The sequence below is a fragment of the Polynucleobacter cosmopolitanus genome (assembly GCF_002224225.1).
In the GTDB taxonomy this organism is placed as follows: domain Bacteria; phylum Pseudomonadota; class Gammaproteobacteria; order Burkholderiales; family Burkholderiaceae; genus Polynucleobacter; species Polynucleobacter cosmopolitanus.
The window spans coordinates 399,980-457,650 of sequence record NZ_NJGG01000001.1 but is presented as its reverse complement, the minus strand read 5'-3'; the positions used below and the strand labels follow the sequence as shown (position 1 = coordinate 457,650).

Sequence of the window (57,671 nt, the reverse complement as noted above, 5' to 3'; positions counted from 1 at the left end):
GCTTCGCCTGAACGTGAAATAACAATTTGCTCACCTTTGGCATTTGTTACAAAACGCATTGTTGGCGTGAAGCGCAAAATACCGTTTGATTTTGCTTCAACGTTATTCGCAACAGCAGCACGTGATGCAGCACCACCGATGTGGAATGTACGCATTGTTAACTGCGTACCTGGCTCACCAATTGATTGAGCAGCAATCACACCAACTGCCTCACCAGAGTTCACCATCGTGCCACGACCTAAGTCACGGCCATAGCACTTCGCGCACAAACCAAAACGTGTTGCACATGACAATGGCGTACGAACCTTCACTTCATCGATGCCCAATGAGTCAATTAACTCAACGTCATCTTCAGTCAACATGGTGCCGTCAACGATGATGGTTTCTTGTGTGTCTGGATTAACAACATCACCGATACACACTCGACCCAAGATACGATCGCTCAATGGCTCAATAACCTCGCCACCCTCAACCAAGGCCTTCATTGAAACGCCATTGGTTGTGCCGCAATCATCATCAAGAACTACCAAGTCTTGAGTTACGTCCACCAAACGACGAGTCAAGTAACCAGAGTTAGCTGTCTTCAAAGCCGTGTCAGCCAAACCTTTACGAGCACCGTGTGTTGAGATGAAGTACTGAAGAACGTTCAAACCTTCACGGAAGTTAGCAGTAATTGGTGTTTCAATGATTGAGCCGTCAGGCTTAGCCATCAAACCACGCATACCAGCCAACTGACGAATCTGAGCAGCAGAACCACGCGCACCAGAGTCAGCCATCATGTAAATAGCGTTGAAAGATTCTTGCTTAACTGTTTTACCGTGACGATCCACAACGTTTTCTTGAGACAACTGCTCCATCATGGCCTTACCGACCTGATCACCAGCAGCACCCCAAATATCAACCACGTTGTTGTAACGCTCTTGGTTAGTTACCAAGCCTGACATAAACTGCTTGTCATACTCCTTAACTTTGCCAGCAGCTTCAGCAATAATTGTTTCCTTCTGAGCAGGAATCAACATGTCGTCAATCGCAATTGAGATACCAGCGCGTGTTGCCAAACGGAAACCAGACTGCAATAGTTTGTCAGCAAAAATAACCGTTTCTCTCAAGCCGCAACGACGGAATGACAAGTTAATCAAGCGAGAAATTTCTTTCTTCTTCAGCGCTTTATTGATGCTGTCAAATGACATGCCCTTAGGCAAGATCTCTGACAACATGGCACGACCCACTGTTGTGTGACGCAATGTCACTTTCTTAGCAAAGCGTGCATCGCCTTCTGCCTCTTTATCAACTAAATCATATTCAGTGATACGAACTGCAATGCGTGTGGCCAACTCAACTTGCTTATTTTCATAAGCACGAATCACTTCGCTGATATCGGCAAATGTCATACCTTCACCCTTGGCATTAATTGCCTCGCGTGTTGTGTAGTACAAGCCCAAAACGATATCTTGAGATGGAACAATTGAAGGTTCACCGTTGGCTGGGAACAAGATATTGTTTGAAGCCAACATCAATGTGCGAGCCTCCATCTGCGCTTCCAAAGACAATGGAACGTGAACAGCCATTTGGTCACCGTCGAAGTCGGCGTTGAATGCCGCGCAAACGAGTGGGTGTAACTGAATAGCTTTGCCTTCGATCAACATTGGCTCAAACGCCTGAATACCTAAGCGGTGCAATGTTGGCGCACGGTTCAACATCACCGGATGCTCGCGAATCACTTCTTCTAAGATGTCCCAAACGATTGGCGTTTGGTTTTCTACTTCTTTCTTAGCAGCTTTGATTGTTGTAGCAATGCCCAATGTTTCTAGTTTGTTAAAAATGAATGGCTTGAATAATTCAAGGGCCATCAATTTTGGCAAACCGCACTGATGTAACTTAAGTGTTGGACCAACCACGATCACTGAACGACCAGAGTAGTCAACACGCTTACCTAACAAGTTTTGACGGAAACGACCGCCCTTACCTTTGATCATCTCTGCCAAAGATTTCAATGGGCGCTTATTGGCACCGGTCATTGCTTTACCGCGACGACCGTTATCCAGTAGTGAATCCACTGCTTCTTGTAGCATGCGCTTTTCGTTACGCACGATGATTTCTGGCGCGCGCAACTCCAACAAACGCTTCAAGCGGTTGTTACGGTTGATCACGCGACGATACAAATCGTTCAAGTCAGATGTTGCAAAGCGACCGCCATCCAATGGCACCAATGGGCGCAATTCAGGCGGCAATACTGGCAACACTTCCAAGATCATCCAGTCAGGCTTGATACCAGAGCGCTGGAATGCCTCAAGTACTTTTAGACGCTTAGCAAACTTCTTAATTTTTGCTTCGCTGCCAGTTGCTTTCAAATCGGCACGCAACACTTCAACTTCACGATCGATGTCGATAGAGCGTAGTAACTCACGAACACCCTCAGCACCCATGATGGCTGTGAAAGCACCGTCACCAAACTCTTCTAACTTGGCGTAATACTCGTCTTCAGACATGATTTGACCACGGCGCATGGCGCCTTCAGGTGTTAAACCTGCGTCAACAATCACATATGCTTCGAAGTACAAAACGCGCTCGATATCACGCAATGTCATATCCAAAACCATGCCCAAACGAGAAGGCAATGATTTCAAGAACCAAATGTGCGCGACAGGAGCCGCTAATTCAATATGACCCATGCGCTCACGACGCACTTTGGCCAATGTCACTTCAACGCCGCACTTCTCGCAAATCACACCGCGATACTTGAGGCGCTTGTACTTACCGCATAAGCATTCGTAATCTTTGATTGGGCCAAAAATCTTGGCACAGAAAAGACCATCGCGCTCAGGCTTGAAAGTACGGTAGTTAATTGTTTCTGGTTTACGAACTTCACCAAAAGACCAAGAACGGATCTTTTCTGGTGAAGCTAAACCAATCTTAATGGCGTCAAACTGCTCTTCGCCATGCGTCTGCTTAAATAGATCTAGCAATGCTTTCATATTAGCTGCGCTCCATGTCGATATCGATACCTAACGAGCGGATTTCTTTTACCAGCACGTTAAAGGACTCAGGCATGCCAGCATCAATGCTGTGCTCACCCTTGACGATGTTTTCGTAAACTTTGGTTCTACCGTTAACGTCATCTGACTTAACTGTGAGCATTTCCTGCAACACATAAGATGCGCCGTAGGCTTCCAAAGCCCAAACTTCCATCTCACCGAAACGCTGGCCACCGAATTGAGCTTTACCGCCCAATGGCTGCTGCGTTACTAATGAGTAAGGGCCTGTAGAACGAGCGTGCATCTTGTCATCCACCAAGTGGTGAAGTTTCAAGACGTGCATCACACCAACTGTTACAGATCTTTCAAACGCTTCACCTGTTCTTCCGTCAAACAAAGTGATTTGTTGACGTGAAGGTGTCATTGATAGATTTTTTGCAACTTCTTCTGGGTATGCCATTTCTAACATCTTGGCAATTTCACCTTCTGTTGCACCATCAAAGACTGGTGTTGCAAATGGAGCGCCATCTCTCAAGTTATTTGCTAACTCAAAGATTTGCTCATCCGTAAAGCTATCTAAATCTTCTACACGACCAGTTTCGTTGTATAGCTGCTTCAAGAACTTGCGCAATTGCTCTGCTTTAGCTTGAGCTTTTAGCATTTCTTGAATGCGCTTACCAATACCCAGCGCAGCCCATCCTAAGTGAACCTCAAGGATCTGTCCAACGTTCATACGTGATGGAACGCCCAATGGGTTCAACACGATATCAACAGGTGAGCCATCAGCCATGTAAGGCATGTCTTCTACTGGAGTGATCTTTGATACCACACCCTTGTTACCGTGACGACCAGCCATCTTGTCACCAGGTTGCAAGCGGCGTTTAACCGCCAAGTAAACCTTGACCATCTTGATAACACCAGGAGCCAACTCATCACCCTGAGTCAACTTCTTGCGCTTCTCTTCAAAGTCTTGATCGAACTGTGTGCGTTTAGCTTCAATAGCTTCTTTAATAGCTTCTAATTGAGCAGCAACATCTTCATCAGCAGGGCGAATATCAAACCAATGATATTTCTCAAGATCCGCTAAGTAATCTTTAGCAATCTTTGTGCCTTTAGCTAACTTCTTAGGTCCGCCATTAGCTACTTTGTTCAACAATAGTTTTTCTAAACGGCTGAATGCGTCACCTTCAACAATGCGCAACTGATCGTTCAAGTCCAAGCGATAACGCTTAAGCTCTTCGTCAATAATTGCTTGCGCACGTGCATCACGCTCAATACCTTCGCGTGTAAACACCTGAACGTCAATCACTGTGCCTGTCATACCTGAAGGTACGCGCAATGAAGTGTCTTTAACATCCGAAGCTTTTTCACCGAAAATGGCGCGCAAAAGTTTTTCTTCTGGGGTCAGCTGTGTTTCGCCTTTTGGCGTTACCTTACCAACCAATACGTCACCAGCTTCAACTTCAGCACCAATGTAAGTGATACCGCTGTCATCCAAACGGCTTAACTGTGTTTCAGCCAAGTTTGAGATATCGCGTGTGATTTCTTCAGGGCCTAGTTTTGTATCTCGAGCAACTACAGATAATTCTTCGATGTGAATTGATGTGTAGCGATCATCTGCAACAACTTTTTCAGAGATCAAAATTGAGTCTTCGAAGTTGTAGCCGTTCCATGGCATAAATGCAACCACCATGTTTTGACCCAAAGCCAACTCACCCAAATCAGTTGATGCGCCATCCGCAATCACGTCGCCGCGATCAACGATGTCACCCACCTTAACGATTGGGCGCTGATTGATGTTTGTGTTTTGGTTTGAACGTGTGTACTTGATGAGGTTGTAAATATCAACACCCACTTCGCCGGCCGCAGTTTCTTCGTCATTCACACGAATCACGATACGGTTAGCATCAGCGTAATCAACCTTACCACCACGAGTTGCCATTACCACAGTACCTGAGTCAACAGCCACTGTGCGCTCTAAGCCTGTTCCTACCAAAGGCTTTGTTGCGCGCAAGCATGGTACCGCCTGACGTTGCATGTTCGCACCCATCAAGGCGCGGTTAGCATCGTCGTGCTCTAAGAATGGAACGAGTGATGCAGCAGCAGAAACGATCTGGCTTGGTGCCACGTCAATGTACTGAATGCGCTCTGGGCTCACCATCATTGTTTCGCCAGCTTCACGTGATGAAACTAATTCATCCGTTAATTTGCCTGACTTATCAATTGATGCGTTTGCCTGAGCAATCACATATTTAGCTTCTTCAATAGCTGACAAATAATCAACTTGATCAGTTACCTTGCTATTAACAACTTTACGGTATGGTGTTTCCAAGAAACCATGCTCATTCAAACGAGCAAACAAAGCCAAAGAGTTGATCAAACCAATGTTTGGACCCTCTGGAGTTTCAATCGGACATACACGACCATAGTGTGTTGGATGAACGTCGCGAACTTCGAAACCTGCGCGCTCACGTGTCAAACCACCAGGGCCCAATGCTGAAATACGACGCTTGTGCGTGATTTCTGACAATGGGTTCGTTTGATCCATAAACTGTGACAATTGTGAAGAACCGAAGAACTCACGAATTGCTGAAGAAATTGGCTTGCTGTTAATCAAGTCATGAGGCATCAAGTTTTCTGTTTCAGCTTGACCCAAACGCTCTTTAACTGCACGCTCTACACGTGACAAACCGGCACGGAATTGATTTTCTGCCAATTCGCCAACGCAACGCACACGACGATTACCCAAGTGATCGATGTCGTCTACTTCGCCTTTACCGTTTCTTAAGTCAACCAATAACTTGATTGTGTCCAAGATATCTTCGTTTGAAAGAACCATCAAACCTTCCATCACTGGACGATTTAAACGACTGTTTACTTTCATGCGACCTACGCGTGAAAGATCATAGGTATCTTCGTTGTAGAACAATCTTTGGAACAAAGCTTCAACAGCATCTTCTGTTGGAGGCTCACCAGGACGCATCATGCGATAAATCGCAATACGTGCAGCCATCTGATCAGCTGTTTCATCAATGCGCAATGTTTGCGAAATGAATGAACCTTGATCTAGGTCGTTGGTGTAAATTGTTTGTAACTCTTTAACGCCAGCTTCTCTTAAGTTAGCCAAAAGAGTTTCAGTGATTTCTTCGTTAGCTGTTGCAAGAACTTCACCCGTGTCACCATCAACGATGTTTTTAGCAACAACGCGGCCAATCAAATAATCATCAGGAACATTGATGGTTGTTGTTTTAGCTGCTTCAAGATCGCGAATGTTTTTAGCATTGATGCGCTTATCTTTTGCAATAACAACATTGCCAGCTTTATCTGTGATGTCAAATCGTGCAACTTCACCTTTTAAGCGCTCAGCAACAAAGTTCATTTGTGCGCCAGCAGCTTGTAGCTTGAAGTTATCAAAGCCGAAGAAGTTTTCCAAAATTTGCTCATCGTTCATGCCGATGGCTTTAAGCAAAATAGTCACTGGCATCTTGCGACGACGGTCAATACGGAAATACAAAATATCTTTTGGATCAAACTCGAAATCTAACCATGAACCACGGTAAGGAATCACGCGAGCGGAGAACAATAATTTTCCTGAGCTGTGAGTTTTGCCCTTGTCGTGTTCAAAGAACACGCCTGGTGAACGGTGTAACTGAGAAACAATCACACGCTCTGTACCATTGATCACGAATGAGCCTGTATCTGTCATCAAAGGAATTTCACCCATGTAGACTTCTTGCTCTTTCACTTCTTTGACCTTGGTTGGCGCTTCGCGATCATTGATGATCAAGCGAACTTTAGCGCGCAAGGCAGAATGGAATGTCAAACCACGTTGTTGACATTCTTTAACGTCAAACGGTGGGGTTGAAAGGTTGTACTGAACGAATTCCATACGAGCGAAACCATTGTTCGATACGATAGGGAATATTGAAGTGAATGCAGATTGCAAGCCTTCATTTAAACGATCAGCAGGGCCTCTTGATTCTTGCAAAAATTTTGCATAAGACTCAAGTTGCGTTGTCAACAAGTAAGGTACTTGATGATTATTAGGGCGCTTAGCGAAGCTTTTACGGATACGCTTGCGTTCGGTGAAACTATAAGCCATGTCATCTCCGAATTTAAGCGACTGAGCAGAGATTTGGTGATTGGCCTCTACCAATCATGGCTGACGGTGTGCGTGTGCACAACCCGACCAAACTTGCCTTCTGCAGTCGTATCAGAAGGCAAACCAGATACCAAACTTTTTTAATATCTGGTTTGCCTTCTAAGCAAACCGGGCAGCATCGCTGCCCTATCAAACCAATTACTTAAGTTCGACCTTAGCGCCAGCTTCTTCAAGCTTCTTCTTAGCGTCTTCAGCAGATGCTTTATCAACACCTTCTTTAACTGGTTTTGGTGCGCCATCAACTAAGTCTTTAGCTTCTTTCAAGCCAAGACCAGTGATTTCGCGAACAGCTTTAATCACGCTCACTTTGTTTGCGCCAGCTTCAGCCAACACAACTGTGAACTCTGTTTGCTCAGCAGCAGCGGCACCAGCACCACCACCTGCACCAGGAGCAGCAACAGCCATTGCAGCTGCTGATACACCAAATTTTTCTTCAAATGCTTTAACTAGATCGTTCAAGTCCATTACAGACATATTGCCAACGGCTTCTAGAATGTCGTCTTTAGTAACTGCCATTTTTAAAACTCCTAATTCAAATTTCTTTAGTTAATTAAAGTGAGACTGCTATTACGCAGCTTCTTTAGCTTTCTTTTCTGCAACCGCTGCCAATACGCGAGCCGCACCAGAAACTGGGGCCTGCATAACGCCAAGTAACATTGCGATAAGTTCATTGCGGCCTGGAATAGATGCCAACGCTTTTACAGCTGCTGCATCCATTACCTTGCCGTTATATGAACCCGCTTTGATCACTAAAGCTGCTTGCGTCTTTGAAAAGTCGTTTAAAACTTTTGCTGACGCAACTGGGTCTGCGGAGATACCGTAAATAAGCGGACCAGCCATTTCACCGGCCAATGATTCGAACGACGTTCCTTGAACAGCGCGACGTGCCAAGGTGTTCTTCATAACGCGAAGGTAAACACCATTTGCACGAGCTTGAGCTCGTAGAGAAGTCAGTTCGCCCACTGGAATACCGCGGTATTCAGCTAGCACCATGGTTTGAGCTTGTGCAACTTCTGCACTTACCTCGGCCACGACCGCCTTTTTGTCTTCCATATTTAAAGGCACTGTTTAACTCCTATTAACCTAACCGTTACCAGTTAGGGGTTGCACACAGGCGAAATCTTTTCAGGATCGCCATCTGCGCTGGCACTATTTCTAGTATTAAGAGTTATCTCTAACTCACCAACGGTCTTTGATGTTCAAGCAAAGGTTGCCCTCTGCTTGACCCAAAGTTCTTTTGTTAGCTGCTAATTAAGCAGCCAATGAGTTTTGGTCAACGCGCACACCAGCACCCATGGTGCTGCTGACGGCAACTTTTCTCAAATAAATACCCTTACTAGCGGCTGGCTTTGCTTTTGTTAAAGCGTCCAACAAAGCTACTAAGTTGTTTTTCAATGCGCCTGGTTCAAATGAACGACGACCGATTGTTGCGTGAACGATACCGGCTTTGTCTACACGGAATTGAACTTGACCTGCTTTGGCATTTTTAACTGCACCAGCAACGTCTGGGCTCACTGTGCCAACCTTCGGGTTAGGCATCAAGCCTCTTGGTCCCAAGATCTGACCCAATGTACCAACGATACGCATTGCGTCTGGTGATGCGATCAAAATATCAAAATCAATTTTGCCGCCTTTGATTTGGTCAGCCAAATCTTCCATGCCAACAATTTCTGCACCAGCGGCTTTAGCTTGTTCAGCTTTTTCACCTTGAGCAAAAACCGCTACACGTACTGACTTACCAGTACCTTCAGGCAATACAACTGAACCACGAACCACTTGGTCAGATTTTTTAGCATCAATACCAAGTTGAACAGCAACGTCGATAGACTCATCGAACTTAGCTGTTGCAAATTCTTTAACAAGGCTCAATGCCTCATCAATAGGGTAAAACTTATTACGATCTACTTTTGCTTGAAAAGCAGCTACGCGTTTAGAAACTTTAGCCATGATTAGAGTCCTTCCACAGTGATACCCATAGAGCGGGCGCTACCAGCGATTGTGCGAACAGCTGCATCCATATCGGCTGCTGTTAGGTCAGGCATTTTTGCCTTAGCAATTTCCTCAGCTTGAGCGCGAGTAATTTTGCCAACCTTGTCTGTATGTGGACGTGGAGAACCTTTTTCCAACTTAGCAGCTTTTTTAATCAAAACTGTTGCTGGAGGAGTCTTCATCACGAATGTGAAGCTCTTGTCTGCAAATGCTGTGATCACTACTGGGATTGGTAAACCTGGTTCCATGCTTTGTGTTTGAGCATTGAACGCTTTACAGAATTCCATGATGTTCAAACCGCGTTGACCTAACGCAGGACCAACTGGTGGCGATGGATTCGCTTTACCGGCTGGGATTTGTAGCTTAATAAAGCCAATAATCTTCTTTGCCATTTTTACACTCCAATAATGGTGCATCTTTTAATTTAAAAAGACCACCGTTGAGTAAAACGCCTTGTTAGAGCGGCAACCCTAACTCAGCTCCTCATACAAACCTGTTTGCACAGGTCTGTAAATCTTTACATCTTTTCTACCTGACCGAACTCTAGCTCTACAGGTGTGCCACGACCGAAGATCGTTACTGAAACTCTCAAGCGAGACTTCTCATAGTTAACTTCTTCAACGTTGCCATTGAAGTCTGTGAATGGGCCTTCTTTAACGCGAACCATTTCACCCACCTCAAACAATGTTTTTGGTTTTGGCTTATCAACACCAGCCTGCATTTGGTCCATGATTTTTTGAACTTCTGCAGGAGAAATCGGTGATGGTTTATTTCTAACGCCGCCAACGAAACCAGTGACCTTTGGTGTGTTTTTCACCAAGTGCCAAGTCTCATCAGTCATTTCCATTTCGATGAGTACATAGCCAGGGAAAAAGCGACGCTCAGAAACAGCCTTTTGGCCACTCTTGATTTCAACAACTTCCTCTGACGGCACCAAAATTTTTCCAAACTTATCCGCCATGCCAGATCGCGCAATGCGCTCTGTCAAACCTTTTTGCACACTCTTCTCCATGCCGGAGTAAGCGTGAATCACATACCAACGCATATTGCCTGTGGATTGTGGATTGATGATTGCTTGTTCAGACATCTTTTACTCACTTCCAACCGAGGAATACAGAGAAAACTAACCACTCAATGAGTTTGTCAGCTGCCCACAAGAACAAAGCCATAACAACAACAAATGCAAAAACAATCAATGTCATTTGCGTTGTTTCTTTACGACTTGGCCACACAACTTTTTTAGCCTCAGCCACTGATTCTTTTGCATAAGCGATAAATCGCTTACCATCTGAAGAGATTGCCGCAATCACAATTGCCACCGCAAAACCACCAAGTAACGCTGCTAAGCGAACCCAAATGGTTTGACCGGCAAGCATGTAATATGCGACCAAAGAAAGAATAACAATAAGACCAGCCAGGATTGTCATCCAGCTGGTTTTATTTTCTTGTTCTACAGATGTTTGCGCCATAATTTTCAGTTTGCTGTGGCAGGGGCGGAGGGCATCGAACCCCCAACCTTCGGTTTTGGAGACCGACACTCTGCCAATTGAGCTACGCCCCTTACGTTCNNNAATTATTCTAAAACTTTAGCAACAACACCGGCGCCTACAGTACGGCCACCTTCACGGATCGCAAAACGGAGACCTTCTTCCATCGCGATCGGAGCGATCAACTTCACTGTAATTGTCACGTTATCACCAGGCATCACCATCTCTTTGTCTTTCGGCAATTCGATAGAACCTGTTACGTCCGTTGTACGGAAGTAAAACTGTGGACGATAGTTGTTGAAGAATGGTGTGTGACGACCACCTTCGTCTTTGCTCAATACATACACTTCAGCTGTGAAGTGTGTGTGTGGCGTAATAGAACCTGGCTTAGCCAATACTTGACCACGCTCAACTTCTTCACGCTTTGTACCGCGCAACAAGATACCCACGTTGTCACCAGCTTGACCTTGGTCTAACAACTTACGGAACATCTCAACGCCTGTACATGTTGTCTTCAATGTTGGCTTGATACCGATGATCTCGATCTCTTCACCAACCTTAACAATACCGCGCTCAATACGACCAGTCACAACTGTACCGCGACCAGAAATAGAGAACACGTCTTCAACTGGCATCAAGAACGCGCCATCAATCGCACGCTCTGGTGTTGGAATGTATGTGTCCAATGCTTCAGCCAACTTCATGATGGCCTCTTCACCCAACTCACCCTTGTCGCCCTCAAGCGCCAACTTTGCTGAACCTTTAACGATTGGTGTGTCATCGCCTGGGAAGTCGTACTTAGACAACAGTTCACGAACTTCCATTTCTACTAGCTCTAACAATTCTGCATCATCAACCATGTCGCACTTGTTCATGAACACGATGATGTATGGAACACCAACCTGGCGTGCCAACAAAATGTGCTCACGTGTTTGTGGCATAGGACCGTCTGCAGCAGACACCACCAAAATAGCGCCGTCCATCTGAGCAGCACCAGTGATCATGTTCTTAACGTAGTCAGCGTGACCTGGACAGTCAACGTGTGCGTAGTGACGGTTTGCTGTCTCGTACTCAACGTGTGCTGTGTTAATCGTAATACCGCGTGCCTTCTCTTCTGGTGCAGCATCAATCTGGTCATAAGCTTTTGCTTCGCCACCAAACTTTGATGACAACACTGTAGCGATCGCTGCAGTCAATGTTGTTTTACCGTGGTCAACGTGACCAATCGTGCCTACGTTTACGTGCGGTTTTGTCCGCTCAAATTTCTCTTTTGCCATTTTTCAGCCTCNNNAATAAAATGAATACAAAACTCTGGTGCTCATGGGCAGGATCGAACTGCCGACCTCTCCCTTACCAAGGGAGTGCTCTACCACTGAGCCACATGAGCAAACTAATGCCACACCTACTGGAGCGGGTAGAGGGAGTCGAACCCTCGTCTCTAGCTTGGAAGGCTAGGGTAATAGCCGTTATACGACACCCGCCAGGCACTTCACTTACCCACAACTACAAACTCTTACTGCACTGCTACACCATATAACTACTGGTGGGGAGGGATGGATTCGAACCAACGTAGGCGTAAGCCAACAGATTTACAGTCTGCCCCCTTTAGCCACTCGGGCACCTCCCCGTGAACCGCATATTATTACTTAAATCAACTACTTTTGTCAAATATCTGCACTTAAAACTGAGCAGCAAAACAGAAAGCAAAACGCCCAGATCTTGTCGATCTGGGCGTTTCTTAAAGGTGCCTGGCAATTACCTACTTTCACACGGGTAATCCGCACTATCATCGGCGTAGAGTCGTTTCACGGTCCTGTTCGGGATGGGAAGGGGTGGTTCCAACTCGCTATTGTCGCCAGGCATAGAGGGTAGGTTGCTTGTTTTTCAACAAACAACCAAATTCGAGTAAGCAATTGGGAGTGACCGATCAAAAACGGCACTACATATTCGCACAAATGTGCTTGTTATAGGATCAAGCCTAACGGGCAATTAGTATCAGTTAGCTTAACGCATTACTGCGCTTCCACACCTGACCTATCAACGTCGTGGTCTTCAACGACCCTTTATGGAGGTTAAACCTCCGGGAAATCTCATCTTCAGGCAAGTTTCCCGCTTAGATGCTTTCAGCGGTTATCTCTTCCGTACATAGCTACCCTGCGATGCTTCTGGCGAAACAACAGGTACACCAGCGGTACGTCCACTCCGGTCCTCTCGTACTAGGAGCAGCCCCCGTCAAATTTCCAACGCCCACGGCAGATAGGGACCAAACTGTCTCACGACGTTTTAAACCCAGCTCACGTACCTCTTTAAATGGCGAACAGCCATACCCTTGGGACCGGCTACAGCCCCAGGATGAGATGAGCCGACATCGAGGTGCCAAACACCGCCGTCGATATGAACTCTTGGGCGGTATCAGCCTGTTATCCCCAGAGTACCTTTTATCCGTTGAGCGATGGCCCTTCCATACAGAACCACCGGATCACTATGACCTGCTTTCGCACCTGCTCGACTTGTCGGTCTCGCAGTTAAGCACGCTTTTGCCATTGCACTTTAGGCACGATGTCCGACCGTACCAAGCGTACCTTCGTACTCCTCCGTTACACTTTGGGAGGAGACCGCCCCAGTCAAACTGCCTACCATGCACTGTCCCCGACCCAGATAATGGGACAAGGTTAGAACCTCAAACAAACCAGGGTGGTATTTCAAGGACGGCTCCATCAGAACTAGCATCCTGATATCAACGCCTCCCACCTATCCTACACAGATCGGTTCAAAGTCCAATGCAAAGCTACAGTAAAGGTTCATGGGGTCTTTCCGTCTAGCCGCGGGTAGATTGCATCATCACAAACATTTCAACTTCGCTGAGTCTCAGGAGGAGACAGTGTGGCCATCGTTACGCCATTCGTGCAGGTCGGAACTTACCCGACAAGGAATTTCGCTACCTTAGGACCGTTATAGTTACGGCCGCCGTTTACTGGGACTTCAATCAAGAGCTTGCACCCCATCATTTAATCTTCCAGCACCGGGCAGGCGTCACACCCTATACGTCCACTTTCGTGTTTGCAGAGTGCTGTGTTTTTATTAAACAGTCGCAGCCACCATTTTATTGCAACCCTTTTGCCCTCCTATTGTTCATAGTCAAGCTACTTGGGCGTACCTTATCCCGAAGTTACGGTACCAATTTGCCGAGTTCCTTCTCCTGAGTTCTCTCAAGCGCCTTAGAATACTCATCTCGCCCACCTGTGTCGGTTTGCGGTACGGTCTTGTTAAACTGAAGCTTAGAGGCTTTTCTTGGAACCACTTCCGATTGCTTCGCGAATAAATTCGCTCGCCTCACACCCTTGAATTACGCTAGCGGATTTGCCTACTAGCCTTCTCCAATGCAAGGACCGGGACATCCAACACCCGGACAACCTTCCGCAATCCGTCCCCCCATCGCATTTAACAATGGTACAGGAATATTAACCTGTTTCCCATCAGCTACGCATCTCTGCCTCGCCTTAGGGGCCGACTCACCCTGTTCCGATGAACGTTGAACAGGAAACCTTGGGCTTACGGCGAGGGGGCTTTTCACCCCCTTTATCGCTACTCATGTCAGCATTCGCACTTCTGATACCTCCAGCATGGTTCACACCACACCTTCACAGGCTTACAGAACGCTCTCCTACCATCACTTACGTGATCCACAGCTTCGGTAACTGGCTTAGCCCCGTTACATCTTCCGCGCAGGACGACTCGATCAGTGAGCTATTACGCTTTCTTTAAAGGATGGCTGCTTCTAAGCCAACCTCCTGACTGTTTTAGCCTTCCCACTTCGTTTCCCACTTAGCCCGTTTTAGGGACCTTAGCTGGTGGTCTGGGTTGTTTCCCTCTTGACGGCGGACGTTAGCACCCGTCGTCTGTCTCCCGTGCTCGCACTCTTCGGTATTCGGAGTTTGCTATGGCGCAGTAATCCGCAATGGACCCCACTACCATGACAGTGCTCTACCCCCGAAGGTGATACACGAGGCACTACCTAAATAGTTTTCGGAGAGAACCAGCTATTTCCAGTTTTGTTTAGCCTTTCACCCCTATCCACAGCTCATCCCCTAACTTTTCAACGTTAGTGGGTTCGGTCCTCCAGTACGTGTTACCGCACCTTCAACCTGGCCATGGATAGATCAACTGGTTTCGGGTCTACACCCAGCAACTAGCGCCCTATTCGGACTCGCTTTCGCTACGCCTCCCCTATACGGTTAAGCTTGCTACTGAATGTAAGTCGCTGACCCATTATACAAAAGGTACGCAGTCACCCCTTACGAGGCTCCTACTGTTTGTATGCATGCAGTTTCAGGATCTATTTCACTCCCCTCCCGGGGTTCTTTTCGCCTTTCCCTCACGGTACTTGTTCACTATCGGTCGATTACGAGTATTTAGCCTTGGAGGATGGTCCCCCCATATTCAGACAGGATTTCACGTGTCCCGCCCTACTTGTCTCTAGCTTAGTTCGATTAATCGGTTTTCCCATACGGGGCTATCACCCTTTATTGCCGGACTTTCCATTCCGTTCTGATAACAGACTAATTAATACTAGAAGGCTCTTCCCATTTCGCTCGCCACTACTTTGGGAATCTCGGTTGATGTCTTTTCCTCTGGCTACTTAGATGTTTCAGTTCACCAGGTTCGCTTCTCGTAACCTATGTATTCAGTTACGGATACCTCAAAAGAGGTGGGTTTCCCCATTCAGAAATCTACGGATCAAAGCTTATTTGACAACTCCCCGTAGCTTATCGCAGTCTATAACGTCTTTCGTCGCCTGTAATCGCCAAGGCATCCACCACATGCACTTATTCGCTTGATCCTATAACGAGCACCATTGGTACAAGTTATAAGTTCTTCTCTATATTACTAACTACTTGTTGCGATATGTTTGTGCCGTAATCCAAGTAAATCTAATTACTTGAAGAACTATTTGTTGTTGATTCAATCAACTACCCATGTATATTGAACTCTCAATAAATTCAATATACGCATTGCTTACTCAAATTTTTAAAGAACAGCCGATTAAAGGCAAAGATAAAAGCACTTGAATGCGCTTATCTTTGCCGTCAGAAGTAAATGGTGGAGGATGACGGGATCGAACCGACGACCCCCTGCTTGCAAAGCAGGTGCTCTCCCAGCTGAGCTAATCCCCCAGCTAATACTTATTGCCAGGCTTGCTGCTGATCTGTGGTGGGTCTGGAAGGACTTGAACCTTCGACCCCCGCCTTATCAAGACGGTGCTCTAACCACCTGAGCTACAGACCCGCGGCATTTCTCTCTTTATCAACCGATAAGTGTGGGCACTAAAGAATTAACATCTTTTCTCTAGAAAGGAGGTGATCCAGCCGCACCTTCCGATACGGCTACCTTGTTACGACTTCACCCCAGTCATGAACCCTGCCGTGGTCGTCGCCCTCCTTGCGGTTAGGCTAACGGCTTCTGGCAAAACCCACTCCCATGGTGTGACGGGCGGTGTGTACAAGACCCGGGAACGTATTCACCGCGACATTCTGATCCGCGATTACTAGCGATTCCAGCTTCACGTAGTCGAGTTGCAGACTACGATCCGGACTACGATGCATTTTCTGAGATTAGCTCCCCCTCGCGGGTTGGCAACCCTCTGTATGCACCATTGTATGACGTGTGAAGCCCTACCCATAAGGGCCATGAGGACTTGACGTCATCCCCACCTTCCTCCGGTTTGTCACCGGCAGTCTCTTTAGAGTGCTCTTGCGTAGCAACTAAAGACAAGGGTTGCGCTCGTTGCGGGACTTAACCCAACATCTCACGACACGAGCTGACGACAGCCATGCAGCACCTGTGTCCACTTTCCCTTACGGGCACCTAATGTATCTCTACTTCGTTAGTGGCATGTCAAGGGTAGGTAAGGTTTTTCGCGTTGCATCGAATTAATCCACATCATCCACCGCTTGTGCGGGTCCCCGTCAATTCCTTTGAGTTTTAATCTTGCGACCGTACTCCCCAGGCGGCTGACTTCACGCGTTAGCTACGTTACTCAGGAATAAATTCCCGAACAACTAGTCAGCATCGTTTAGGGCGTGGACTACCAGGGTATCTAATCCTGTTTGCTCCCCACGCTTTCGTGCATGAGCGTCAGTATTATCCCAGGGGGCTGCCTTCGCCATTGGTATTCCTCCACATCTCTACGCATTTCACTGCTACACGTGGAATTCTACCCCCCTCTGACATACTCTAGCTATGCAGTCACAAGCGCAATTCCCAGGTTAAGCCCGGGGATTTCACGCCTGTCTTACATAACCGCCTGCGCACGCTTTACGCCCAGTAATTCCGATTAACGCTTGCACCCTACGTATTACCGCGGCTGCTGGCACGTAGTTAGCCGGTGCTTATTCTTCAGGTACCGTCATTCGCAGACTGTGTTAGAGCTGCTGTTTCTTCCCTGACAAAAGAGCTTTACAACCCGAAGGCCTTCTTCACTCACGCGGCATTGCTGGATCAGGGTTGCCCCCATTGTCCAAAATTCCCCACTGCTGCCTCCCGTAGGAGTCTGGGCCGTGTCTCAGTCCCAGTGTGGCTGATCGTCCTCTCAGACCAGCTACTGATCGTTGCCTTGGTGAGCCTTTACCTCACCAACTAGCTAATCAGGTATCGGCCGCTCTAATTGCGCGAGGCCTTACGGTCCCCCGCTTTCCCCCTAAGGGATTATGCGGTATTAGCACAGCTTTCGCTGCGTTATCCCCCACAATAAGGTACGTTCCGATATATTACTCACCCGTTCGCCACTCGCCACCAGGTGCAAGCACCCGTGCTGCCGTTCGACTTGCATGTGTAAGGCATGCCGCCAGCGTTCAATCTGAGCCAGGATCAAACTCTTCAGTTTAATTCCTGTGATGCATTACTGCATCGTCGCTCACTCATTCAGAATCGACTCCAATCTTTCGACCGGAACCAAATTTACTGTTTTGTGAGTACTGCTTTATATCTGTCCCGAAGGACTGGATGTCTTTTCCCAGTACCCACATTTATCGGTTGACTACTTTTTAAAGAAGGCTGACTGTTTTTCGTTGATTTCGAATCGCATTCAGCAGAGAAACGAGACTATGCCATACCCTTTTTGGCATGTCAACACCTTTGGCAGAAATATTTAATAAATACTGTAAAAAAAATTTATTGATTTTTGTTATTCCTTTTTTTAGTGTTTATAAACAATGGCTTGCAATGCATCGCTCGATTTTGTCCAACAGCTCTAATTGAAGCGACCTCTTTCAAACAATCAAAATGTTTTTTGCTTTTTCTCGGAGTGATGAATCAATTTTTCTAAGAGGCCCCAAATAAACAATCGGTCAATCAAAAAGCATGATCACCCCAATGAAAAAAGCCCACAAAAGTGGGCTTTTTATCGTTTAGCAGGGCACCTTTGGCTATTTGGCGCCATCCAATCTCTTTTTGTCGGCCTCAGAGATCAAATCAAACACTTTGGTCACTTGTTTTACGCCTGGAACACTTCGAGCTATTTCGACGGCGCGATTAGCCTCTGTATCGGTCACAATGCCCATCAAATATACCTTGCTCGCCTCGGTAATCACCTTCATTGAATTTGAAGGCACGCCTTCAGTAGCAACAAAGGCGCCCTTGATGCGCGTTGTCAAATAACTGTCATTTGCTCTGGCACTTAAACCGCTGATTGGGGCAGCCATCATTTCATTGAAAACTGTCGTGACATTTTTCATGTTCTTAACATCTGTCTCGACGCTGATTTTGATTGAATCGGTTCTTGTTTCGCCCGTCAACAAAACACGTCGATTGAACACGCTCACATTGACGTGAATGTTGTCACCATATTTTCTAGTTAAAAAACTTTCTGCTTCTAGCTGAATGCCTCGATCAATTGCTTGCGTTCCAGGATTTCTTCTGTCGGCAATCACGAGTGCGCCACCAGCCATCCCGCCAGCAACCAAAGGAAAGCAGCCAGACAGGGCTGTTGCACCCGCTCCAAGCGCGATCAATTTCAAAGTTTGGCGTTTAAGTTGTTTACTCATAGTTAACCTCTAAAATTTAATCGAACATTAAATGATCAACGCCATCACACAAGCAATGCAACAACAACAAATGTGTTTCTTGAATGCGCGCAGTGCGATCAGCAGGAACGCATAAATGAACATCAGAATTTTTTAAAATATTTTTTATCTTGCCGCCATCTTTACCAGTGAACGCAATCACAGACATTCCCTTCAGATGAGCCGCTTCAATCGCCGCAATCACGTTCGCAGAATTTCCTGAAGTTGAAATGCCCAAAAGAACATCGCCAGCATGGCCGAGCGCTCTCACTTGTTTGCTGAAAATAACTTCATAGCTATAGTCATTTGCAATGGCGGTCAATATTGAAGAGTCTGTGCTCAAGGCAATTGCAGGCAACTCACGTCGTTCGCGTTCAAATCTGCCGACGAGTTCTGCGGCAAAGTGTTGTGCGTCTGCTGCTGAACCGCCATTACCGCAAGCCAATATTTTCTTTTCGGAAGCCAGCGCCTGATGCATCAAATTGATCGCGCGAACAATATCTTCAGACATTGTTTCTGCTGCTTTTTGCTTTGTTTCAATGCTGTCAGAAAAATGTTTTTTGACGCGTTGCTCTAAATTTTTTTTAATCTCATCGCTCATAGCTAGATTATGCCCTCAAGACTTATTTCTACAAACATATATTACCTTTTAACTGATCAAAATTGCCTTGCCAGAATCTTTGATGCATCATCATTTAATTGAGTCAGATTTACTCAAATAGAAAGCAAGTATGGATATTTTTAAATTCGCGCGCGGGCAAAGTTTTCCTGCTGGAACGCTTTACCTTGTCCCAACACCCATTGGAAACTTAGCGGACATCACGGTAAGAGCGCTGCACATATTGAGCCAGGTCGATGGTATTGCTTGTGAAGATAAGCGGCACAGTGCCATGTTACTGAATGCATATGGCATTTCTAAGCCACTTTATGCCCTGCATGAGCACAATGAAATTTCTGCAAGCGCTTATCTTTTAGAAAAGCTCCGCAATGGTGAACGCTGGGCATACATTTCAGACGCGGGAACGCCAGGCATATCAGATCCAGGCGCAATTCTTTGCGAAGAAATTAAAAAGGGGGGCTACCAAGTTTGCCCTCTGCCAGGCCCTAGTGCAATCACAGCCGCAGTTTCCGGAGCAGGGGATTTTTTAAAACATGGCAATGGTGGCTTTCAGTTTTTAGGTTTTTTACCCGCTAAAGCTAATCAACGGGACGAGCTACTCAAAGTAGCGGCAACATCAAACATCAGTTCTTTCTTTTATGAAGCTCCACACCGCATAGAGTCGACACTCAGTTCTATCGTCGCTCACTTAGATGGAGATCGAAAAGTGCTTATAGCAAAAGAGCTGAGTAAGATTTTTGAAGAGATTAAAGTTATTGCAGTTCGAGATTTGCCAGACTGGATGAAAACAATTAAAAGCTGGCAGGGCGAGTACGTTCTTGGCATAGAAGGCGCGGCACGGAGAGACTCACCAACCAGTTTTGACGAGGACACGCTTCAATGGATTTCTGCAATCGACGGCAGAATAGGGCACAAAGAGCTTTCTGAAATCATCTCTCAGATCACGGGGATCAGTAAAAAAGATGCGTATCGTGAGTTAATTGAGAAAAAAGAAGCATAAAAAAAGCCCCGCACAGGGGGCTTTTTTATCAAAGCTGCATTTATTATTTCTTCGGCTCATCTTGCTTTGGCGCTTCTGGAGCTGGAGGTTTAGGCTCTGCGAGTTTGCCGCCTGCTGAAGCCGTCAAATAAACCACGGCTCTACCTAATTCATAGTCAGAAATATCAGCTGGACTAGTTCCAGCTCTTGCAGGCATAGCGCCTTTACCTTTAACAACGGCACTCAAAAGACCATCGTAGCCACGGCCAAGGCGGGCGCCCCAGCCACCAGCGTCACCATATTTAGGAGCGCCAGCAGCACCTGTTGCATGACAAGAAGCACAGGCTTGTTTATAAATTTCTTCACCAGTCTTGAATACTCTTGGGCCCGAAGCGTCCTTAAAGTCTAAAAGTGCGACTGGTTTAATCAGCTGATTAGCAGATTCGGCAGCCGCATCAGGATTCGTTGATGGCTTTTTTCCACTACCCACATAGGTCATTAAAAAAGCGATGATAATCAGCGGCACAAAAAAGCTCGCAAAAACCATCACAATTAACTGCTTGGGTGATTTAATCAAATTTCCGTGTTCTTCACTCATTGCACTTTTCCTTTTTATCTAGCTCGCAAGCATTATAGCGAGGATAATTCCCTTCAGCCTTACAATCTTAGAGACGCGACCGTAGTTCAATGGATAGAATTAGAGTTTCCGAAGCTCTCGATACAGGTTCGATTCCTGTCGGTCGCACCAGACCCCCAAATCCCACAATTAGACCTAGATCAAGCTCAAATCAAGAAAAACATCTAAAATAAGGCATTCTTGAATTTTGCCCTTAAAAGGTCGCCATGTCCGCAAATACTGTTGAAGCCACTCTTGATCAACCAATTCCTGTCGGTCAACCCATTCCTCACAGAAAAGTGATTCGTTCTTGGCTCACGCCATTGACTGAGCGCTCCGTCATGCGTGCCATTGTCTTGCAAATCATTGACACAGTGATTTTGACTGCGGGCATAGTCGGCACCGTTTATTTTGAGTCAGTTTTAGTAAAACTTCTTTTGGCTGTTTTTTCTGGTTTCATGATTGGTCGTATTTTTATTTTGGGTCACGATGCATGCCATCAGAGTTTTACGCCGCACCGCGGACTTAATAAAGTGTTGGGGCGTCTTGCATTCTTACCATCACTTACGCCATACAGTCTTTGGGAAGTTGGTCATAACGTGGTTCACCATGGACAAACAAATTTAAAAGGTTTTGATTTTGTTTGGGCGCCTTTGTCTCTTGAAGAATATAACAAGCTAACTCCTGCTGAAAAAGCATTGGAGCGTCACTACAGAAGCGGCTGGGGTCCTGCCCTGTATTACATGTTAGAAATTTGGTGGAAAAAGATGTTCTTCCCGAACAAGAAGGCCATGCCAGCAACTCGTCCGGCTTTCTTTTGGGACAACGTGTTAGTTTCTGCATTCGCAGTTATTTGGGTTAGCGCTTTGGTGATTGCAGCGATTCAAACCAATCAATCCATCTTGCTCACAGTGATCATGGGCTTTTTAATTCCATTCATTTTCTGGAATGCAATGATTGGATTTGTTGTGTATGTTCATCACACACACCCAAGCGTTTCTTGGTACTCAGATAAATCAGAGTGGTTAAGAGCTCAGCCTTTTGTTTCTACAACTGTGCATTTGGTTTTCCCATTTAAATGGGGTGCTTGGATGCATCACATCATGGAGCACACTGCTCACCACGTTGACATGAGTGTGCCTCTTTACAAGCTCAAAGAAGCTCAAACTAAACTCGAAACTATGCTTCCTGAAAGAATCATCATTCAAAAGTTTTCTTGGGCTTGGTATTTTGATACTGCCAAACAGTGCAAACTTTACGATACAGAAAAGAAATGTTGGCTTGATTTTGACGGGAATAAAACAGCAGACTCAATCAAAGTTGTTTTAAGTTAAAAGTCCCACAAAAACGCCCTTTCAAGGGCGTTTTTCAAAAAGCCGTTAAAATAGCAACTTGAATCTTTAAGAGAAGTTTATATGTCAACCCCGCCAAGCACACTGGAAAGCAATACAAGAGTTATGAAGTTTTGCTCTTCCTGCAGTAGAGAAAAGCCTCTAGAGGGTGGCACATGGATTCCTACAAGCAATCGCAAGCAACGTTGGATCTGTGCAAGTTGCTTGTATAACAGAACCCATCGCACTGGTTCTGCCAAGGCTTAATTGGCCATATCACTCACATAAGGATTGCTTCTTCTCTCTTCACCAAAGGTGGATACTGGTCCGTGACCGGGTATAAAAGTGATGTCATCGCCCAAAGGGAAAAGCTTTTCTCTAATAGACTTTATTAGATCGGCGTGATTTCCTCTAGGAAAATCTGTGCGCCCAATAGAGCCTGCAAACAAGACATCTCCGACAATGGCCAAGTGGTCATCCTTGCCGTAAAAAATAATATGCCCTGGGGTATGCCCTGGGCAGTGCTTGACCAATAATTCAACCTGACCAACGGTAACAATATCGTCGTCTTTCAGCCATTTATTTGGTTCAAATGCCTGGGCCATTGGAAAGCCAAAACGCTTACTTTGCTCAGGAAGTTGATCAATCCAAAAGCGCTCATCTTCATGAGGGCCCTCAATCTGAATACCCAAGTCTTGCGCTAATGAAGCAGCCCCAGCACAGTGATCAATATGTCCATGGGTTAACAAGATTTTTTCGGGGATTGCGCCGGCTTGTTTTAGAGCATCCAGTATTTTTGGAAGATCTCCACCTGGATCAACGATGGCAGCCTGATTGGATTTTTCACAAATCAAGATCGAGCAATTTTGCTCAAAGGGTGTTACCGGAACTATGAGTACTTTTAAAGTCATAGTTCCGATTATCTCAATAAACTAAAAGTTACCAACTAGATTCGCGGTCAGGGCTTGAAGTGATTTTATGGATCGACAAATCAGCCCCATCAAATTCATCTTCTTGAGACATGCGTAAGCCTAAAACTGCTTTTAGTATTCCATAGACAATCAAGCCTGAAATTGCAGCAAATGCAACTCCTGCAACGGTACCAATTATTTGAGCGGTAAAGCTCACGCCACCCAATCCACCTAAGGCCTTTTGTCCAAAGACGCCCGCTGCAATACCACCGAGCGCACCGCACAATCCATGTAGTGGCCAAACGCCCAAAACATCATCGATTTTCCAGCGATTTTGAACCATGGTGAACATCACCACAAATAAACCACCCGCCATTCCACCCACAACCAAGGCACCCATTGGATGCATTAAATCTGAGCCGGCACACACTGCAACAAGACCTGCTAGAGGGCCGTTATAACTGAAGCCCGGGTCATTTTTACCAACAGCCCAAGCAACCAATGTTCCGCCAACCATTGCCATCAATGAGTTCATGGCCACTAAGCCACTAAGCTTCTCAACCGTTTGGGCACTCATGACGTTGAAGCCAAACCAACCTACCGCTAACACCCATGCGCCAAGAGCCAAAAATGGAATGCTTGAGGGTGGGTGCGCAGAGATCCTGCCATCTTTTGTATAGCGGCCATGACGTGCGCCCAACAAAATAATAGCGGGTAAAGCAATCCAGCCACCCACAGCGTGAACAACCACAGAGCCTGCAAAGTCATGGAACTCTTCGCCAGTTAATTCTTTGAGCCAAGCCTGAAAACCAAACTGCTGATTCCAGACCATTCCTTCAAACAATGGATAAACAAAACCCACCAAAATGAATGTAGCAATGAGTTGAGGATTGAATTTTGCACGCTCTGCAATACCGCCAGAAATAATCGCCGGTATCGCTGCAGCAAACGTCAATAAAAAGAAGAATTTGACCAGCTCAAAACCGCTTTTTTGAGCTAAAACCTCTGCGCTAGAAAAGAAGTTGAGTCCGTAAGCAATGCTATAACCAATAAAGAAATAAGCGATTGTTGATACCGCAAAATCAATCAGAATTTTGACAAGAGCATTGACTTGATTCTTTTTACGAACAGTGCCTAGCTCTAAAAAAGCAAAGCCCGCATGCATTGCTAGCACCATGATGGCGCCCGTCATGATGAAAAGGGCGTCAACCCCTGACTTAAAGTTTTCCATTTATCACCCCTAGATGACTTTAGTTAAGGTTCGAATTATGAATGTTCTGGTGCATAAAAATACCCATTTATGCACCAAATTTGTGCGTATAGTATTTTTGATGGTTTTGAGCAGCTTGGGTACAATGTTGCATCGATGGGAGAGTTTGGTTTTACCAACGCCGAAGGCGCAATGCCCATGAACGCTCAGGCAAATGGACCGTCGATATTTACACTCTGGAGAGCGGCATTAAGTTGCCCACCGAAGGGGCTAAAAGAGTACAAATGGTTTGAACTCTTCAATCTCTCAGGTAACAGGACAGGGGGGCATCAATTCCTTTAAGGAGTTTGGATGTCGGCTGTCCCTACAAATCTAAAACGCACAATCCTTTTTGACGCGCATCACTTGGCTGGAGCAAAGCTTGTTGATTTCGGCGGCTGGGAAATGCCTGTTAACTATGGCTCTCAAATTGAAGAGCACCTTGCCACGCGAACAAATTGTGGTGTGTTTGACGTGTCTCACATGGCAGCCGTTGATGTTATCGGAAAAGATGCGAAGGCTTTCTTAGAGAAAGTTGTTGCCAACAACGTCAACAAACTAAAAAACAATGGTCAAGCTCTTTATGGTTGCTTGTTGAATGATGAGGCTGGCGTTATTGATGATTTGATTGTCTATCGCCTAGATCCCAACTATCGCTTAGTAATCAATGCCGCAACGGCTCACACTGATCTTGAATGGTTGAATAAGCAAGCGACAAGCTTTCAAGACGTGACGCTTATTCCTAGAAGATCCGATCTGATTGCTAATCAAAACCCGCAGGGCATGATTGCGGTTCAGGGCCCTAAAGCGCTTGAACTCATTAAAAAAGCCATTCCATCACTAGCAAAAGCAGCCTCTGAATTGAAAAGCTTTCATGCCTCATGCGAACAAACTCCTTTTGGAGAAATCATGATCGCAAGAACAGGCTACACCGGTGAAGATGGTGCCGAGCTACTAGTTCCTGTTAATCATACAGTGGCTATTTGGGATCTTTTGATTGCCCAGGGAGCCCAGCCTGCAGGCCTTGGGGCCCGAGACACGCTTCGCTTAGAAGCGGGTATGAACTTATATGGCCAGGACATGAATGACCAAACAAATCCTCTGGATGTTGGACTCTCTTGGACCATCGATCGTTCAGGAGATCGAAATTTCATTGGTAAATCTGCCTTAGAGAGAAAACCTCAGAAATTTATTTTTCTAGGTTTGATACTTCAAGACAAAGGTGTTTTGCGCGCCCATCAAATTGTTAAATCAAGCAAAGGTGAAGGCGAAATAACCAGTGGCACATTCAGCCCATCACTTCAAAAATCTATTGCGCTTGCCAAGCTTCCTTTAGCAACTGAAATTGGCGAGACAGTAAAAGTTGTTATTCGTGACAAAGAATTAAATGCAGTTGTTGTTAAACCCCCTTTTGTTCGCCATGGCAAAGCCTTGGTTTAATTTTGGAGAAACTACTATGAACATCCCTCAAGACCTACGTTACACAGAATCTCATGAATGGGTTCGTAAAGAATCTGATGGTTCAATCACCGTTGGAATTACTGACCATGCTCAAGAAGCGTTGGGCGATATTGTTTTCCTTGAACTGCCAAACGTTGGCAAATCTTTAAATGCAGGCGATGCTTGTGCCGTGGTTGAGTCGGTCAAAGCAGCCAGTGATATCTATGCCCCTTTATCTGGCGAAGTGATTGCCATCAATGATGCAGCAACTTCTGCACCTGAAGCAGTTAACTCAGACGCCTATGGGTCATGGTTATTCAAAATTAAACCGACAGACATCAGCAAAGTTGATGGCCTTCTTTCAGCAGAAGCATATGGAAAAAACATTGGTGCATAAAGAATGAAAAGCTCCCTGACCACACTCGAAAATCATGACGCTTTTTTAAGCCGTCATATTGGCCCATCAGCCAGCGATGAATCCTCGATGTTGAAGTTCTTAGGATTTAATCAGCGCGATGAACTGATCAACGCAGTTATTCCAAGCAACATCAGAAGTAAGTCTGCTCTACCTTTGGGTGACTACACAAATGCTAAGGGAGAAAGTGAAGCCCTTGAATTACTAGCCAGCATCGCCAATCAAAATAAAGTTTTCAAATCCTTCATTGGTCAAGGGTATTACAACAACATCACTCCAGGCGTTATTCAAAGAAATATTCTTGAAAATCCAGCCTGGTACACGGCTTACACACCTTATCAACCAGAAATTTCTCAAGGTCGTTTAGAGGCAATCATTAACTTTCAGCAAATGTTGATTGATTTGACAGGCATGGATATTGCCAATGCCTCTATGCTGGATGAAGGTACTGCAGCAGCAGAAGCCATGACCTTGGCGCTCAGAACTTGCCAATCAAAGTCGATGACTTTCTTTGTGAGTAACGATGTTTTGCCACAAACCTTGGCCGTCATTAAAACAAGGGCAAAGCCATTAAATATTCAACTTGAAATTGGCTCTCATGAGGATGCATTAAAAACTAATGCCTTCGCTGTTTTGCTTCAATACCCAGGTGTTGGTGGTGCTCTTTTAGAAAAAGAAAAGTATCTTGCCATTGCAGAGGCGGTCCATAGCAAAGGTGGCTTATTAATTGCTGCGGCTGATTTGTTGGCCTTGACACTACTTACTCCACCAGGCGAGTGGGGCGCTGACGTTGCTATCGGTAGTGCACAACGCTTTGGTGTACCGATGGGTTTTGGCGGCCCATCAGCTGGATATCTTGCTACAAAAGATGCCTTTAAGAGAAGCATGCCTGGTCGCTTGGTGGGCGTCACAATCGATGCACAAGGAAACTCTGCATACCGCCTTGCTCTTCAAACCAGAGAGCAGCACATTAGACGCGAGAAAGCCACATCCAATATCTGTACGGCTCAAGTATTGCTTGCAGTGATGGCAAGTATGTACGCGGTTTATCACGGGCCAGAAGGCTTGAAAAAAATCGCCTTGCGTGTTCATCGCCAAGCCAGCATCTTGGCATTGGCCGTCAAACAACTTGGACTTGAAGTTGTCAATCCGCATTGGTTTGATACCCTCACGATCAAGACGCCTAATGCTAAGAAAATTCATGAGGCAGCCCAAAAACATTCGTGTAATTTGAGAGCTATCGATTCAGAGCATGTTGGTGTATCCATTGATGAAACAACGGGCAGAAAAGAACTTCAGATGTTGTGGACGATTTTTGGTGGCGAAGGCGAACTAAATATTGATGCTATTGATCAGTCAGTTTCAAGCTCAGTCCCAAGCTCATTGATTCGCAACAGCGAGTATTTGACTCACCCAACATTTAATCGCTACCACTCTGAGCATGAAATGCTTCGTTATTTGAGAAGTTTGGCGGATAAAGACTTAGCGCTTGATAGAACCATGATTCCACTTGGTTCATGCACCATGAAATTGAATGCCACCAGTGAAATGCTTCCTGTGACATGGCCTAGCTTTTCACAAATTCACCCGCTGGCACCAGAAACTCAATGGGCTGGATATGCAAAGCTAATTGAAGATACAGAGCGCATGATGTGTGCTGCTACCGGCTACGACGCTGTTTCTTTGCAACCAAATGCTGGCTCACAAGGTGAGTATGCAGGTCTACTTGTGATTCGCGCATATCATGAGTCACGCGGGGAAGGGCATCGCAATATTTGCTTAATACCTTCATCTGCACACGGCACAAATCCTGCATCTGCTCAAATGGCTGGCATGGAAGTGATTGTTGTTGCCTGCGATACCAATGGTAACGTTGATTTAGTTGACTTGAAAAACAAAGCTGAAGAGCACTCCAAAAATCTTGCCGCCATCATGATCACTTACCCGAGCACTCATGGTGTATTTGAAGCGGGCGTTCAAGAGTTATGTGAAATCATTCACCAGCATGGCGGTCAAGTTTATATTGACGGCGCGAACATGAATGCCTTGGTTGGTACTGCAGCCCCTGGACACTTCGGGGGGGATGTAAGCCACCTTAATTTGCATAAAACTTTTTGCATACCCCATGGCGGCGGCGGTCCAGGTGTTGGCCCTGTTGCTGTTCGCTCACACCTTGCCAAGTTTTTACCTTGCTCTTATACAGCTGGTACGGCTTCAAAATGGAATGATCTGGATTGGATGAGAATCAGTGCTGCTCCATTTGGCTCTGCATCAATCTTGCCTATTTCATGGATGTACGTTGCCATGATGGGTGCTGCCGGTCTTACCAAAGCAACCGAAATAGCGATTGTTTCTGCAAACTACGTTGCCAAAAAACTAGAAAATTTCTATCCGGTTTTGTATAAAGGTAATAAAGGTTTGGTGGCTCATGAATGCATTTTGGATTTGCGCCCTCAGCAGAAAGAGTCAGGCATCAGCAACGAGGATGTTGCCAAACGCTTGATGGACTTTGGCTTTCATGCGCCAACAATGAGCTTCCCTGTTCCCGGCACTCTGATGATTGAGCCCACCGAAAGTGAATCAAAGTTCGAGTTGGACCGTTTCATTGAAGCCATGGTTGCGATTGCAGAAGAAATTCGCAAAGTAACCAACGGTTCTTTTGATAAGGAAAATAATCCACTTAAAAATGCACCTCATACAGCTGAAGTCATTTTGGCCAATGAGTGGAATAGACCTTACACACGAGAAGAGGCAGCATACCCTGTGGGTCGCTTACGTAAGAACAAGTATTGGCCACCTGTTGGTAGGGCAGACAACGTTTATGGCGATAGAAATCTATTTTGCACATGCGTACCAATCTCTGAATACGCATAAATTAGTTTATCTTTAAATGCTGATGGGGTCGCGCTCGATATACCAGCCGACCCCTTTTCTTTTGGTGTGCGCCTCTGTCAAATAGTGCTGCAAAATCTCAATGCTCTTTTGCAGGTCTTGTCGGCTCTCAGACTCAACCAACATTTGAGCTCGCTCTTTACCAGCAATTCTAACCATTGCCCGAGGGATCACATCACTTAGCATGGCATTGGCTGGCCAAATTTTGTCTGACTTTGCCAATTGTGAAGCATCCTTCAGCATATCAATTGCTTGGACTAATGTTTTGTGCTCACCATGAACCAATGCTTGATATGAAAATGGTGGCAAACCAACCAATTGTCTTTCGTTTTTTATTTCTTCTAAAAACCCATCAACATCAGCATGCCTTAAGTACTTATAAGGTGATGCTTCGGGATAGTTGGTTTGAATGATGACCTTTGATTCGCCAGCCTCTTCACTCCGGCCGGCTCTACCGGCTACTTGCATGAGTTGAGCAAACAATCTCTCAGAAGCTCTGAAGTCCTGCGAGAAAAGACTTGCATCAGCATCAATCACCCCAACGAGTGACACTGATTGATAGTCATGACCCTTTGCGATCATTTGAGTTCCGACGATGATGTCAGCATCACCATCATGTATTTCACTGAATAAACTTTCTGCGCTGCCTTTAGTTCTGGTTGTATCTGCATCGATGCGCAATATTTTTGCTTTAGGGAATCTTTCTGACAAGAACTCCTCGATTTTTTGCGTTCCTTTGCCCAATGGGCTCAGATCTGTATTTCCGCAATCAGGGCATACCTTTTGCACAGGCCTCATTACTCCGCAGTGATGACAACACAAATTCTTTTTTTGTTCTGTTATTTTGTGCAGCACCATGTGTGCAGAGCATTTCACGCAATCTGATAACCATCCGCAAGCCTGACAGTTAAGCACCGGAGAGTATCCTCTGCGGTTGATATAAATGATGCTTTGTCGCCCTTGTTCGATATTTTTTTGCAACTCATTCAACAGGTACTCGCTGATCCCATGCTCATTTTTTTTACCTGCTTTTTGCTCTTGCTTTAAATCTAAGATTTGAATCAATGGTGGCTTTGCATTTTTTGCTGCACGCTCTTTTAGGCTCAGAATTTCATATCTTTTTTCTTGTGCATGAAACCATGTTTCTAAGCTGGGGGTTGCTGATGCCAATACAACCGGGATGTTAAGTTTTTTTCCTCGCCACACCGCAAGATCTCTTGCTGAATATCGCACGCCTTCTTGTTGCTTATAGGATAGATCATGCTCCTCATCAACCACGATGGCTTTTAAATTTGGCGCAGAAGTTGCTACGGCCATGCGTGTGCCAAGAATGATTTGTGCTTTACCCGAATGTGCTTTTTCCCAGTTATCCGCACGTGTTCTATCTGTGATGCCGCTGTGCATTACCACTAATTTTTTTCCTGGAAAGGCCTGCTCTACCGAGGATTCTAACTGTGGCGTTAAATTGATTTCAGGCACCATGATCATGACTTGCGATTCGTCATCATCTAAGATTTTTTTTAGCCAACGTAAATAGGTCAAAGTTTTGCCACTACCTGTTATGCCTTGCAACAGGTTGCAGCTGAATTTTTTGCTGATACTTTGATTCCATAGTTTTTCTACTATGAACAATTGCTCTTCGTTCAGGCTAATTTCATTACCTGGTTGGGCCTTCGTGTTTTTTGTTGCTGCGCTTGTCTTACTAAGCCTCTTTTCCTTACCAAGCAATTCCCATTTGTTTTTTTGTCTCCACATTTTTGGTATTGATGGAATCAATACTTCACCAATGGGTCTTTGGTAGTAAATTGCTGCAAATTCTGCCATCGCCATAACGTCACTTGAAATCGGTTGTAGCGGTGCAATAGCTTGTACTTTTTTAATTTTTTCTAAGTCGTAATCGGTTTTATCCAAAACTTGCATCACCACTCCGATGCATTCTTGTCTTCCAAAACTTACCTGAACTATTTGTCCTTTTTGCGGCGCAGTAGCAAAATCTTCATGCCAAGCGTAGTCAAATAATTGATTCAATGGGCTGTCGATGGCCACCTGAACAATTATTTTTTCTGGGCTTTTATCTTCAAAGCTCATGTTTTACTTTAAGTCCGTGATGAAGAGCATTGCACTTATTGGTTTTTTAAAAAGGGTTCTTTTGTCTGTGGAAAACCTTGTGGATAACTGCTTAATTATCCCAGTATTTCAAAATGAGCAACTTTTTTTATATACTTTAATTATATTATATGATGATTTATTATGTATATAAATCAATGACTTATAGATTTTAATTTGGCTCTTGGGGTGATTACTAAGGGCTTGTTCATGAGGTTTTATGCCACAAGACGCCTGTGCATAAGTTACCGCTCACATGCTTATTTTTACTTATTTCTAAGTGCTTTTGAATGACCCACCACAGTCTCCGTTAGAGCAATAACATGCTCCGGATTGGTGAATTGTGATATTCCGTGACCCAAATTAAAGACATGCCCATCTAAGGGGTGAAGACCTTCAGCTAAAGCAGGGGCTGCGGCCAATTCATCCAAAATTCTCTTAACTTCTGTGCTAATTTGCTCAGGGCTTGAAAATAAAGCCAACGGATCAAAGTTTCCCTGTAGGGCCAACGGAGTTTTATTTGCAAGTAAACGCTTACGTGACTTTGCAACTGATGCAGTCCAATCCAGTCCTATGACATCGGCTCCAGAATGAGCGATATCTTCTAGCCAAATTCCACCACCCTTGGTGAATACTAAAATTGGAATTTGCTGACCATCTTTTTGTCTTGGCAACAAATCAATCACGGCTTTCATGCTGGCCAAAGAAGTTTTTTGATACCAACCATCCGGCAATAAACCGCCCCAAGTATCAAAAATCATCAAAGCTTGTGCGCCAGCATCAACCTGCGCTTTTAAATAATCAGCGACTGATTGGATGTTTGTATCCAAAACCTTTTTCATTAAATCAGGTCTTTGGTACAACATCTCTTTTGTATTCTTAAAATCAGATGATCCTGAACCTTCAATCATGTAACAAGCCAAAGTCCATGGACTTCCTGAAAAACCAATCAGAGGAACTCTTTGTTGACCATTTTGAGTGAGCGCCTTTCTAATTTCAGATACGGCGTCAAAGACATACTTCAATTGATTGAGATCAGCAGGTCTTAAATTATTAACGGCTTGCTCATCTCTTAATGGATGACTGAATCTTGGTCCCTCTCCAGCCTCAAAACTCAAACCTAGGCCCATTGCATCTGGAATGGTCAGAATATCTGAAAAGAGAATGGCAGCATCCAATGGATATCTATCCAATGGTTGCAAAGTAACTTCTGTTGCTAGTTGAGGATTTTTTGCAAGAGCAAGAAAGCTTCCAGCCTTAGCTCTTCTTGCGTTGTATTCGGGTAAATAACGTCCTGCCTGGCGCATGAGCCACAGAGGTGTTCTATCTGTTGGCTGTCTGAGGCATGCGCGCAGGAAGCGATCGTTAATTAAGGTCAATTACTTTTTCTGGCGTAACTTTGCAATTGCTGCAAGTTGTGCTGCTGCCATTGCAAACTCTGATTGAGCGTGTGCAAAATCAATATCCGTACTGCGATTTTGCATGGCTTCTTCAGCAGCCTTTTTGGCTTCTAAGGCTTTTGCTTCGTCAAGATCGTGACCGCGAATAGCTGTATCGGCAAGCACAGTTACTTTATTTGGCTGCACTTCAAGAATGCCGCCGGCCACGAACACAAACTCTTCTTCGCCATCAGCTTTTTCAATACGAACTGCGCCTGGTCGAATTCTTGTGATGAGAGGGGTATGTCCCGGAAGAATACCCAACTCGCCACTTTCGCCTGGTAAAGCAATGAACTTTGCTTCACCAGCGAAAATTGACTGCTCAGCGCTAACTACATCAACATGGATGCTAGACATTTAAGTTCCTTGGTTTACTGCAACTTCTTAGCTTTTTCGATGGCTTCGTCAATGCCGCCAACCATATAGAATGCCTGCTCTGGCAAATGGTCAAGCTCACCGTCAACAATCATCTTGAAGCCGCGGATAGTTTCTTTAAGTGGAACGTACTTGCCAGGTGAACCTGTAAACACTTCCGCCACGTGGAATGGCTGTGACAAGAAACGCTGAATCTTACGTGCACGTGCAACAGCTTGCTTATCTTCTGGTGACAATTCGTCCATACCCAAAATCGCAATAATGTCGCGCAACTCTTTATAGCGCTGCAATGTTGTTTGTACACCGCGAGCAACTGCATAGTGCTCTTCACCAACGACTTGTGGATCCAACTGACGGCTTGTTGAGTCAAGTGGGTCAACCGCTGGATAGATACCCAAAGCAGCGATGTCACGTGACAAAACAACTGTTGAGTCTAAGTGCAAGAATGTTGTAGCAGGTGATGGGTCTGTTAAGTCATCGGCAGGAACGTAAACGGCCTGAATTGATGTAATAGAACCAGTCTTTGTTGATGTAATACGCTCTTGTAAACGGCCCATTTCTTCAGCCAATGTTGGCTGATAACCCACAGCTGATGGCATACGGCCTAACAAAGCAGATACTTCTGTACCGGCCAATGTGTAACGATAGATATTGTCAACGAAGAACAAAATGTCACGGCCTTCGTCACGGAAACGCTCAGCCATTGTCAAACCAGTCAAAGCAACACGTAAACGGTTACCAGGTGGCTCGTTCATCTGACCGAAAACCATCGCAACTTTATCAAGAACGTTTGAGTCCTTCATCTCGTGGTAGAAGTCGTTACCTTCACGAGTACGCTCACCAACACCCGCGAACACTGATAAACCTGAGTGTTGCTTAGCGATGTTGTTGATCAACTCCATCATGTTAACTGTCTTACCAACACCAGCACCACCGAACAAACCAACTTTACCGCCTTTTGCAAACGGGCAAACCAAGTCAATAACTTTGATGCCTGTTTCAAGTAGGTCAACGGATGGTGATAGCTCATCAAACTTTGGAGCCAATTGGTGAATCGCGCGACGCTCTTCTGTGCCGATTGGACCAGCTTGGTCGATTGGGCGACCCAACACGTCCATGATGCGTCCCAATGTGGCTGGGCCAACAGGCACTGAGATTCCCTTGCCTGTGTTTTTAACGCCCATGCCTCGACGCAAGCCATCGCTTGAGCCCATGGCAATAGCACGAACAACGCCATCACCTAATTGTTGTTGCACTTCAAAGGTCAAACCTTTTTCTGCAAAAGATGCCTCACTGCTCTCTTCCAAGATCAATGCGTCATAAATTTTTGGCATTTTGTCACGTGGGAACTGAATGTCCACCACCGCGCCAATACACTGAACGATATTTCCGTTGCTCATCGTAGTTCTCCGATCACTAATTTTTTACAATACTTTCGTTATCAAACTGCCGCAGCGCCGCCGACGATCTCGGACAACTCTTTGGTAATGGCTGCTTGACGTGTTTTGTTGTAAACCAACTGCAACTCACCAATCACGTTTTTCGCATTATCAGAAGCAGCTTTCATGGCAACCATACGAGCAGACTGCTCAGACGCCATGTTTTCTGCAACTGCTTGGTAAATCAACGCTTCAACGTAACGTTTCAACAATTCATCCACCACTGATTGTGGGTCTGGTTCGTACAAATAGTCCCAACCATACTCACGAGCTTCTTCAGTTGTTTGTGTTATTTTTTCACTTGAAAGAGGCAATAGTTTTTCAACCACTGGCTCTTGCTTCATTGTGTTGATGAATTTTGTGTATGCCAAATAAACAGCATCTACTTCACCATTTTCATACGCATCCAATTGAACCTTGATTGCACCAATGAGTTTTTCTAAGTGCGGAGTGTCGCCCATTTGAGTTACATGAGAAACAACCTTTGCTTTGATTCTATTTAAGAACTGTAAGCCTTTCATGCCAATTGGAGTGCATGACAATGAAACACCTTTAGAGTCCAACTCTTTCATGGTATTTGTCAAAGCTCTCAACACGTTGGTATTCATACCACCGCAAAGACCTTTGTCGGTTGTCACAACAATCACACCAGCATTTTTGACTTCACGCTCAATCAAATAAGCAGGGCGATACTCTGGATTGGCCTTACCCAAGTTCGCAGCAATATTTCTTACTTTTTCTGAGTAAGGACGTGCATTTCGCATGCGCTCTTGAGCACGCCGCATCTTAGATGCGGCGACCATTTCCATCGCCTTGGTGATCTTGCGCGTATTTTGTACGCTCTTGATCTTTGTCCGTATCTCTTTAGTTCCGGCCATATCGGCTCTCCTTACTTCTTAGAAAGAAGCCGAACGTTTAAAGTCCTCGATCGCAGCGCGCAATGCAGCTTCGTCTTCTTTCGAGAGATCCTTAGTGTCTTCAATACGGCCGATCAAATCAGCAAACTTACTCTTTAGATGATCATGCAAACCTTTTTCGAAGGCCAAAACATGTTTCACATCCAAGTCATCCAAGAAGCCGTTGTTGGCTGCATACAATGAAGATGCTAACTGCCAAACTTGTTGAGGCTGATATTGTGGTTGCTTGAGCAATTCTGTAACACGACGACCGCGCTCCAACTGCTTGCGTGTTGCTTCGTCCAAATCAGAAGCGAACTGAGCAAACGCTGCCAATTCACGGTACTGCGCTAAGTCTGTACGGATACCGCCAGATAATTTCTTAATGACTTTAGTCTGAGCTGCACCACCCACACGTGAAACAGAAATACCCGCGTTAATCGCTGGACGAACGCCTGCGTTAAACAAGTCTGTTTCCAAGAAGATTTGGCCGTCAGTAATAGAAATCACGTTGGTTGGAACGAAAGCAGAAACGTCACCCGCTTGAGTTTCAATGATCGGCAATGAGGTCAATGAACCTGTCTTACCTTTAACTGCACCATTTGTGAATTTCTCAACATACACTTCGTTAACGCGAGCAGCGCGCTCAAGCAAACGTGAGTGCAAATAGAATACGTCGCCAGGATAAGCTTCACGACCTGGTGGACGACGCAATAATAGTGATACTTGACGATAAGCAACCGCTTGCTTGGTTAAGTCATCGTAAACAATCAATGCATCTTCACCGCGATCACGGAAATACTCACCCATTGTGCAGCCAGCATATGCTGACAAGTACTGCATCGCTGCAGAGTCAGATGCAGTTGCAGCAACAATCACTGTGTACTCCATCGCGCCCTGCTCTTCTAGCTTACGCAATACGTTTGCAATCGTAGAGGCTTTTTGGCCAATCGCCACGTATACGCAACGAATGCCTTTACCTTTTTGGTTGATGATGGCATCCACAGCAACAGCTGTTTTACCAGTTTGACGGTCACCAATGATCAACTCACGCTGACCACGGCCAATTGGTACCATCGCATCAATTGATTTCAAACCTGTTTGAAGAGGCTGGCTAACTGACTGACGATCAATAACGCCAGGAGCAACCTTCTCAATAAAGTCTGTCATTTTTGCATTGATTGAACCCTTGCCATCAATCGGCTGACCCAAAGCATTAACAACACGACCCAATAATTCTGGACCTACTGGAACTTCAAGAATACGACCGGTACATTTAACTGGGTCGCCTTCACTGATGTGCTCATATTCACCCAAAATAACAGCACCAACTGAATCACGCTCTAAGTTAAGCGCAAGACCAAGTGTGTTGTTTGGGAATTCAAGCATTTCACCCTGCATCACGCCTGACAAGCCATGAACACGACAAATACCGTCTGTTACTGAAATTACTGTGCCTTGATTACGGACTTCGGCGCCAACGCCTACACCGCTGATTCGGCTCTTGATCAGTTCACTGATCTCTGATGGGTTGAGTTGCATTTGCTTACTCCTGGGATCTTATTCGGTTATGCGCTAAGAGCGGTTTGCATCGATATCAAGCGGGCTTTAACTGAAGTGTCTAACACCTCATCACCTACTTGTACGCACACTCCGCCAATCAATTCTGGGTCTACATTTACTGTAGGACGTAGCTCTCTTCCACCAAAGCGCTTCTTCAATGTTGATAACAAACTTTTTAATTCTTCGCCTTGCAGCGGGAACGCGCTTGTGATCAAAACTTCTGCAGCACCTTCTTGAGCATTTTTCAAAGTTGTAAATTGAGCAGAAATTTCTGGCAATGCCTGTAGACGATGATTTTGCGTTAATACTTCCACAAAATTCTTTACAACGTCTGCTGGCTTTGTTTTAACACCACTCAATAAAATTTGTAGCAACTCTGCTGTAGCTAACTTTGGATTATTGGCCACTGCTAACAATTCAGGGTTACTAGCAATTTGTGCCAACTCTTCTAGCTGCTCTGCCCAAGCAGATAAATCTGCAGGCTTTGCACTTCTAAAAAGAGCCTCAGCATAAGGGCGGGCAATAGTAGCTAAGTCTGCCATATTAAAGCTCTGCCTTAAGCTGATCTAATAAACCAGCGTGTGCTTTTGCATCAACTTCACGACGCAAAATTTGCTCTGCACCTTTCACTGCCAATGCAGCTACTTCTGTGCGCAAGGCATCTCTTGCACGCGTTACCTGTTGATCGGCTTCGGCTTTGGCTTGAGCAATGATGCGAGCAGCTTCTGCTTGAGCATTTGCTTTAATTTCTTCAGCTGATAGTTGTGCGCGCTTTTCAGCATCAGCAATACGCTGAGTGCCTTCATTGCGAGCTTCTGACAATGCTTGTTCAGCACGTTTTTTTGCAGACTCAAGATCAGCCTTACCGCGCTCAGCGGCAGCCAAACCATCAGCCACTTTTGTGGCTCGCTCGTCTAATGCCTTTACCAATGGTGGCCAAACAAATTTGGCTACGACCCACCACAAAATAAAGAAGACGACCATCTGCGCGAATAGCGTCGCGTTTAGGTTCACGTTTAGTTCCTTTCGGTCACAATGACAAATATCCACGAGCGCTCAAATTGCGCCCGTCAATAACTACGCCTATTACTTAATTACAGCAAGCAATGGGTTTGCAAACGCGAACAACATCGCAACACCAACACCGATCAAGAACGCGGCGTCAATCAAGCCTGCCAACAAAAACATTTTTGTTTGTAATGGCTCCATTAACTCTGGTTGACGAGCAGAAGCTTCAATATATTTACCGCCCATTAATCCAATGCCCAAGCAGGCACCCAATGCACCCAAACCAATGATGATGCCGATACCGATGGCAGTTAAACCTTGAATGTTTGCTAGAAATTCTTGCATGATTGCTCCTAAGTAAAAAAACAGTTGTGAATAAAAAAATTAGTGGTGGCTATGTGCTTGACCAATGTAAACCAAAGTCAACATCATAAAGATGAAAGCCTGCAACAGAATTACGAGAATATGGAAAATCGCCCAGGCTGCACCAGTAATAACATGGCCCACAAAACCAAGGATCGATAAGTCGACACTAAAATGCCAAATGCCGCCTAACAGAGCGATCAGTAAAAATACTAACTCGCCTGCGTACATATTGCCAAATAATCGCATGCCCAATGAAACGGCTTTTGCAATATATTCAATGAAGTTCATGATTAGATTGAATGGGGCTAAGTACCACTTTGCGCCAAACGGTGCTGAAATTAACTCGTGCACAAATCCTCCCACACCTTTAATTTTGAGACTATAAAAAATCATCAAAATTAAAACGGATAATGACATTCCGAGTGTGGCGTTTAAATCTGTTGTTGGCACAAGCTTGTGATGAGGAACGTGGACACTTCCAAAAATTCCCAAGAATCCATTAACGCCATGAACCCAATCGACTGGAACTAAATCCAGCGTATTCATTAGTATGATCCAACAAAACACAAACAGGGCTAATGGGGCAATGTAAGAGCGATCGCCGTGAACAATATTTTTTGATTGTGTTTCAACAAACTCAACCAACAACTCAACCATGGCCTGAAAGCGGCCAGGCACACCTGCAGTTGCGCGACGCGCGGCGATCAATAAAAAGCCCGTAACCAACAAGCCCATTAGTAGAGACCAAAAAACGGTGTCTAAATTAACAACAGAAAAATCAATGATCGCTTCTTGCTTTGCGTGCAAAGTATTTAAGTTTTGCAAATGCTCAGAAATGTAACCCGTGGGCGTTAATGCCGCTCCCGTTGCTTCTGTTGCCATCGTTTACTTTCCTCTATCCTTGTATGTCATTATTTTCTTAGTATCCAGACCAACCAATAACACTTTAGCGCCAGCACATAAGTCAACAACAACGGTAACCAATCCAATTCTGGATAAAAAACTATTACCAAAAAAAACATTGCAACTGTTGCAATGATTTTTATTAACTCCCCAGTTACAAGACCAACTATTGAAGGCCTTGCAACATTTAATCCAAACGCTTTTGTTGCCAGTAACTTTGCTCTTAAAGCAAACAACCCCGCGGGGATGATTGCTATAAGACCACCAAGCAATGAGGATATGGCAGAAGAGTCTAAGCCAAACGGCTTACCCTTTACTGACCAAGCCCAAGCAAAGCAGGAGATCAACGTTACCAGTGCCTGAAGTACAAATAAACGCTTAACCGAAAATTTGCTTGGCTTGAGCGCCTCTGAACCCAAAATTACTTCCAGTTCAGCCCTTGTCAACGGTTTAGATAATTCCTCAGAATCAGCCAACTCATTGCTCCAAATAGCATTTTTATCAATTTCAGCTTTATGCACAACTCCAGGTACAAAGCCACGAGATTTTACAGAATCTGAGGGCTTTGGGTCAATGCAATTCATAAAAAATTCACACTTACTCGATACCGAGACGCTTCAAAAACCCGTCCAATTCATCAAATTGGCTGAATTTAATGCTGATTTCACCGCCGCGCCTTTTTTGCTTGATTTCAACTGCTAGGTTTAGCTGGTCGGATAACCTCTCTTGAAGCTGTCTTAAGTCTGGGTCAGACTTGATTTTGGCCTTTTTGGTGCTGCCAACTTGGGTTTTATTCAAAACCAGTTTGGTTGCCATTTGCTCGGCTTCGCGCACTGAAAGCTTTTGAATCACGATTTTTTGGGCAAGGCTTACCTGTGCAGCCGCATCAAGGGGCAAAAGGGCGCGGGCATGACCCATGTCTAGCTCACCCTTGGCAAGCATCAGCTGAACAGGCTTTGCCAATTGGATTAATCTCAATAAGTTTGAAACCGCGCTGCGCGACTTTCCGACAGCCTGAGCCGCCTTGTCGTGTGTGTATCCAAACTCTTCAATCAGTCGGGCAAGACCGTTGGCCTCTTCCAAGGCATTCAAATCTTCTCGTTGCATGTTTTCAATCAAGGCCATGGCTGCAGTGGCTTGATCGTTTGCCTGCTTGATTAATACGGGAACTTCCTTAAGGCCCGCCATAGTGGCTGCGCGAAAACGACGCTCTCCGGCAATGATTTCGTACTTACCTGATGCAACGCTTCTTACCAGCAAAGGCTGCATGATGCCTTGCTCTTTGATGCTTTCAGATAATTCCTGTAATGATGCATCCACCATATTTTTACGTGGCTGATACTTGCCAGCCTGTAATTGACTGATTTGAAGCATTGCCACACCGCCCGCATTGCTGCTGGCTTTATCGTTGGCGCCCAAGAGGGCTTCTAGGCCGCGCCCCAAACCCTTTTTTTTGATTGTTGTCATATTCTTTTCTTATCCATTACATTGTTTTTATGCGCTGAATCATCTCTGCACCGAATTGCATATAAGCTTGTGCACCACGCGAGGCTTTATCAAATGTCACGCCAGGCATGCCATAAGATGGTGCTTCAGCCAAGCGAACATTCCTTGGAATGATGGTGTTAAAAACCTTATCTCCAAAGTGCTCCATTAATTGATCTGAAACCTGCTGCTGCAAAGTTGTTCTTGGGTCAAACATGACGCGCAACAAACCGATGATGGTTAAGTTTGGATTGAGATTGGCGTGCACTTGTTTGATGGTGTTGACTAGATCTGATAAGCCCTCCAGAGCGAAGTACTCGCATTGCATCGGCACAATCACACCATTGGCGGCACAAAGACCATTCAAGGTTAATAGTGAAAGTGCAGGGGGGCAGTCGATCAAGATAAAGTCATATTCATTAAGAACTGGAGCCAGGGCATTTTTAAGCCTTTCTTCACGCTCATCGAACTCAACCAGCTCAACTTCAGCGCCAGCGAGCTCTCGATTTGCTGGAAGAACATCATACCCACCGGTTTCCGATTTAACTCTGGCAGTTAACACATCAGACATGCCAATTAAGACGTGATAAACACTTTGCTGCAAACCCATCTTATCGATGCCCGAACCCATGCTGGCATTGCCTTGCGGGTCAAGGTCAACGACCAAAACTCGTTGCTTTTGTGCTGCTAAGCTTGCTGCCAAATTAACGGTGGTGGTGGTTTTACCAACGCCACCTTTTTGGTTTGCTACGCAAAATATTTTTGCCATATATGTCTTCTTTTAATTAAGCCTTGAATTCTCTCACGCGGCCCAGCTCGTAAAGCCGTCTTTCAGCATCAAGCCCTGGAACGCTATACAAATAATCGCTTTGAATCTTCCAGGTGCTCGGGATCGTTTTTAGGTCTTCATCGAGGGCTCGGGCTTTCATTGCCCACAATAAGCCGCCCGTTTTAAGCATTGGCTCAGACAACGCTATGAATTTGCCGAAATCTGAAAAAGCCCTTGAAATACAACATGTTATAGATGACGCCAGGACTGGGGCAGTGTCTTCAATTCGTGCGCCATGGACTTTTACATTATCTAAATGAAACTTGGTCACGATGTGCTGTAAAAATACGGCCTTTTTCTGAACCGCCTCCATCAAATGAAGTTTCCATTCAGGGCGGCAGATCGCCAAAGGAATTCCGGGAAGGCCGCCGCCAGACCCAAGGTCTGCCAGAGTAAAAGCCTCGTCGGATTTTGGTAATTTCTCAATGTAACTATCTAAGTAAGGAAGAACCGCCAAAGAATCAAGCAGGTGCAAGGTAACTGACTGATTTAAGTCATGAATTGAGGATAAGTTATGGGTTTTATTCCACCGCTGAAATTCGATCAAATAGTCCAACAAGCGCTGAATGGTCTCTTCAGAGAGTTCTAAATTAAGACCCCTGACACCATCGCTTAATTGATTAAGCAGAGCTTGTTGTGAATCTTTTTCCATCAATCAGCGCTGGGGCGTCGGCCCAAACCCTTTTTTAAATGGATCAAAAGCAAAGATATGGCAGCGGGTGTAACACCAGAAACTCTTGAAGCCTGACCCAGGGTGTTAGGCTTATGAAGGCTGAGCTTCTGCTGAACCTCCATCGACAAGCCCAAAACCTTTGAATAATTGATGTCTGGGGGCAAGGTCATTTCTTCATGATAGGCATGACGAGCAATTTCCGCGGCCTGTCTATCGATATAGCCCTGGTATTTAATAGCAATCTCAACCTGCTCGGCAATTTGATCCCTTAAAACAACGTCTTGGTCGAGCGGTTCAGCTGACCACCGGCCATCAAATGAGGTTGTGAGATTTTCGTAGGTGATCCCTGGTCGCTTTAATAACTCGGCCAAACTGTATTCATGGGCAATGACCTGACCAAGTAAAAACTCTGACTCCGCTGCATTGATCAGCTTTGGACTCACCCAAGTTGACTTAAGTCGCTGTGTTTCACGTGAAACAGCCTCTTGCTTTTTACAGAAGAACTCCCAGCGACGATCATCGACCAGCCCTAGTTCACGACCTTGCTCAGTTAACCTGGCATCTGCATTGTCTTCTCTGAGGCTTAAACGATATTCAGCTCGGCTTGTGAACATCCGATAGGGCTCTTGAACTCCCTTGGTAATCAAATCGTCCACCAAAACGCCCAAATAGGCCTGATCACGCCTTGGATACCACGCATCCTTGCCTTTGGCGCTTAATCCAGCATTGATGCCAGCCAATAGACCCTGTGCGGCAGCCTCTTCATAACCGGTTGTACCATTGATTTGGCCGGCGAAGAACAGGCCCTTGATTGCTTTGGTTTCCAGGCTTGGCTTTAGGCCTCTTGGGTCATAGTAGTCATATTCAATGGCATAGCCGGGGCGCACAATCATGGCATTCTCAAGACCACGAATACTTCTCACCAAACTCCACTGAACATCAAAGGGAAGGCTGGTTGATATGCCATTTGGATAAAACTCGTGGGTAGTTAAGCCCTCGGGCTCTAAGAATATTTGGTGGCTGTCCTTGCCAGCAAACCGATGTATCTTGTCTTCTATGGAAGGGCAGTACCTTGGACCAACACCCTCAATCACGCCGGTATACATTGGTGAGCGATCAAGACCTCCACGAATAATATCGTGGGTTTTTTCATTGGTATGGCTGATCCAGCAGGGGAGTTGCTTAGGATGGAACTCTGGTCGCCCCAAATAAGAAAAGACTGGCAAAGGGTCTAAATCGCCAGGCTGCTCCTGCATGACAGAGAAATTAATGGTGCGCCCATCAATCCTTGGTGGTGTTCCTGTTTTTAGGCGCCCCTGTGGAAGCTTCAATTCTTTTAATCTGCTGGAAAGTCTTATCGCTGCGGGATCACCAGCGCGACCACCGGAGTGGTTATCTAAACCGACGTGTATTTTTCCATCTAGAAAGGTTCCTGCGGTTAAAACCACCTGGGAAGCATAAAAGCTCAAACCTAATTGTGTGGTTGCGCCACAGACTTGATCGTCACGAACAATCAAATCATCAACTGCTGCCTGGAAAATGGTGAGGTTTTCTTGGTTTTCTAATTTACTGCGCATGGCAGTTTTGTAAAGAGCGCGGTCCGCCTGAGCTCGAGTAGCTCTAACAGCAGGGCCTTTACTGGAATTTAATATCCTGAACTGTATTCCAGCCAAGTCAGTGACTTCAGCCATTGCGCCACCAAGGGCATCGATCTCTTTGACGAGGTGGCCTTTGCCAATCCCGCCAATTGAAGGATTGCAGCTCATGGCCCCCAAAGTCTCTATGCTGTGAGTCAAAAGCAGGGTGCGGCAACCCATTCTGGCTGAGGCTAAAGCTGCCTCTGAGCCAGCGTGCCCACCACCAATCACTATCACATCATATTTAATTGAAAAGTCCATAAAAAACCCTGCTTAGGGCGGCGATGATATCACCCCCGCCTGTTTCACTCAATTATTTTGGGCAAATTATGAATGTTTCACGTGAAACTTTTTGAGCTAGCAACAAACTCCTAAGCAATCACCTCAAAATAACGCAAAGCATCAAACACCGTCTTTAGAATCAGTGCGGCAACAACCCCAACAAATACTTTTCTAATAAAGGTGTTTCCATGCCGCAGAGCGTAATGGGACCCAAAGATGCTGCCGGCAATGTTCATGGCCATCATCGCAAAACCAATTTGCCAAGCAATATGGCCAAATGAAGCAAACAATAAGATAGCGGCAAAATTAGTGGTGACATTCACCAGCTTGGTTGCGGCTGATGCATGCAAGAAATCAAAGCCAAATATTCGAATAAAGCCAATCAGCAAAAAGCTACCAGTTCCCGGCCCAAAGAAACCATCATAAAAACCAATGGTGCCGCCCAAGAGGAGTGCATGCACAATTTTTTTTCTTCCATCGACCACTGGAGCATGGGCCATGCCCATGGAAGGTTGCTTGATGGTGTAAACCAACAAAGCAATCAAAATAATTGGTAGCAAGACTCGAAATACATCGGCAGACATGCTTTTAACCACTGCTGCGCCAGAAAACGAACCAATGAATGCGGCGACAATCGCCGGAATTATAATAAAATAAGGTAATTTAACGACTTTTAGATATCTTTTGGCAGCAATTAGGGTTCCGCCAATAGAGCCGAGCTTGTTTGTACCCAATAAAGTTGCAGGATTTGCGTTAGGGTAGATGGCAAATAAAGCAGGGACTTGTATCAAGCCACCGCCACCAGCAACAGAATCCACAAAACCAGCCCCGAACGCGGCGACAAACAACAATAGTGTTGTCCAGTGGAAAAGATCGAATTCCATTAGTCGCTGTCAGCCAAAATCTTGTCGGCTATTTTTTGAGCAATCATCATGGTCGGGGCTGCCGTATTTCCAGAAGTAATGGTTGGCATAACGCTGGCATCCACAACTCGCAATCCACTCAAGCCAAATACTTTCAACTCAGAATCGACGACCGCCATAGGGTCATCAGCCTTGCCCATTTTGCATGTGCCCACCGGATGGAAAATCGTGGTGGCAATTTCTCCAATTTGTTTTAACAACTCTTCATCTGAATTAAATGAAGCGCCCGGGCGAAACTCTTTCACATCAAAATCATCAAATGCTTTTTGCTGCATGATATTTCTTGTGAAGCGAAGCGCATCAAGAGCAACCTGTTTATCTTCACTAGAGGCCAAATAATTAGGATTGATGGCGGGTGGTTCACTCAATTCTTTAGAAGTTATATGAACGCTTCCTCTAGAGCTTGGTCGTAAATTACAAACGCTCGCGGTGAATGCATTAAAAGAGTGAAGCGGATCACCAAACTTATCAAGGGACAGGGGCTGAACGTGGTACTGAATGTTTGGTCGCTCATGAGCAGCCGATGAATGAGCAAATGCTCCCAGTTGAGAGGGCGCCATCGACATGGGGCCGCTTCTGGTTAAAACATATTGAAGACCAATTAATAATTTGCCCCACCAGCGCGAAGCCAACATGTTCAATGTTTTTAAGCCGCTTACTTTGTATACTAATCTGATTTGAAGATGGTCCTGAAGATTTTCTCCAACACCAGGTAAATGCTTCACAACTGGGATATTTAAAGACTGCAATCTTTTTTCGTCACCAACGCCTGAGCGCTCAAGAATTTGTACAGAACCAATTGAACCGGCTGACAGAAGAACTTCTTTTTCTGCTATCGCAATTTGCTCCTGCCCATCGTATGAAAAAGAAATGCCCTCACAACGTGAACCATTGATCACCAAACGATCAATGTTTGCGCCCGTTAAAACAGTCAGGTTCTTGCGACTTCTGATGGGCTTAATGAAAGCCTGGGAAGCATTAAGGCGCCATCCATTTTTTTGAGATACATCAAAATAGGAAGAACCAAAATTGTTTCCGCGATTAAAGTCATTGATTGGGGGAATGCCTGCTTGCTCCGCAGCACCCCTAAAAATATCCAGCACTTTCCATTTGAGACGCTGACGATCTACGCGCCACTCACCGCCGACACCATGAAACTCGGAAGCCCCTGAGTGATGGTCTTCCATCTTTTTAAAGTAGGGCAACACATTGTCCCAGGACCAAGATGAATCTCCAGTTTCGCTAGCCCACTGATCATAGTCTTGGGCTTGTCCACGCATGTAAATCATGCCGTTAATAGATGAGGAGCCGCCCAATACTTTTCCGCGCGGATAGATGAGAGTACGATCGTTGAGGCCTGCTTGAGACTTAGTTTTAAACATCCAATCAGTTTTAGGGTTATTAATGCAATACAAATAACCAACTGGTATGTGAATCCAAAGATAATCATCCTTGCTGCCAGCATCAATCAGCAACACGTTGTATCGGGGATCTGCTGAAAGCCTATTAGCCAATACACAACCGGCACTACCAGCACCAACAACGATGTAATCAAATATGGCGTGGCTGCTCATCATTAACCTTTGCGCAAGAGGTATTCTTTCCAAGCGGTTTGTGCAGCATCAGTTAATCCATCCAACGGAACTCTCTGTGACGACTGAATAATCATCAATGCATAAGGTTTTGCCAAAGCAGATGCCTGGGAACATAGTTGCAAAGCTTCGCCGTGAGAGGGGGACTGTTCCCGCCAAAAGTTAATCGCTGCCTCAAGCTCTTGAATGCTAATAAACATTTTGCTTATTTATTTTTTGCCAACATGGTTTTGCGGCAGTTTTTTTGTCCGCAACGACATTCGTATTCTTTTTTTAACTTTTTTGTTTGCTTGCCTTCAACAACCAAACCATAATCGTAGAAAAGCTCATCACCCGCCTCAATGTTTTTTTTGGCATACAAGAAAACCTTGGTTGTTTTACCAAAGTCTTCCTCTAAGGCTTCACAGTTTGGTTTGCAAGAATGATTTGCCCACATTGCGGCGTTACCGCCGTATTTAGCATCGATGGTTGAGCCATCTTCTAAACCAAAATAAAAGGTGTGATTTGGCTGCGATGGGTCATGCGGATGACGCTTGACTGCTTCCTTCCAGCTAATTCTCTCACCAGTGTATTCAATGATCTTGGTGCCCTTTGGAATGTCGCACTTTGCAAAAACGCCATTACCGTGAACCCCAGACTCACGAACCACAACCATTTTGTCGCTTGCCACCTTCTTAGACATCAATGTTTCTGGCAATCAGCGCGTTGGATTCAATGAATGCACGGCGAGGTTCAACCTCATCACCCATCAAGGTTGTGAATACTTGATCTGCCGCGATGGCATCTTCAATTTGCACCCTCAATAAAGTTCTGGTGTTGGTGTCCATCGTTGTTTCCCAAAGTTGTCCTGGATTCATTTCACCAAGACCCTTGTAACGCTGACGACTAACACCTCTTTCAGCCTCTGAAAGCAACCACTCCATGGCTTCGCGGAAGTCTTTAACATTCGCTTCTTTAACTGTTTTATCTGGATCCCCGCGCTTAACGGTGGCGCCAGCGCCCAACACATTCGTTAAGGCTGCTGATGCCTTTGCCAAAGAATCATAATCAGCCCCATGCACAAAGTCAGAGTCAATCAAAGAAAGCTTTGTATTGCCATGTACTTTTCTTGAAAGCAACAAGCGATAGCGCTCAGTACGCTCATCTTTTTGCACAATGATTTGTGGCTTGGCAATGCGCTCGTGAGAATTTGCAAAATAACTGTTAAGGCCTTCTGCGGACTTATTGGCTTCAGCCTCTGTATCAAGATTTAAACGCACACCATTGGCGATGGCCCTTAACGCGCCCTCATCCATGGTTCTTGATAGGCGGTCAACAATACTTTGAATGGTTTGATAGTCAGATGACAGTTTAACCAGACGATCGTTATCGATTGAGGTGCCATCAGCCAATGAAACGCTAGCCCCCTGAAGTGCCAAGTTAAGCAAATAGGCATTCAATGCAACGTCATCTTTGATGTACTGCTCATTTTTACCTTGCTTGACCTTGTATAGCGGCGGTTGCGCAATATAAATGTGGCCGCGCTGGATTAACTCTGGCATTTGACGATAAAAGAAAGTTAACAACAAGGTTCTGATGTGGCTTCCGTCAACGTCCGCGTCGGTCATGATGATGATACGGTGATAGCGCAACTTATCTGCGTTGTACTCTTCTTTACCAATACCCGTGCCAAGCGCCGTGATCAAAGTTACAACCTCTTGGCTACTTAACATTTTGTCAAAGCGCGCTTTTTCAACGTTAAGGATTTTTCCTTTGAGCGGCAAGATCGCTTGAAATTTTCTGTCGCGGCCCTGCTTAGCAGAACCGCCCGCAGAGTCACCCTCGACGATAAATAATTCGGAGTTAGCTGGATCCTTTTCTTGACAATCAGCAAGCTTGCCCGGAAGACCGAGGCCGTCCAATAGGCCTTTGCGTCGAGTCATGTCGCGCGCTTTTCGAGCTGCTTCTCTTGCTCGTGCCGCTTCGATGATTTTTGCACAAATGATTTTGGCGTCTTGTGGGTTTTCTTGTAAATAGTCCGTCAACAAGCTGCTAACTATTTCTTCCACGGGGCCGCGAACCTCGCTTGATACCAACTTGTCTTTTGTTTGGCTTGAAAACTTTGGCTCCGGAACCTTGACTGAAAGAACACAAGTCAAACCTTCGCGCATGTCATCGCCAGTAATTTCAACCTTGGCCTTCTTGGCTAATTCTTCTTCATCAATGTACTTATTGATGACGCGCGTCATCGCCGCACGCAAACCAGTCAAGTGCGTACCGCCATCACGTTGAGGGATGTTATTGGTAAAGCAAAGAACTTGTTCGTTAAAACCATCATTCCATTGCATGGCCACTTCGGCCGTGATTGTTCCGCCTAAATCGGACGGTCTTTCACCTTCAGCATAAAAAATGTTGCCATGTAGAACAGTTTTGCTCTTATTGATGTACTCAACGAAGCCTTTTACGCCGCCTGAGAAAGCAAAATTTTCTTCTTTGCCAGATCTCTGGTCAATCAGACGAATATGAACGCCGTTATTTAAAAACGATAACTCTCGGATTCTCTTTGAAAGAATTTCGTAGTGGTATTCAACATTGCCGAAAATTTCTACGTCGGCTAAAAAGTGAACTTCTGTGCCGCGCTTATCTGTTTCACCAATGACTTTGATTGGTGAAGTCATGCTACCAGCATCTTCGATCAATTCACGATTCTGAGCAACGCCTCTTGCAAACTCCATGAAATGAACTTTGCCATCACGCTTAACAGTCAAGCGCAACCACTTTGAAAGTGCATTCACGCAACTCACGCCTACACCGTGAAGACCGCCAGAAACCTTGTAACTGTTTTGATCGAACTTTCCGCCGGCGTGAAGTTCTGTCATCACGATTTCAGCAGCACTTCTCTTTGGGTCATGCTTATCGTCGTACTTAATGCCCGTTGGTACACCACGACCATTATCAATGATTGATATTGAGTTATCTGTGTGGATTGTTACTGTAATTTCTGAACAATGACCAGCCAAAGCTTCGTCAATTGAGTTATCTAGAACTTCAAAAACCAAATGGTGTAAACCAGTTCCATCGGAGGTGTCACCTATGTACATCCCCGGTCTTTTTCTTACTGCCTCTAATCCTTCTAAAATTTGAATTGAGGATGCGCCATATTGTTCTGGTATTTTTGCTTCAACAGTCATTGATTATTCTTTTCTAGTAACTCTATTAAATGCGCATTGGCATCACTACGTATTTGAAACCTTCTTGTTCAGGAAGGGTGATCACTGCACTGCTATTGGAGTCACCCAAACAAATTTGAATTGATTCATTTTTAAGATTTGCTAAAACATCTAACAAATAAGACACATTGAAACCAATATCAATTTTGTCGCCACTGTATTCAGTTTCAATATCTTCTTGAGCTTCTTCTTGTTCTGCATTCGTTGATTGAATGGTTAAACAGTTATCAGAAAGAATACAGCGCACACCTTTGAATTTATCCGTTGTTAAGATCGCCGCTCTTTGTAACGATGCTTGTAGTGCATCACGACTGACCACCAACTTATTGTTCTGACCTTTTGGAATCACTCTCTGGAAATCCGGAAACTTACCTTCGACAAGCTTTGACAAAAGTTCAACATCACCGAAGTTAAATTTAACTTGATTGCTTGCTAAAGAAACAACCACTGGATCTTCTGAATCTTCCAATAAATGTTGTAACTCAAGAATTGTTTTACGTGGAATGATCACTTCTTGTTTTTGACCATTACCAGATGGTGCTTTATCAAGATCAACGTGACTGTAGGCCAAGCGATGACCATCAGTGGCTACCGCAATAATTCTTTGTCCTTCTAAGACAAACAACATACCATTCAAGTAATAACGAATATCTTGTTGTGCCATTGCAAAGTGCACTTGGCTAATCAATTGCTTCAATGATTTTTGAGACATTTCCCAACTGGCTGAAACATCTGGTGATTCAGACATGATTGGAAATTCATTGGCTGCCAATGTTTGGAGTGTGAAGCGGCTCTTACCGCTTTGAACAACCATCTTGCTATCTTTCAAAGACAAAGTCATCGCACCCTCTGGTAGTGCGCGCAAAATATCGACTAATTTTCTTGCGCCTACAGTTGTGCTGAGGTTGTCTGAACCAACACCAAAATCTGCATGGGTTGTGATTTGAATTTCAATGTCGGTTGAAATCAAAGAAACAGAGGATCCGTTTTTCTTGAATAACAAATTAGCTAAGATTGGAAGCGTGTGACGACGCTCAACAATGCCACTCACCAATTGAAGTGGTTTTAGTAATTTGTCTCTTGTTGTACTGACCAGTTCCATGGTTCTTATTCCTGTATTTATTTATATGTATATATATTTATAGTAGTAGTTAATAAAGCAACAAAATTCTGTGGATAACTAAAAATTCATTTATTAATCAGTATTTTACCTTCAATAAATACCTGTGGATATGTTTTGTATAAGCTTTGAATAAGATTTAATAACTTTTCTGTTTTGTCATGTTTGTTGCACTTATCCACAATTCATCAACAATCCATTCACACACTTATAAACATACTTATACAGCAATTATCCACAAGGATTTCCACAAGCAAAAATCAATTTTTTAGGGACTGTTCTAACACATGTAATTCATGGTTTAGTTGATTGTCCCTTGATCTTTCTTCGGTGATTTTTCTAACTGCATGCAACACCGTTGTGTGATCCCGACCACCAAATAGCTCACCAATTTCAGGAAGGCTTTTTTGAGTCAATTCCTTAGCAATATACATGGCAATTTGTCTTGGCCTAGCAATATTAGCAGGTCGTTTTTTTGAGTACATATCCGCCACTTTGATGTTGTAAAAGTCAGCGACTGTTTTTTGAATGTTCTCTACAGAAATTTGGCGGTTTTGCACCGAAAGCAGGTCTTTAAGAGCCTCTCTGGCAACCTCAATCGTGATCTCTTTTCCATGAAAACGAACGTAGGCCAAAATCTTTCTTAAAGCACCCTCGAGCTCACGAACGTTAGAGCGAAGATGTTTGGCAACAAAAAACGCCACATCTTCAGTGAGCGGCAGACCTTCTGCCAAAGCCTTTTTCATCAAAATGGCCACGCGCATTTCAAGTTCAGGCGGCTCAATAGCAACCGTTAAACCTGAATCAAACCTTGAAATCAAACGATCATCAATGCCCGAAATTTCTTTCGGATAGGTGTCGCTGGTCATGATTACTTGGGATTTATTGGCTGTTAGGGCCTCAAACGCATAAAAGAACTCTTCTTGAGAGCGAGGCTTTCCAGCAAAAAACTGTATATCGTCAATCAAGAGTAAGTCCAAAGAATGGTAGTACTGCTTGAATTTATCAAAAGACTTTTGTTGGTACGCTTTAACCACATCAGACACATATTGTTCTGCATGAATGTATCTGATCTTGGCCTTAGGTTTTTCTTGTAGCAAATGATTGCCAATGGCATGAATCAAATGAGTTTTACCAAGTCCCACTCCGCCATATAAGTACATGGGGTTGTAAGAGGAGCCAGGGTTGTTGGCCACCTGTATTGCAGCCGCACGAGCAAGCTGGTTGGCTTTACCAGTAACAAAACTATCAAAAGTAAGCCCTGGATTTAGGCGAGAACGCCCATCAATACCAATGCTTGGAAGTTCATTGACTTCGTCAACGCCTGAACCCGCGCCAGGGAAACCACCCGAAGGGCTGCTCTCCCCAAGGTCTTCACTAATAAACTCAGACGGCTGTTCACCTGTATTAAGAAGCTTCACCTTGGGGTCAAGCACCCATTCAAGCACAATAGGTGCTCCAAAGTGTGCCTGAGCTAACTCTATAAATCTTTGATTAAATTGATTTTTTGCCCAGTCCAACTTAAATCTATTGGGCGCTGCCAAAGATAGGGTCAGGTTTTCTTGGTCAAAAGAAAATGGGAAAAGAGGCTTGATCCAAGTTTTAAATTGTTGCGGAGAAAGCTCTTTAGAAAAAGAATCTGCTACAAACACCCAAAATGTCTCAAGGTTTGAATTTGCTATTAACGAGGAATTTGTCAGGGTATTTGTATTCACGGAGCAATTGTAGATGCTGTTAAAAGTTATCCACAAAGGATAAGTCCGTGGATAAGCTGTGGATAACATGTTGATAACATAAAAAATTTAGCAAAAACAACAAGATAAATGCCAAAATAAAAAAATACACCGTAAATAACTATTGACGATGGTTAGGAAAAAAGCGAGAATCTAAGGTTCGCTAGGAAATAATTATGAAACGTACATATCAACCATCAGTAACCCGTCGTAAACGTACCCACGGTTTTCGTGTTCGCATGAAAACAAAAGGTGGTCGCCATGTTTTGAATGCGCGCCGTGCCAAGGGTCGTAAACGCCTCGCTGTTTAAGCAACAGCAAGAAAAAGATAGAAAAGCGAGCAATCAATTGGCTCGCTCTTTTTCTCTTTCCGATGCCAATTTGATTAGATCAATATTGGCACAAAAGCCAAGCAATACCAAACATCTTGCCATACACACCCTTGCCGGTGAGTCGGGCATTGCATTGACCGTTCCCAAAAAGTTAGCCAAAAGAGCCATTGATCGAAATCGAATCAAGCGCTTGATGCGAGAGTCTTATCGTCAAAACCTGCTTAATTTAGAGGGTCAACTGGTGGTTTTAAGGCTGCGAAAAAAGATTGGCGAATCCAGTTCTGGTAAGTTAAGAGAGCGAGAGAGGCGTCAAATTAAAGAGCAGCTGTTTAATCAGGTGAGCCTAGGCAAATGATTGCAAGCTTATTAAAAGGATTGATCAGGCTTTATCAGTTGCTATTAAGCCCTTTTTGGGGAGCGCAATGTCGCTTTCACCCAACTTGCTCTTGTTATGCCATGGATGCTTTGGAAAAACATGGCGCAATCAAAGGTTCGGGCTTGGCAATTTACAGAATAATCAGATGTAATCCCTGGGCCAATGGTGGCCTAGACCCAGTGCCAGAAAAGAACACTAAGAAGTAACAATCTAACACTACAATTCCAGCTTACGCTATTTAATACAGAAAAAATAATGGACATCAGAAAAACCTTACTTTGGGCAATTTTTACAATATCAGCAATTTTGTTGTTCGATGCATGGCAGCTGCACAATGGTCAGACATCATTCTTTTCTAAGCCAAAAGTTGAAGCTCAACAACCTGTTGCTGCGAAAGACGCAACAACAAACGCCCCAAAGGCTGACTTGCCTAAAGCTGTGGCAGCTACTTCAGCTAAACCAAGTGCGCCAACTTTGTTTGCGCCAAATAAAACTGGTGAAATCATCACATTAAAAAATGATGTCATCAGTTTGGAAATTGACACTCTTGGCGGCGTGATCAGCAGAGCGCAATTAACAAAGCATTTAGAAGAAGATAAATCAGGCGTTCTAATTTTTGAGCGCAGCACTGCGCGCCAATACTATGCCCGCTCTGGTTTGGTTTCGGCATCAGGTGTTGAGTTGCCAAATCACACACAGATTTTTTCAGTTAGTAAAAACGCTGCGGGTAACTCAGTTACTTTGGTGGCTGAAAAGAACGGCGTTCGTCTAGAAAAAGTACTAAGGCTTGAAAACGGCTCTTATGTTGTTGATGCAAAGCACACCATTAAAAACTTGAGCAATCCAGCGGCAGATTTAACGCTGTATGCCGAATTGGTTCGGGACAATGGCAAACTAGAAGAGAGCATGTTCTACGCCACATTTACTGGCCCAGCGCTTTATACAGACGCAGAAAAATTTCAAAAAATAGAATTTACTGATATTGAAAAAAACAAAGCAAAAATACCGGGGCCTCAGCAGAAAGACAGCCCAACCTGGGTTGCCATGGTGCAGCATTATTTTGCTTCTGCTTGGATCCCATCGAATAACTTCCAAAGAGACCTTTACGTTGGTAAGTTAGAAAACAATCAGTACAGAATTGGTGTTCAATCAAAGCTAGAAACATTGGGCATTGGTCAAGAGAAAACAGAAACACTTAAGTTGTTTGTTGGTCCCCAAGAAGAGCAGGCATTAGAAAAGATTGCTCCAGGCCTTGAGTTGGTTAAAGATTATGGTTGGTTCACCATTTTGGCCAAACCAATTTTCTGGTTACTTGAAAAGATTCATGCCTTGGTGAATAACTGGGGATGGTCAATCATTCTTTTGACGATGTTGATCAAGCTCGCTTTCTTCCCATTATCTGCAGCAAGCTATAAATCAATGGCTCGCATGAAGTTGGTGCAACCACGAGTGTTGGAATTGAAAGAGCGCCACAAAGGTGAACCACAAAAACTTAATCAAGCCATGATGGAGATGTACCGCAAAGAAAAAATCAATCCTTTGGGTGGCTGCTTCCCGGTATTGATTCAGATCCCTGTTTTCATTGCTTTGTATTGGGTGTTATTGTCTTCTGTAGAGATGAGAGGCGCTCCTTGGTGGGGCTGGATTCAGGACTTGTCAAAACCAGATACATTGTTTGGTGTTTGGTTCGGCGCTCCAATTGGTTTGTTGCCAATCCTAATGGCTGTCTCTATGTTCATTCAGACAAAACTCAATCCAACGCCACCGGATCCGCTACAAGCAAAACTCATGATGTTCATGCCGATTGCTTTCTCAGTGATGTTCTTCTTCTTCCCATCAGGATTGGTTTTGTATTGGGTCGTGAACAACATCTTGTCAATCGCGCAACAGTGGCAAATTAATAAAATCTACGGCGAGGCTAAAAAACCTGCTTGAGTATGATTCATGAGCGCGAACCAATCATTGCTTTAGCCACGGCTAATGGTCGCGCCAGTGTTGGAATAATTCGTTTGTCGGGAACAGGGGTCTTGCAGATTAGCAAGGCCCTTTGTTTTAGAGAGTTAGCGCCAAGACATGCAACCTTGGTTCAATTCAATGATGCTTCAGGTGAATTGATTGACGAAGGTTTGGCCATCGCTTTTCCAGCGCCAAACTCTTATACCGGTGAGGATGTTTTAGAGCTGCAGTGTCATGGCAGCACCCCCGCGCTTAACTTACTTCTTGATCATTGTCTTCAGCTTGGAAAAAGCATGGGCTTACGATTGGCTCGTCCGGGTGAATTCACGGAGAGAGCTTTTTTGAATGGAAAAATGGATTTGGCGCAAGCCGAAGCGGTTGCCGACTTGATTGACGCAAGTAGCACCCTGGCCGCTAAAGGAGCTGCAAAATCTTTAAAGGGCGACTTCTCTAAAAAAATTGATGTGTTCTTAAATGCCTTGATTGAGATCAGGGCATTGACTGAGGCAACCTTAGATTTTCCGGAAGAAGAAATTGATTTCATTGAGCAGCACGATGTGTTTAATCGATTAGAAAAAATTCTCACCAACATTGAAGAAGTAAAAAAAGCTGCACAACAAGGATCAATTATTCGCGATGGCTTAACCGTGGTTTTGGTGGGCCAGCCAAACGTTGGCAAAAGCTCTTTGATGAATGCGCTCGCCGGTGAGGACATTGCTATTGTGACGGACGTGGCAGGTACCACGCGCGACCGACTCAAAGAAACCATTTTGCTGGATGGCGTTCCCCTTCATATCATTGATACTGCTGGCTTGAGGGAGACTCAAGATAGTGTTGAGCAAATTGGTATTGAAAGAACTTGGCAGGCAATTGAACAGGCTGATTTGGTTCTGCACTTAATGGACCTCACTCAAGGATCTCAAATATCCACTGAAGACCAAGATTTAATTAAGCGAATCAAACTCAAGACATCTAAGAACGTTCCGATAAAAATCGTGTGGAACAAGCTTGATCAATCATCAAAACAAAATGCTGATCTTGAAGATCAATGGTTTGTTTCTGCCAAAACTGGCCAGGGACTAGAGCAATTAAAAAGTGAATTATTAAAAGTTGCTGGATGGCAGCCAGAATCAGAGGGCGGCATCTTGGCCAGAAAAAGACACGTTGAAGCACTCTTAAATGCAGAACAACACATCAAGAATGCTTTGGTTTTATTGAAGGCGCAAACCTCATCCATAGAGTTGGCCGCCGAAGAAATGAGGCTTGCTCAAGACGAGCTTTCGACCATCACGGGCCAATTTTTGCCAGATGACTTGTTGGGGAAAATTTTCAGCACTTTTTGTATTGGTAAATAAGTCGTGCCAATGCAATTCGATCAAATTGTTTTAGCAGGTGGAGGCAATCGTTGCTGGTGGCAGGCAGGCTTTTGGAATGTTCTTAACCAAGCCATCCCTCAGCACCCTAAAAAAATAGTGGCAGTGAGCGCTGGCGCTGCAACAGCCTGTTTATTTTCGGCTCGTCCAGGGCATGAAGGCGCCCAATGGGGCCTTCATTACTACGCCAAAGCATTGGCCGCTATTTCAAGCAATGTGGATTGGAAAAACCTTTTCTCAAATCAACCTCTTTTTCCTCACTATCGCCTGTATCGAGCGGCACTAGAAAATATTTTGGCTGATGGCTTTGAGCGAATTCAGGAAGGCCCAGAGATTTTGATTGGACTGGCCAAAACCCCGAGCTACTTAAGCCCCAAAATTTCGGTCGTGATGGGTCTTTTAGCTTATGAGCTTGAAAAGAAACTTAAGCGACCACTTCATCCTCAGTCTGGTAAGTTCCTGGGTTTTTCAAGATTATTTGTTTCATCCAAGACCTGCGCCAACATCAATGAGCTCATAGAAACTATTTTGCAGTCATCCTGCACCCCGCCGTTTACGCCAGTGATGTACCGAGATGGCCAGGCTATTTTGGATGGGGGCCTTATTGATAATGTGCCCATTGATGGTCTGACCCCGGCAGCTGCAGGCGAGAAAAATCAAGAAGCCCTTATATTGTTAACCAGAAGGTATGACCTTCCCAATCCATTCATTCAAGAGTTGCCAGGATTGAGGCTCACCTACATTCAACCAAGCCAAAAGGTGCCCATTTCAAGCTGGGATTATTCCAGACATGACTTGATGCCAGAGGCTTATGAGCTTGGAAAAAGCGACGCCAGACAGGCTATCACTGATGGTATTTTTGGCTAATTGGGGTCAGACTCAGGCAGGGCTTGCAAGGGTAAATAAGCCCAAAAGTGGTATCCTTATGCTA

48 protein-coding genes, 7 tRNA genes, 3 rRNA genes and 1 riboswitch (1 of these 59 cut by a window edge) are annotated in these 57,671 nt (G+C 44.9%); of the genes, 13 read left to right on the top strand and 45 right to left on the bottom strand.

Annotation, left to right across the window (positions count from 1 at the left end):
- The 20 genes from rpoC to AOC33_RS02250 form a co-directional block, all read right to left on the bottom strand.
- Nucleotides 1-2,975: the 5' portion of a DNA-directed RNA polymerase subunit beta' gene (gene rpoC / locus AOC33_RS02345; protein ID WP_089514986.1), read on the bottom strand. It extends 1,264 nt beyond the left edge of the window; only the first 2,975 of its 4,239 coding nucleotides appear in the window; the start codon lies at nucleotides 2,973-2,975; the stop codon falls past the left edge of the window.
- A gap of 1 nt (nucleotide 2,976) precedes the next feature.
- Nucleotides 2,977-7,077, bottom strand: a complete 4,101-nt coding sequence (gene rpoB, locus AOC33_RS02340; protein ID WP_089514985.1) for a DNA-directed RNA polymerase subunit beta — start codon at nucleotides 7,075-7,077, stop codon at nucleotides 2,977-2,979.
- A gap of 198 nt (nucleotides 7,078-7,275) precedes the next feature.
- Nucleotides 7,276-7,653, bottom strand: a complete 378-nt coding sequence (rplL, locus tag AOC33_RS02335) for a 50S ribosomal protein L7/L12 (protein WP_089514984.1) — start codon at nucleotides 7,651-7,653, stop codon at nucleotides 7,276-7,278.
- Between the two features lie 51 nt (nucleotides 7,654-7,704).
- The gene (rplJ, locus tag AOC33_RS02330; RefSeq protein WP_089514983.1) at nucleotides 7,705-8,202 is read right to left on the bottom strand and encodes a 50S ribosomal protein L10; all 498 of its coding nucleotides are present in this window, start codon (nucleotides 8,200-8,202) and stop codon (nucleotides 7,705-7,707) included.
- Between the two features lie 186 nt (nucleotides 8,203-8,388).
- A complete protein-coding gene (gene rplA, locus AOC33_RS02325; RefSeq protein WP_089514982.1) occupies nucleotides 8,389-9,084 on the bottom strand; it encodes a 50S ribosomal protein L1 in 696 nt (231 codons plus the stop codon).
- Nucleotides 9,085-9,086: 2 nt separating this feature from the next.
- A complete protein-coding gene (gene rplK, locus AOC33_RS02320) occupies nucleotides 9,087-9,518 on the bottom strand; it encodes a 50S ribosomal protein L11 (protein ID WP_089514981.1) in 432 nt (143 codons plus the stop codon).
- A gap of 125 nt (nucleotides 9,519-9,643) precedes the next feature.
- A complete protein-coding gene (gene nusG / locus AOC33_RS02315) occupies nucleotides 9,644-10,213 on the bottom strand; it encodes a transcription termination/antitermination protein NusG (RefSeq protein WP_089514980.1) in 570 nt (189 codons plus the stop codon).
- 7 nt (nucleotides 10,214-10,220) lie between these two features.
- A complete protein-coding gene (secE, locus tag AOC33_RS02310) occupies nucleotides 10,221-10,595 on the bottom strand; it encodes a preprotein translocase subunit SecE (protein ID WP_180738081.1) in 375 nt (124 codons plus the stop codon).
- Nucleotides 10,596-10,611: 16 nt separating this feature from the next.
- Nucleotides 10,612-10,687: transfer RNA gene (locus AOC33_RS02305), tRNA-Trp, on the bottom strand.
- A 12-nt stretch (nucleotides 10,688-10,699) separates the two neighbouring features.
- The gene (tuf, locus tag AOC33_RS02300) at nucleotides 10,700-11,890 is read right to left on the bottom strand and encodes an elongation factor Tu (RefSeq protein ID WP_089514978.1); all 1,191 of its coding nucleotides are present in this window, start codon (nucleotides 11,888-11,890) and stop codon (nucleotides 10,700-10,702) included.
- A 35-nt stretch (nucleotides 11,891-11,925) separates the two neighbouring features.
- A tRNA-Thr gene (locus AOC33_RS02295) sits at nucleotides 11,926-12,000 on the bottom strand.
- 19 nt (nucleotides 12,001-12,019) lie between these two features.
- Nucleotides 12,020-12,094: transfer RNA gene (locus AOC33_RS02290), tRNA-Gly, on the bottom strand.
- 60 nt (nucleotides 12,095-12,154) lie between these two features.
- A tRNA-Tyr gene (locus tag AOC33_RS02285) sits at nucleotides 12,155-12,240 on the bottom strand.
- A gap of 119 nt (nucleotides 12,241-12,359) precedes the next feature.
- Nucleotides 12,360-12,473, bottom strand: a 5S ribosomal RNA gene (gene rrf, locus AOC33_RS02280).
- 108 nt (nucleotides 12,474-12,581) lie between these two features.
- Nucleotides 12,582-15,453 (bottom strand): 23S ribosomal RNA (locus tag AOC33_RS02275).
- Between the two features lie 258 nt (nucleotides 15,454-15,711).
- A tRNA-Ala gene (locus AOC33_RS02270) sits at nucleotides 15,712-15,787 on the bottom strand.
- A gap of 35 nt (nucleotides 15,788-15,822) precedes the next feature.
- Nucleotides 15,823-15,899: transfer RNA gene (locus AOC33_RS02265), tRNA-Ile, on the bottom strand.
- A 64-nt stretch (nucleotides 15,900-15,963) separates the two neighbouring features.
- A 16S ribosomal RNA gene (locus AOC33_RS02260) occupies nucleotides 15,964-17,496 on the bottom strand.
- Together the 16S, 23S and 5S rRNA genes with 5 tRNA genes alongside form the textbook arrangement of a ribosomal RNA operon.
- 541 nt (nucleotides 17,497-18,037) lie before the next feature.
- On the bottom strand, nucleotides 18,038-18,655 hold the full coding sequence (locus tag AOC33_RS02255; RefSeq protein ID WP_089514977.1) for a BON domain-containing protein: 618 nt from the start codon (nucleotides 18,653-18,655) through the stop codon (nucleotides 18,038-18,040).
- A gap of 16 nt (nucleotides 18,656-18,671) precedes the next feature.
- A complete protein-coding gene (locus tag AOC33_RS02250) occupies nucleotides 18,672-19,274 on the bottom strand; it encodes a phosphoheptose isomerase (RefSeq protein ID WP_089514976.1) in 603 nt (200 codons plus the stop codon).
- A 130-nt stretch (nucleotides 19,275-19,404) separates the two neighbouring features.
- Here AOC33_RS02250 and rsmI point away from each other — a divergent pair, with 130 nt between their 5' ends.
- Entirely contained in the window at nucleotides 19,405-20,292 is an 888-nt protein-coding gene (gene rsmI, locus AOC33_RS02245) for a 16S rRNA (cytidine(1402)-2'-O)-methyltransferase (RefSeq protein ID WP_089514975.1), read from the top strand.
- Nucleotides 20,293-20,335: 43 nt separating this feature from the next.
- Here the strand turns inward: rsmI and AOC33_RS02240 are convergent, their stop codons facing one another.
- The gene (locus AOC33_RS02240; RefSeq protein WP_089514974.1) at nucleotides 20,336-20,869 is read right to left on the bottom strand and encodes a c-type cytochrome; all 534 of its coding nucleotides are present in this window, start codon (nucleotides 20,867-20,869) and stop codon (nucleotides 20,336-20,338) included.
- Between the two features lie 75 nt (nucleotides 20,870-20,944).
- On the opposite strand from AOC33_RS02240, the gene AOC33_RS02235 reads away from it, so the two are divergent.
- The 3 genes from AOC33_RS02235 (at nucleotide 20,945) to AOC33_RS09065 (ending at nucleotide 22,485) form a co-directional block, all read left to right on the top strand.
- Nucleotides 20,945-21,019, top strand: a tRNA-Arg gene (locus AOC33_RS02235).
- Nucleotides 21,020-21,114: 95 nt separating this feature from the next.
- Entirely contained in the window at nucleotides 21,115-22,221 is a 1,107-nt protein-coding gene (locus AOC33_RS02230; RefSeq protein WP_089514973.1) for a fatty acid desaturase, read from the top strand.
- A gap of 81 nt (nucleotides 22,222-22,302) precedes the next feature.
- Nucleotides 22,303-22,485, top strand: coding sequence for a hypothetical protein (locus AOC33_RS09065; RefSeq protein WP_143744005.1), 183 nt, complete (start codon nucleotides 22,303-22,305; stop codon nucleotides 22,483-22,485).
- Here the strand turns inward: AOC33_RS09065 and AOC33_RS02225 are convergent.
- Entirely contained in the window at nucleotides 22,482-23,129 is a 648-nt protein-coding gene (locus tag AOC33_RS02225; protein WP_089514972.1) for an MBL fold metallo-hydrolase, read from the bottom strand. The two genes, AOC33_RS09065 and AOC33_RS02225, sit on opposite strands and share 4 nt — an antisense overlap.
- Before the next feature lie 28 nt (nucleotides 23,130-23,157).
- Nucleotides 23,158-24,360 carry an ammonium transporter gene (locus tag AOC33_RS02220; protein ID WP_089514971.1) on the bottom strand — a complete coding sequence of 401 codons (1,203 nt, stop codon included), beginning with the start codon at nucleotides 24,358-24,360 and terminating at the stop codon, nucleotides 23,158-23,160.
- Nucleotides 24,361-24,486: 126 nt separating this feature from the next.
- A riboswitch (glycine riboswitch) is annotated at nucleotides 24,487-24,571 on the top strand.
- A gap of 119 nt (nucleotides 24,572-24,690) precedes the next feature.
- Between AOC33_RS02220 and gcvT the strand changes: the two genes are divergently transcribed.
- The 3 genes from gcvT to gcvP are packed head-to-tail and all read left to right on the top strand — an operon-like array spanning nucleotide 24,691 to nucleotide 29,107.
- Entirely contained in the window at nucleotides 24,691-25,818 is a 1,128-nt protein-coding gene (gene gcvT / locus AOC33_RS02215) for a glycine cleavage system aminomethyltransferase GcvT (protein ID WP_089514970.1), read from the top strand.
- Between the two features lie 16 nt (nucleotides 25,819-25,834).
- Nucleotides 25,835-26,215 (top strand): glycine cleavage system protein GcvH, encoded by a 381-nt coding sequence (gcvH, locus tag AOC33_RS02210; RefSeq protein ID WP_089514969.1) that lies wholly within the window; start codon nucleotides 25,835-25,837, stop codon nucleotides 26,213-26,215.
- A gap of 3 nt (nucleotides 26,216-26,218) precedes the next feature.
- Nucleotides 26,219-29,107: an aminomethyl-transferring glycine dehydrogenase gene (gcvP, locus tag AOC33_RS02205; RefSeq protein ID WP_089514968.1), complete on the top strand. Its 2,889-nt coding sequence runs from the start codon at nucleotides 26,219-26,221 to the stop codon at nucleotides 29,105-29,107.
- A 12-nt stretch (nucleotides 29,108-29,119) separates the two neighbouring features.
- On the opposite strand, the gene priA is transcribed toward gcvP, so the two are convergent.
- The 22 genes from priA to dnaA form a co-directional block, all read right to left on the bottom strand.
- Nucleotides 29,120-31,213, bottom strand: a complete 2,094-nt coding sequence (priA, locus tag AOC33_RS02200) for a replication restart helicase PriA (protein ID WP_089514967.1) — start codon at nucleotides 31,211-31,213, stop codon at nucleotides 29,120-29,122.
- A gap of 284 nt (nucleotides 31,214-31,497) precedes the next feature.
- Nucleotides 31,498-32,610: a uroporphyrinogen decarboxylase gene (gene hemE, locus AOC33_RS02195; RefSeq protein WP_089514966.1), complete on the bottom strand. Its 1,113-nt coding sequence runs from the start codon at nucleotides 32,608-32,610 to the stop codon at nucleotides 31,498-31,500.
- Nucleotides 32,611-33,027 (bottom strand): F0F1 ATP synthase subunit epsilon, encoded by a 417-nt coding sequence (locus AOC33_RS02190; protein WP_089514965.1) that lies wholly within the window; start codon nucleotides 33,025-33,027, stop codon nucleotides 32,611-32,613.
- A gap of 14 nt (nucleotides 33,028-33,041) precedes the next feature.
- A complete protein-coding gene (gene atpD / locus AOC33_RS02185) occupies nucleotides 33,042-34,445 on the bottom strand; it encodes a F0F1 ATP synthase subunit beta (RefSeq protein ID WP_089514964.1) in 1,404 nt (467 codons plus the stop codon).
- Nucleotides 34,446-34,486: 41 nt separating this feature from the next.
- Nucleotides 34,487-35,362, bottom strand: a complete 876-nt coding sequence (atpG, locus tag AOC33_RS02180; protein WP_089514963.1) for a F0F1 ATP synthase subunit gamma — start codon at nucleotides 35,360-35,362, stop codon at nucleotides 34,487-34,489.
- An 18-nt stretch (nucleotides 35,363-35,380) separates the two neighbouring features.
- Entirely contained in the window at nucleotides 35,381-36,922 is a 1,542-nt protein-coding gene (gene atpA, locus AOC33_RS02175) for a F0F1 ATP synthase subunit alpha (protein ID WP_089514962.1), read from the bottom strand.
- 26 nt (nucleotides 36,923-36,948) lie between these two features.
- Nucleotides 36,949-37,485, bottom strand: coding sequence for a F0F1 ATP synthase subunit delta (locus tag AOC33_RS02170; protein WP_089514961.1), 537 nt, complete (start codon nucleotides 37,483-37,485; stop codon nucleotides 36,949-36,951).
- Nucleotide 37,486: 1 nt separating this feature from the next.
- Nucleotides 37,487-37,957, bottom strand: a complete 471-nt coding sequence (locus tag AOC33_RS02165; RefSeq protein ID WP_089514960.1) for a F0F1 ATP synthase subunit B — start codon at nucleotides 37,955-37,957, stop codon at nucleotides 37,487-37,489.
- A 72-nt stretch (nucleotides 37,958-38,029) separates the two neighbouring features.
- Entirely contained in the window at nucleotides 38,030-38,296 is a 267-nt protein-coding gene (gene atpE / locus AOC33_RS02160) for a F0F1 ATP synthase subunit C (RefSeq protein WP_089514959.1), read from the bottom strand.
- Between the two features lie 39 nt (nucleotides 38,297-38,335).
- On the bottom strand, nucleotides 38,336-39,199 hold the full coding sequence (gene atpB, locus AOC33_RS02155) for a F0F1 ATP synthase subunit A (RefSeq protein ID WP_089514958.1): 864 nt from the start codon (nucleotides 39,197-39,199) through the stop codon (nucleotides 38,336-38,338).
- A 29-nt stretch (nucleotides 39,200-39,228) separates the two neighbouring features.
- Nucleotides 39,229-39,804: an ATP synthase subunit I gene (locus AOC33_RS02150; RefSeq protein ID WP_089514957.1), complete on the bottom strand. Its 576-nt coding sequence runs from the start codon at nucleotides 39,802-39,804 to the stop codon at nucleotides 39,229-39,231.
- 13 nt (nucleotides 39,805-39,817) lie between these two features.
- A complete protein-coding gene (locus AOC33_RS02145) occupies nucleotides 39,818-40,687 on the bottom strand; it encodes a ParB/RepB/Spo0J family partition protein (protein WP_089514956.1) in 870 nt (289 codons plus the stop codon).
- A 16-nt stretch (nucleotides 40,688-40,703) separates the two neighbouring features.
- Nucleotides 40,704-41,474: a ParA family protein gene (locus tag AOC33_RS02140; RefSeq protein WP_089514955.1), complete on the bottom strand. Its 771-nt coding sequence runs from the start codon at nucleotides 41,472-41,474 to the stop codon at nucleotides 40,704-40,706.
- A gap of 16 nt (nucleotides 41,475-41,490) precedes the next feature.
- A complete protein-coding gene (gene rsmG / locus AOC33_RS02135; RefSeq protein ID WP_089514954.1) occupies nucleotides 41,491-42,186 on the bottom strand; it encodes a 16S rRNA (guanine(527)-N(7))-methyltransferase RsmG in 696 nt (231 codons plus the stop codon).
- Nucleotides 42,186-44,105, bottom strand: coding sequence for a tRNA uridine-5-carboxymethylaminomethyl(34) synthesis enzyme MnmG (gene mnmG, locus AOC33_RS02130; protein WP_089514953.1), 1,920 nt, complete (start codon nucleotides 44,103-44,105; stop codon nucleotides 42,186-42,188). The genes rsmG and mnmG overlap by 1 nt, the downstream gene beginning before the upstream one ends.
- 110 nt (nucleotides 44,106-44,215) lie before the next feature.
- Nucleotides 44,216-45,010 (bottom strand): TSUP family transporter, encoded by a 795-nt coding sequence (locus AOC33_RS02125; RefSeq protein WP_089514952.1) that lies wholly within the window; start codon nucleotides 45,008-45,010, stop codon nucleotides 44,216-44,218.
- On the bottom strand, nucleotides 45,010-46,623 hold the full coding sequence (locus AOC33_RS02120; RefSeq protein ID WP_425439817.1) for a GMC family oxidoreductase: 1,614 nt from the start codon (nucleotides 46,621-46,623) through the stop codon (nucleotides 45,010-45,012). The genes AOC33_RS02125 and AOC33_RS02120 overlap by 1 nt, the downstream gene beginning before the upstream one ends.
- A 2-nt stretch (nucleotides 46,624-46,625) precedes the next feature.
- Complete coding sequence (locus AOC33_RS02115; protein WP_089514950.1) at nucleotides 46,626-46,841, bottom strand: DUF3717 domain-containing protein; 216 nt, start codon at nucleotides 46,839-46,841, stop codon at nucleotides 46,626-46,628.
- A gap of 5 nt (nucleotides 46,842-46,846) precedes the next feature.
- On the bottom strand, nucleotides 46,847-47,323 hold the full coding sequence (locus AOC33_RS02110) for an SET domain-containing protein (RefSeq protein WP_089514949.1): 477 nt from the start codon (nucleotides 47,321-47,323) through the stop codon (nucleotides 46,847-46,849).
- Nucleotides 47,316-49,811: a DNA topoisomerase (ATP-hydrolyzing) subunit B gene (gyrB, locus tag AOC33_RS02105; protein WP_089514948.1), complete on the bottom strand. Its 2,496-nt coding sequence runs from the start codon at nucleotides 49,809-49,811 to the stop codon at nucleotides 47,316-47,318. The genes AOC33_RS02110 and gyrB overlap by 8 nt, the downstream gene beginning before the upstream one ends.
- A 25-nt stretch (nucleotides 49,812-49,836) precedes the next feature.
- Entirely contained in the window at nucleotides 49,837-50,952 is a 1,116-nt protein-coding gene (dnaN, locus tag AOC33_RS02100; protein WP_089514947.1) for a DNA polymerase III subunit beta, read from the bottom strand.
- Nucleotides 50,953-51,230: 278 nt separating this feature from the next.
- Nucleotides 51,231-52,685, bottom strand: coding sequence for a chromosomal replication initiator protein DnaA (gene dnaA, locus AOC33_RS02095; RefSeq protein ID WP_425439808.1), 1,455 nt, complete (start codon nucleotides 52,683-52,685; stop codon nucleotides 51,231-51,233).
- Nucleotides 52,686-52,879: 194 nt separating this feature from the next.
- Between dnaA and rpmH the strand changes: the two genes are divergently transcribed.
- From rpmH to AOC33_RS02065, 6 genes are read left to right on the top strand one after another with little or no spacing between them, the layout of a single operon-like run.
- A complete protein-coding gene (gene rpmH, locus AOC33_RS02090; RefSeq protein WP_088812781.1) occupies nucleotides 52,880-53,014 on the top strand; it encodes a 50S ribosomal protein L34 in 135 nt (44 codons plus the stop codon).
- Nucleotides 52,983-53,390 (top strand): ribonuclease P protein component, encoded by a 408-nt coding sequence (locus tag AOC33_RS02085; RefSeq protein WP_180738080.1) that lies wholly within the window; start codon nucleotides 52,983-52,985, stop codon nucleotides 53,388-53,390. Before rpmH ends, AOC33_RS02085 begins: the two co-directional genes overlap by 32 nt.
- A complete protein-coding gene (gene yidD / locus AOC33_RS02080) occupies nucleotides 53,387-53,617 on the top strand; it encodes a membrane protein insertion efficiency factor YidD (RefSeq protein WP_089514944.1) in 231 nt (76 codons plus the stop codon). The genes AOC33_RS02085 and yidD overlap by 4 nt, the downstream gene beginning before the upstream one ends.
- A gap of 49 nt (nucleotides 53,618-53,666) precedes the next feature.
- On the top strand, nucleotides 53,667-55,346 hold the full coding sequence (yidC, locus tag AOC33_RS02075) for a membrane protein insertase YidC (RefSeq protein WP_089514943.1): 1,680 nt from the start codon (nucleotides 53,667-53,669) through the stop codon (nucleotides 55,344-55,346).
- A 2-nt stretch (nucleotides 55,347-55,348) separates the two neighbouring features.
- Nucleotides 55,349-56,722 carry a tRNA uridine-5-carboxymethylaminomethyl(34) synthesis GTPase MnmE gene (gene mnmE, locus AOC33_RS02070; protein ID WP_089514942.1) on the top strand — a complete coding sequence of 458 codons (1,374 nt, stop codon included), beginning with the start codon at nucleotides 55,349-55,351 and terminating at the stop codon, nucleotides 56,720-56,722.
- A gap of 9 nt (nucleotides 56,723-56,731) precedes the next feature.
- Nucleotides 56,732-57,607: a patatin-like phospholipase family protein gene (locus AOC33_RS02065; protein WP_089514941.1), complete on the top strand. Its 876-nt coding sequence runs from the start codon at nucleotides 56,732-56,734 to the stop codon at nucleotides 57,605-57,607.
- The last annotated feature ends 64 nt before the right edge of the window (nucleotides 57,608-57,671 follow it).

Excerpts from the sequence above, each read along its gene's own strand:
- AOC33_RS02120 (WP_425439817.1), bottom strand. The coding sequence starts at position 46,623 with ATGAGCAGCCACGCCATATTTGATTACATCGTTGTTGGTGCTGGTAGT.
- tuf (WP_089514978.1), bottom strand. The coding sequence starts at position 11,890 with ATGGCAAAAGAGAAATTTGAGCGGACAAAACCGCACGTAAACGTAGGC.
- mnmG (WP_089514953.1), bottom strand. The coding sequence starts at position 44,105 with ATGGACTTTTCAATTAAATATGATGTGATAGTGATTGGTGGTGGGCAC.
- AOC33_RS02150 (WP_089514957.1), bottom strand. The coding sequence starts at position 39,804 with ATGAATTGCATTGACCCAAAGCCCTCAGATTCTGTAAAATCTCGTGGC.
- rsmG (WP_089514954.1), bottom strand. The coding sequence starts at position 42,186 with ATGGAAAAAGATTCACAACAAGCTCTGCTTAATCAATTAAGCGATGGT.
- AOC33_RS02110 (WP_089514949.1), bottom strand. The coding sequence starts at position 47,323 with ATGTCTAAGAAGGTGGCAAGCGACAAAATGGTTGTGGTTCGTGAGTCT.
- gcvT (WP_089514970.1), top strand. The coding sequence starts at position 24,691 with ATGTCGGCTGTCCCTACAAATCTAAAACGCACAATCCTTTTTGACGCG.
- nusG (WP_089514980.1), bottom strand. The coding sequence starts at position 10,213 with ATGTCTGAACAAGCAATCATCAATCCACAATCCACAGGCAATATGCGT.
- atpD (WP_089514964.1), bottom strand. The coding sequence starts at position 34,445 with ATGAGCAACGGAAATATCGTTCAGTGTATTGGCGCGGTGGTGGACATT.
- AOC33_RS02225 (WP_089514972.1), bottom strand. The coding sequence starts at position 23,129 with ATGACTTTAAAAGTACTCATAGTTCCGGTAACACCCTTTGAGCAAAAT.
- AOC33_RS02255 (WP_089514977.1), bottom strand. The coding sequence starts at position 18,655 with ATGAGTAAACAACTTAAACGCCAAACTTTGAAATTGATCGCGCTTGGA.
- atpB (WP_089514958.1), bottom strand. The coding sequence starts at position 39,199 with ATGGCAACAGAAGCAACGGGAGCGGCATTAACGCCCACGGGTTACATT.
- rplL (WP_089514984.1), bottom strand. The coding sequence starts at position 7,653 with ATGGCAGTTACTAAAGACGACATTCTAGAAGCCGTTGGCAATATGTCT.
- AOC33_RS02220 (WP_089514971.1), bottom strand. The coding sequence starts at position 24,360 with ATGGAAAACTTTAAGTCAGGGGTTGACGCCCTTTTCATCATGACGGGC.
- mnmE (WP_089514942.1), top strand. The coding sequence starts at position 55,349 with ATGATTCATGAGCGCGAACCAATCATTGCTTTAGCCACGGCTAATGGT.
- rplA (WP_089514982.1), bottom strand. The coding sequence starts at position 9,084 with ATGGCTAAAGTTTCTAAACGCGTAGCTGCTTTTCAAGCAAAAGTAGAT.
- rplK (WP_089514981.1), bottom strand. The coding sequence starts at position 9,518 with ATGGCAAAGAAGATTATTGGCTTTATTAAGCTACAAATCCCAGCCGGT.
- AOC33_RS02115 (WP_089514950.1), bottom strand. The coding sequence starts at position 46,841 with ATGTTTATTAGCATTCAAGAGCTTGAGGCAGCGATTAACTTTTGGCGG.
- gyrB (WP_089514948.1), bottom strand. The coding sequence starts at position 49,811 with ATGACTGTTGAAGCAAAAATACCAGAACAATATGGCGCATCCTCAATT.
- gcvH (WP_089514969.1), top strand. The coding sequence starts at position 25,835 with ATGAACATCCCTCAAGACCTACGTTACACAGAATCTCATGAATGGGTT.
- AOC33_RS02190 (WP_089514965.1), bottom strand. The coding sequence starts at position 33,027 with ATGTCTAGCATCCATGTTGATGTAGTTAGCGCTGAGCAGTCAATTTTC.
- AOC33_RS02230 (WP_089514973.1), top strand. The coding sequence starts at position 21,115 with ATGTCCGCAAATACTGTTGAAGCCACTCTTGATCAACCAATTCCTGTC.
- yidD (WP_089514944.1), top strand. The coding sequence starts at position 53,387 with ATGATTGCAAGCTTATTAAAAGGATTGATCAGGCTTTATCAGTTGCTA.
- AOC33_RS02140 (WP_089514955.1), bottom strand. The coding sequence starts at position 41,474 with ATGGCAAAAATATTTTGCGTAGCAAACCAAAAAGGTGGCGTTGGTAAA.
- AOC33_RS02170 (WP_089514961.1), bottom strand. The coding sequence starts at position 37,485 with ATGGCAGACTTAGCTACTATTGCCCGCCCTTATGCTGAGGCTCTTTTT.
- rpmH (WP_088812781.1), top strand. The coding sequence starts at position 52,880 with ATGAAACGTACATATCAACCATCAGTAACCCGTCGTAAACGTACCCAC.
- AOC33_RS02065 (WP_089514941.1), top strand. The coding sequence starts at position 56,732 with ATGCAATTCGATCAAATTGTTTTAGCAGGTGGAGGCAATCGTTGCTGG.
- atpE (WP_089514959.1), bottom strand. The coding sequence starts at position 38,296 with ATGCAAGAATTTCTAGCAAACATTCAAGGTTTAACTGCCATCGGTATC.
- secE (WP_180738081.1), bottom strand. The coding sequence starts at position 10,595 with ATGGCGCAAACATCTGTAGAACAAGAAAATAAAACCAGCTGGATGACA.
- AOC33_RS02240 (WP_089514974.1), bottom strand. The coding sequence starts at position 20,869 with ATGAGTGAAGAACACGGAAATTTGATTAAATCACCCAAGCAGTTAATT.
- gcvP (WP_089514968.1), top strand. The coding sequence starts at position 26,219 with ATGAAAAGCTCCCTGACCACACTCGAAAATCATGACGCTTTTTTAAGC.
- rsmI (WP_089514975.1), top strand. The coding sequence starts at position 19,405 with ATGGATATTTTTAAATTCGCGCGCGGGCAAAGTTTTCCTGCTGGAACG.
- AOC33_RS09065 (WP_143744005.1), top strand. The coding sequence starts at position 22,303 with ATGTCAACCCCGCCAAGCACACTGGAAAGCAATACAAGAGTTATGAAG.
- rpoB (WP_089514985.1), bottom strand. The coding sequence starts at position 7,077 with ATGGCTTATAGTTTCACCGAACGCAAGCGTATCCGTAAAAGCTTCGCT.
- AOC33_RS02145 (WP_089514956.1), bottom strand. The coding sequence starts at position 40,687 with ATGACAACAATCAAAAAAAAGGGTTTGGGGCGCGGCCTAGAAGCCCTC.
- AOC33_RS02125 (WP_089514952.1), bottom strand. The coding sequence starts at position 45,010 with ATGGAATTCGATCTTTTCCACTGGACAACACTATTGTTGTTTGTCGCC.
- yidC (WP_089514943.1), top strand. The coding sequence starts at position 53,667 with ATGGACATCAGAAAAACCTTACTTTGGGCAATTTTTACAATATCAGCA.
- dnaN (WP_089514947.1), bottom strand. The coding sequence starts at position 50,952 with ATGGAACTGGTCAGTACAACAAGAGACAAATTACTAAAACCACTTCAA.
- atpG (WP_089514963.1), bottom strand. The coding sequence starts at position 35,362 with ATGGCCGGAACTAAAGAGATACGGACAAAGATCAAGAGCGTACAAAAT.
- atpA (WP_089514962.1), bottom strand. The coding sequence starts at position 36,922 with ATGCAACTCAACCCATCAGAGATCAGTGAACTGATCAAGAGCCGAATC.
- priA (WP_089514967.1), bottom strand. The coding sequence starts at position 31,213 with ATGAGCTTTGAAGATAAAAGCCCAGAAAAAATAATTGTTCAGGTGGCC.
- AOC33_RS02250 (WP_089514976.1), bottom strand. The coding sequence starts at position 19,274 with ATGAGCGATGAGATTAAAAAAAATTTAGAGCAACGCGTCAAAAAACAT.